This is a genomic window from Motilimonas sp. E26 (genome assembly GCF_021278025.1).
Lineage (GTDB): Bacteria > Pseudomonadota > Gammaproteobacteria > Enterobacterales > CBDFNC01 > Motilimonas.
Window position 1 is genome coordinate 114498 of record NZ_JAIBHJ010000008.1, and the last position, 57671, is coordinate 172168.

General features: G+C 43.9%; 49 protein-coding genes (2 of these 49 cut by a window edge). 15 read left to right on the plus strand and 34 right to left on the minus strand.

The features are described 5' to 3' along the window. Positions 1-701, plus strand: partial view of a hypothetical protein gene (locus K1M91_RS09345; RefSeq protein WP_232801482.1) — the end only. The gene continues 1057 nt to the left of window position 1, outside the view; 701 of the gene's 1758 nt are visible here — the last part of the coding sequence; its start codon lies beyond the left edge, outside the window; it ends in the stop codon at positions 699-701. A gap of 79 nt (positions 702-780) precedes the next feature. Here the strand turns inward: K1M91_RS09345 and K1M91_RS09350 are convergent, their stop codons facing one another. The 7 genes from K1M91_RS09350 to K1M91_RS09380 all read right to left on the minus strand — a co-directional run bounded on the left by K1M91_RS09350 (position 781) and on the right by K1M91_RS09380 (position 10514). Next, entirely contained in the window at positions 781-1989 is a 1209-nt protein-coding gene (locus K1M91_RS09350; RefSeq protein ID WP_232801483.1) for a tetratricopeptide repeat protein, read from the minus strand. Between the two features lie 139 nt (positions 1990-2128). Next, positions 2129-2788 carry an energy transducer TonB gene (locus K1M91_RS09355; RefSeq protein ID WP_232801484.1) on the minus strand — a complete coding sequence of 220 codons (660 nt, stop codon included), beginning with the start codon at positions 2786-2788 and terminating at the stop codon, positions 2129-2131. Then, positions 2789-3190, minus strand: a complete 402-nt coding sequence (locus K1M91_RS09360) for a biopolymer transporter ExbD (RefSeq protein ID WP_232801485.1) — start codon at positions 3188-3190, stop codon at positions 2789-2791. Positions 3191-3193: 3 nt separating this feature from the next. Further along, positions 3194-3724, minus strand: coding sequence for a MotA/TolQ/ExbB proton channel family protein (locus K1M91_RS09365; RefSeq protein ID WP_232801486.1), 531 nt, complete (start codon positions 3722-3724; stop codon positions 3194-3196). A 1-nt stretch (position 3725) separates the two neighbouring features. Next, positions 3726-5114 (minus strand): MotA/TolQ/ExbB proton channel family protein, encoded by a 1389-nt coding sequence (locus K1M91_RS09370; protein WP_232801487.1) that lies wholly within the window; start codon positions 5112-5114, stop codon positions 3726-3728. Next, the gene (locus K1M91_RS09375) at positions 5111-5938 is read right to left on the minus strand and encodes a DUF3450 domain-containing protein (RefSeq protein ID WP_232801488.1); all 828 of its coding nucleotides are present in this window, start codon (positions 5936-5938) and stop codon (positions 5111-5113) included. The genes K1M91_RS09370 and K1M91_RS09375 overlap by 4 nt, the downstream gene beginning before the upstream one ends. A gap of 124 nt (positions 5939-6062) precedes the next feature. Then, positions 6063-10514 carry a DUF2339 domain-containing protein gene (locus K1M91_RS09380; protein ID WP_232801489.1) on the minus strand — a complete coding sequence of 1484 codons (4452 nt, stop codon included), beginning with the start codon at positions 10512-10514 and terminating at the stop codon, positions 6063-6065. 347 nt (positions 10515-10861) lie between these two features. Between K1M91_RS09380 and K1M91_RS09385 the strand changes: the two genes are divergently transcribed. The 3 genes from K1M91_RS09385 (at position 10862) to K1M91_RS09395 (ending at position 14017) form a co-directional block, all read left to right on the plus strand. Further along, positions 10862-12409: an FAD-dependent oxidoreductase gene (locus K1M91_RS09385; RefSeq protein WP_232801490.1), complete on the plus strand. Its 1548-nt coding sequence runs from the start codon at positions 10862-10864 to the stop codon at positions 12407-12409. A gap of 152 nt (positions 12410-12561) precedes the next feature. Next, positions 12562-13044 carry a C40 family peptidase gene (locus tag K1M91_RS09390; protein WP_232801491.1) on the plus strand — a complete coding sequence of 161 codons (483 nt, stop codon included), beginning with the start codon at positions 12562-12564 and terminating at the stop codon, positions 13042-13044. A 142-nt stretch (positions 13045-13186) separates the two neighbouring features. Beyond that, a complete protein-coding gene (locus K1M91_RS09395; RefSeq protein ID WP_232801544.1) occupies positions 13187-14017 on the plus strand; it encodes a DMT family transporter in 831 nt (276 codons plus the stop codon). 142 nt (positions 14018-14159) lie between these two features. Here K1M91_RS09395 and K1M91_RS09400 read toward each other — a convergent pair whose 3' ends face one another. The 3 genes from K1M91_RS09400 to K1M91_RS09410 form a co-directional block, all read right to left on the minus strand. Continuing rightward, on the minus strand, positions 14160-14447 hold the full coding sequence (locus tag K1M91_RS09400; RefSeq protein ID WP_232801492.1) for a class II fructose-bisphosphate aldolase: 288 nt from the start codon (positions 14445-14447) through the stop codon (positions 14160-14162). Between the two features lie 764 nt (positions 14448-15211). Beyond that, positions 15212-16144: a malate dehydrogenase gene (gene mdh / locus K1M91_RS09405; protein ID WP_232801493.1), complete on the minus strand. Its 933-nt coding sequence runs from the start codon at positions 16142-16144 to the stop codon at positions 15212-15214. 207 nt (positions 16145-16351) lie between these two features. Further along, on the minus strand, positions 16352-17083 hold the full coding sequence (locus K1M91_RS09410; protein ID WP_232801494.1) for a transporter substrate-binding domain-containing protein: 732 nt from the start codon (positions 17081-17083) through the stop codon (positions 16352-16354). Positions 17084-17385: 302 nt separating this feature from the next. Between K1M91_RS09410 and argR the strand changes: the two genes are divergently transcribed. Further along, positions 17386-17853 (plus strand): transcriptional regulator ArgR, encoded by a 468-nt coding sequence (gene argR / locus K1M91_RS09415; RefSeq protein ID WP_232801545.1) that lies wholly within the window; start codon positions 17386-17388, stop codon positions 17851-17853. Between the two features lie 6 nt (positions 17854-17859). On the opposite strand, the gene K1M91_RS09420 is transcribed toward argR, so the two are convergent. From K1M91_RS09420 to glnK, 5 genes are all read right to left on the minus strand, one after another. After that, a complete protein-coding gene (locus K1M91_RS09420) occupies positions 17860-18900 on the minus strand; it encodes an ABC transporter ATP-binding protein (RefSeq protein ID WP_232801495.1) in 1041 nt (346 codons plus the stop codon). A gap of 52 nt (positions 18901-18952) precedes the next feature. Further along, positions 18953-20581 (minus strand): iron ABC transporter permease, encoded by a 1629-nt coding sequence (locus tag K1M91_RS09425; RefSeq protein WP_232801496.1) that lies wholly within the window; start codon positions 20579-20581, stop codon positions 18953-18955. Between the two features lie 24 nt (positions 20582-20605). Then, the gene (locus tag K1M91_RS09430; RefSeq protein WP_232801497.1) at positions 20606-21625 is read right to left on the minus strand and encodes a Fe(3+) ABC transporter substrate-binding protein; all 1020 of its coding nucleotides are present in this window, start codon (positions 21623-21625) and stop codon (positions 20606-20608) included. Between the two features lie 196 nt (positions 21626-21821). Then, on the minus strand, positions 21822-23054 hold the full coding sequence (locus tag K1M91_RS09435) for an ammonium transporter (RefSeq protein WP_232801498.1): 1233 nt from the start codon (positions 23052-23054) through the stop codon (positions 21822-21824). A 13-nt stretch (positions 23055-23067) separates the two neighbouring features. Beyond that, positions 23068-23406 (minus strand): P-II family nitrogen regulator, encoded by a 339-nt coding sequence (gene glnK, locus K1M91_RS09440; protein ID WP_232801499.1) that lies wholly within the window; start codon positions 23404-23406, stop codon positions 23068-23070. A gap of 248 nt (positions 23407-23654) precedes the next feature. Between glnK and arfB the strand changes: the two genes are divergently transcribed. Next, the gene (arfB, locus tag K1M91_RS09445) at positions 23655-24077 is read left to right on the plus strand and encodes an alternative ribosome rescue aminoacyl-tRNA hydrolase ArfB (RefSeq protein WP_232801500.1); all 423 of its coding nucleotides are present in this window, start codon (positions 23655-23657) and stop codon (positions 24075-24077) included. A gap of 156 nt (positions 24078-24233) precedes the next feature. On the opposite strand, the gene K1M91_RS09450 is transcribed toward arfB, so the two are convergent. The 3 genes from K1M91_RS09450 to acnB form a co-directional block, all read right to left on the minus strand. After that, positions 24234-24605, minus strand: coding sequence for a YacL family protein (locus K1M91_RS09450; protein ID WP_232801501.1), 372 nt, complete (start codon positions 24603-24605; stop codon positions 24234-24236). Positions 24606-24769: 164 nt separating this feature from the next. Continuing rightward, entirely contained in the window at positions 24770-25591 is an 822-nt protein-coding gene (locus tag K1M91_RS09455; protein ID WP_232801502.1) for a winged helix-turn-helix domain-containing protein, read from the minus strand. A 213-nt stretch (positions 25592-25804) separates the two neighbouring features. Continuing rightward, a complete protein-coding gene (acnB, locus tag K1M91_RS09460; protein ID WP_232801503.1) occupies positions 25805-28402 on the minus strand; it encodes a bifunctional aconitate hydratase 2/2-methylisocitrate dehydratase in 2598 nt (865 codons plus the stop codon). 253 nt (positions 28403-28655) lie between these two features. Between acnB and K1M91_RS09465 the strand changes: the two genes are divergently transcribed. After that, complete coding sequence (locus K1M91_RS09465; RefSeq protein WP_232801504.1) at positions 28656-30113, plus strand: NAD-dependent succinate-semialdehyde dehydrogenase; 1458 nt, start codon at positions 28656-28658, stop codon at positions 30111-30113. 48 nt (positions 30114-30161) lie between these two features. Here K1M91_RS09465 and K1M91_RS09470 read toward each other — a convergent pair whose 3' ends face one another. The 4 genes from K1M91_RS09470 to rpe form a co-directional block, all read right to left on the minus strand. Continuing rightward, positions 30162-32378: a patatin-like phospholipase family protein gene (locus K1M91_RS09470; protein WP_232801505.1), complete on the minus strand. Its 2217-nt coding sequence runs from the start codon at positions 32376-32378 to the stop codon at positions 30162-30164. A gap of 282 nt (positions 32379-32660) precedes the next feature. Continuing rightward, positions 32661-33665, minus strand: coding sequence for a tryptophan--tRNA ligase (gene trpS / locus K1M91_RS09475; protein WP_232801506.1), 1005 nt, complete (start codon positions 33663-33665; stop codon positions 32661-32663). Positions 33666-33712: 47 nt separating this feature from the next. After that, complete coding sequence (locus tag K1M91_RS09480; RefSeq protein WP_232801507.1) at positions 33713-34408, minus strand: phosphoglycolate phosphatase; 696 nt, start codon at positions 34406-34408, stop codon at positions 33713-33715. Further along, complete coding sequence (gene rpe, locus K1M91_RS09485; RefSeq protein WP_232801508.1) at positions 34405-35079, minus strand: ribulose-phosphate 3-epimerase; 675 nt, start codon at positions 35077-35079, stop codon at positions 34405-34407. Before rpe ends, K1M91_RS09480 begins: the two co-directional genes overlap by 4 nt. Before the next feature lie 129 nt (positions 35080-35208). Here rpe and K1M91_RS09490 point away from each other — a divergent pair, with 129 nt between their 5' ends. After that, positions 35209-35409, plus strand: coding sequence for a DUF2970 domain-containing protein (locus tag K1M91_RS09490; protein WP_232801509.1), 201 nt, complete (start codon positions 35209-35211; stop codon positions 35407-35409). Between the two features lie 20 nt (positions 35410-35429). On the opposite strand, the gene K1M91_RS09495 is transcribed toward K1M91_RS09490, so the two are convergent. From K1M91_RS09495 to K1M91_RS09535, 9 genes are all read right to left on the minus strand, one after another. Then, the gene (locus tag K1M91_RS09495; protein ID WP_232801546.1) at positions 35430-36239 is read right to left on the minus strand and encodes a Dam family site-specific DNA-(adenine-N6)-methyltransferase; all 810 of its coding nucleotides are present in this window, start codon (positions 36237-36239) and stop codon (positions 35430-35432) included. Positions 36240-36251: 12 nt separating this feature from the next. After that, positions 36252-37868, minus strand: a complete 1617-nt coding sequence (locus tag K1M91_RS09500) for an AAA family ATPase (protein WP_232801510.1) — start codon at positions 37866-37868, stop codon at positions 36252-36254. A 7-nt stretch (positions 37869-37875) separates the two neighbouring features. Beyond that, positions 37876-38949: a 3-dehydroquinate synthase gene (gene aroB, locus K1M91_RS09505; RefSeq protein WP_232801511.1), complete on the minus strand. Its 1074-nt coding sequence runs from the start codon at positions 38947-38949 to the stop codon at positions 37876-37878. A 6-nt stretch (positions 38950-38955) separates the two neighbouring features. Further along, the gene (gene aroK / locus K1M91_RS09510) at positions 38956-39471 is read right to left on the minus strand and encodes a shikimate kinase AroK (protein WP_232801512.1); all 516 of its coding nucleotides are present in this window, start codon (positions 39469-39471) and stop codon (positions 38956-38958) included. A gap of 175 nt (positions 39472-39646) precedes the next feature. Further along, positions 39647-41971, minus strand: a complete 2325-nt coding sequence (locus K1M91_RS09515) for a type IV pilus secretin PilQ family protein (RefSeq protein ID WP_232801513.1) — start codon at positions 41969-41971, stop codon at positions 39647-39649. A gap of 20 nt (positions 41972-41991) precedes the next feature. Further along, entirely contained in the window at positions 41992-42513 is a 522-nt protein-coding gene (locus K1M91_RS09520; RefSeq protein WP_232801514.1) for a pilus assembly protein PilP, read from the minus strand. Then, positions 42510-43082: a type 4a pilus biogenesis protein PilO gene (gene pilO / locus K1M91_RS09525; protein ID WP_232801515.1), complete on the minus strand. Its 573-nt coding sequence runs from the start codon at positions 43080-43082 to the stop codon at positions 42510-42512. The genes K1M91_RS09520 and pilO overlap by 4 nt, the downstream gene beginning before the upstream one ends. Further along, on the minus strand, positions 43082-43657 hold the full coding sequence (locus K1M91_RS09530) for a PilN domain-containing protein (protein ID WP_232801516.1): 576 nt from the start codon (positions 43655-43657) through the stop codon (positions 43082-43084). The genes pilO and K1M91_RS09530 overlap by 1 nt, the downstream gene beginning before the upstream one ends. Further along, entirely contained in the window at positions 43645-44715 is a 1071-nt protein-coding gene (locus tag K1M91_RS09535) for a pilus assembly protein PilM (RefSeq protein ID WP_238481378.1), read from the minus strand. The genes K1M91_RS09530 and K1M91_RS09535 overlap by 13 nt, the downstream gene beginning before the upstream one ends. 176 nt (positions 44716-44891) lie before the next feature. Here K1M91_RS09535 and K1M91_RS09540 point away from each other — a divergent pair, with 176 nt between their 5' ends. Beyond that, a complete protein-coding gene (locus K1M91_RS09540; RefSeq protein ID WP_232801518.1) occupies positions 44892-47495 on the plus strand; it encodes a PBP1A family penicillin-binding protein in 2604 nt (867 codons plus the stop codon). A gap of 32 nt (positions 47496-47527) precedes the next feature. Here the strand turns inward: K1M91_RS09540 and oxyR are convergent, their stop codons facing one another. Next, positions 47528-48424: a DNA-binding transcriptional regulator OxyR gene (gene oxyR, locus K1M91_RS09545; protein WP_232801519.1), complete on the minus strand. Its 897-nt coding sequence runs from the start codon at positions 48422-48424 to the stop codon at positions 47528-47530. Positions 48425-48611: 187 nt separating this feature from the next. Here oxyR and K1M91_RS09550 point away from each other — a divergent pair, with 187 nt between their 5' ends. Together K1M91_RS09550 and K1M91_RS09555 are read left to right on the plus strand one after the other, a co-directional pair. Next, positions 48612-50081 (plus strand): DUF1566 domain-containing protein, encoded by a 1470-nt coding sequence (locus K1M91_RS09550; protein ID WP_232801520.1) that lies wholly within the window; start codon positions 48612-48614, stop codon positions 50079-50081. A 17-nt stretch (positions 50082-50098) separates the two neighbouring features. After that, positions 50099-50719, plus strand: coding sequence for a DUF1566 domain-containing protein (locus K1M91_RS09555; protein WP_232801521.1), 621 nt, complete (start codon positions 50099-50101; stop codon positions 50717-50719). Positions 50720-50799: 80 nt separating this feature from the next. Here K1M91_RS09555 and K1M91_RS09560 read toward each other — a convergent pair whose 3' ends face one another. Next, entirely contained in the window at positions 50800-52041 is a 1242-nt protein-coding gene (locus K1M91_RS09560) for a malic enzyme-like NAD(P)-binding protein (protein WP_232801522.1), read from the minus strand. A 212-nt stretch (positions 52042-52253) separates the two neighbouring features. Then, positions 52254-52466, minus strand: coding sequence for a 50S ribosomal protein L31 (gene rpmE / locus K1M91_RS09565; RefSeq protein WP_232801523.1), 213 nt, complete (start codon positions 52464-52466; stop codon positions 52254-52256). Between the two features lie 211 nt (positions 52467-52677). On the opposite strand from rpmE, the gene priA reads away from it, so the two are divergent. The 4 genes from priA to hslV form a co-directional block, all read left to right on the plus strand. After that, positions 52678-54873 (plus strand): primosomal protein N', encoded by a 2196-nt coding sequence (priA, locus tag K1M91_RS09570; protein ID WP_232801524.1) that lies wholly within the window; start codon positions 52678-52680, stop codon positions 54871-54873. 120 nt (positions 54874-54993) lie between these two features. Further along, positions 54994-56742, plus strand: coding sequence for an arginine--tRNA ligase (argS, locus tag K1M91_RS09575; protein ID WP_232801525.1), 1749 nt, complete (start codon positions 54994-54996; stop codon positions 56740-56742). After that, positions 56742-57320 carry an SPOR domain-containing protein gene (locus tag K1M91_RS09580; protein WP_232801526.1) on the plus strand — a complete coding sequence of 193 codons (579 nt, stop codon included), beginning with the start codon at positions 56742-56744 and terminating at the stop codon, positions 57318-57320. The genes argS and K1M91_RS09580 overlap by 1 nt, the downstream gene beginning before the upstream one ends. A gap of 140 nt (positions 57321-57460) precedes the next feature. Continuing rightward, positions 57461-57671: the 5' portion of an ATP-dependent protease subunit HslV gene (hslV, locus tag K1M91_RS09585; RefSeq protein ID WP_232801527.1), read on the plus strand. Its footprint extends 314 nt past the window's final position; 211 of the gene's 525 nt are visible here — the first part of the coding sequence; its start codon is at positions 57461-57463; its stop codon lies off the right edge, out of view.

Genomic DNA, 57671 nt, shown 5'->3' on the forward strand with positions numbered 1-57671 from the left:
GTTGGTACCAAGAACAATCAATTACACAATCTGACTACGAATTCTTAGCCAAAGTACATAACATAAAAAGTGCAGATGTAAGAGAGAAAATGGCAATATCAGACCCAAGCGTACTAGCCGCAAGATTAGTTCTTTCTACGGATAAAACATACGATGCACTCAGGGTGTTAAAAGAAATTAAAAAGCTCAGGCCAACACTTGATCAGCATATATCCCAGCTGCTAGCGCATCTTTATGGCATAAATCTATACAAGGTAGATTCGATGGCTCTATTGCCAGCTTCAGATGACGATATAGATAAACAAGCGGAGATCTTGAGCTTATTAGCCAGTCTTCCAGACACCACGAAAAAACAGATTAAAACAGTAGCTCTAAGTGAGCCTTATTCTCAAGCGGCTTGGGATATCGTTATTAACAATAAAACACCAGCAGATGTCATTCCACTTTTACTGAAAAAAGAAGCAAGTAAGACAAAAATAAATACTGCATTTCGGGTTTCAGATCAGGTTAATGAACAAGGTAAGCCTAGATATGCTGATTTGGTATGGCTTGCTCTAAACCTTAACCCAACGCTTGGTGAGCAAATTATTGAGCAATACAAAATTGCGCTGGAGCAGAAAAAAGCCAATGAACCAAGCTGGCTAGAAAAAAGTAAAAGTCTGCTTAGTACTGTCGAGCAAAAAATCAGCACAGAGTTATAAATAGCGGTTTAACATGGCCCAACTAAATATGAATGGTTAATTGCCCTTTGATTCATTGCACGTACAAAACAACTGAGTATCACAACACTCGCCCTTGGCCGCTATCTATATTCGTTTCTAGCTTAGCGGCTAGCTTCGTTTCTAACATCGCCACCCAGCTGGCGCCTTGTTTGGCGGTGGCTTGTTGTTGCTGGGCTTTTTGCGCAAATTGCAGCGCTTTTTGATACTGGTTTAAATCATACCAAGCTTGAGTTTTCGCTAGCGCTACCTTACCGGCCACACCGTTGGTTGGCATGGTTTCAAGCACACTAAGCGCCTGCTTAGGCTGCTGTAACAAACTGTATAACGCCACCTGTTGTAAATAATGTTCAGGCGAGCCCGTCAGCTTAGCAACTTGTCCCCATACTGTAGCAGCACGTTGATATTCACGTGCTAGTTGCCAATAACCAGCCAACTCTTTGAGGGTACTGGTGTTATAGGGCAAAGTTTGGTTTTTTAATTGGCTGGCAAATAAATCAGCGGCTTGATAGGGTAAACCGGCATTGGCGCGCAAGCGAGCCAAGTTTTTTAACTCTGCCGCTGAGCTCAACATGCCCGCTTGATAGGCTATTTCTAAGGTGCTTAAAGCGCGTTTTTTATCATTCATTTGCAAATAAACCGAAGACAGCTGCAGCCACCATTGTTTATTGCTGGGTTCATGCTGGCTTAACTGAGTCAGTATTGTTGCCGCTTTGGCATAATTTTTTTGTTGGTAGTAACCCGTGAGCAATAAGGTGGTGGCAGATTTATTAAACCCTTTGCTGAGTTTAATGCCCCGCTCTGCAGCCTTGACCACACCTTGCCATTGCTCAAGTTGATAGTGAGCCTGTGCCATATTGAGATACAGCGCCGCATCGCGCTGCGAACCGGTCACTTGCTGATAATGTTTAAGAGCCGATTTAGCCTTAGCTTGTGATAAATATAAATCACCCAACATGCGCTGGGTTTGTGATTGCTGATCTTTCGGCAAGGCATTTTCTGCCACCGCTTGTGACAAGCTGGTTATCGCTGCCGCTGGCTGATTGAGCAGCCAATGAAGATTGCCTTGAAAACGTTTAATATAAGCCAGCTCAAAACCCGCCTTGGGCTGAACGGCTTTGATCACCCTTAGCGCTTCACCGTATTGCTCTTGCTGGTAAAATTGATAAGCCGGTTTAACCTGTTTTGCCAGCGCCGCGCTTAAACTTGGCTCACTCGCCAACACGGGAAAGCAAAACAAACCAAGCACTATCATTAGCCATTTCATCATTTAACCCCAGTTGTTGTTATGCCGGTATAAACCAGGTTGAGAATGCCTTTACGGCAAAAAATGCAAAACGTATAGGGACATATTCACAGCGTTTTTGTGGTGACAACATACTCGTTCACTTATCCAGAATTCGCGTTGCTTAAGACTCTAACTTAAATTCAAAACGCTGCTGTTGCTGCGTTTGTATTTGCGCTTTACCGTCAACCATTAGCGGTTTAAACCTCCAACGTCGCATTACTTTTTTCACCGCTTTTTCAAAAGTTCGCTTCGGCACGGCTTCAATAATACGCACGTTAATCGCTTTGCCTTCTGCACTAATATCGTAAGCCACCACGACATAACCTTCCTTACCACGACGCTTTGCCTTAGCAGGATACATGGGCTCAACTCGGTGTAAAGGCACAGCCATGGCATCGCCATTACTTGCAACGGCTGGAGCCGCAACAGGCGCGCTGACCGATTCTGCCATTACACTCGGCATATTAATTGCCATCGCACTCACGCTGCTGGATAAGCTTAATGCAGGGGCGGTTAACTTAGCCACTACTGGATTAGGGGTGGCGGGCTTAAGCTGCTGCACGGGCACTTGCGGCGCTAATGGTTTCACCTCAGGGGGCGTTGGTTTTTGCCGTGTCTTGCGCTCGCTTTGCTCCTCGGTATCAGTCATCACCAAATCGAGATAAGGCGTGTCTTGCGACTTTGGCAAGCTACCAAGGTCTTTGTGGATCAACCCCGCCATAAATACAAACAAGGCAAAAGCCATGATAGGCGCGCCAATCAGCGCTAACACAAAACGCATTTAAGGCTGCTCCGCCGCAACGGAAATCTGTTTGATCCCTGCCGATTTTGCTGCATCCATTACCTTCACCACCACGCCGTGGCGAGCGAGCTCATCTGCTTGGATCACCAGCCCTACTTCACCGCGCTCGGCAATGATCCGCTCCAGCACTGAATGTACTTTTTGCACATCCAACTGTTTTCTATCTAAATAAATCTCACCATTTTCCTTCACCGCAATAAACACACCGGCATTTTTTTGCTCGCTGGCCGAAGCCGCTTTCGGGCGATTCACTTCCACGCCCGACTCGCGCACAAAAGAGGTGGTAACAATAAAGAAGATCAGCATGATAAACACCACATCTAACATCGGCGTCATGTCTATTTGCGCATCTTCTTCCGGTCTAATTCGTCTTCTTCTCATAACCTACTCGTTCACCGTGGCCAGCTGCTGTGAAAACTGACTTAATAACACTTTTGTACGCCGCTCTAGGCGTGAGTACACCAACAGTCCTGATAACGCGCATACCAAGCCGGCTAAAGTCGGAATCGTTGCCATTGAAATTCCCGATGCTAATAGCTTGGGATTACCGGTGCCATGTACCGCCACCACATCAAATACCTGGATCATACCGGATACAGTTCCTAGTAATCCTAACAACGGACAGACTTTGATTAATGCTGATAACAGCGGTAAATGACGCGTCAGTGCCAACTCAGCCTGCCCTAGTAACGACTGGCGAATATGCACCGCCTGCCAAGACTGCCACTCGTTGCGTTGTTGCCAGCGTGCAAATAAGCCTTGCTGCTCTATTTTAAAACTCAGCCATAAATAATAAGTCCGCTCGAGCATCAAGCCCCAAAGCAACACCAACACGCCAGCAATGGCATACATCACCACACCACCAGCACGCATTAATGCGGCAACAAGGTCGATGGAATTTACAACCTCATTCACCTTAGCTAGCCTGTAATTGCGGCGCTTTCGCCATGGTTTTAGCTGCGGGGCTGACATCCGCCACTTGCGCTTGTAACTCGGCCTGCTCAGCGATCAAACCGATACTTTGCTGCTCTAACAAGATAATCAAACGGTTAGCACGGCCATGTAACACACTATGGATAAGTAATAACGGCAAGGCTGCCACTAAGCCCATCACTGTGGTGATCAGCGCCATCGAAATACCGCCTGCCATCAACTTAGGGTCGCTGGTGCCAAACACGGTAATCGACTGGAAAGTACCTATCATCCCCGTTACCGTGCCCAGTAGTCCCATCATTGGCGCCATCGCGGCAAGGATTTTTAAAATGCTGTTGCCGCGCTCTAGCGCGGGCACTTCACGCAAGACCGCTTCATCAAGCTTCAGCTCAAGTACTTCGGTTGAGCGATGTTGGTAGGCTTGATAAACCGCCATAATACGGCCTAATGGATTATTACTATTAGCGTTAGCGGTTTTCATTTGGCGATGAATTTGCAGCGACACGCGACTTAATCGTACCAGTCGTACCAGCGCTATCATTAAACCCAGCACTAACACCGCCAAAATGCAGTAACCAATCACCCCACCTTGAGTAATGCGCTCTGAGATAGTGGGCGTTCGCGCTAACATGGTCAACAAATCGCCTTTTGCCGGATCGAAATAGAAGCCTTGCACCGATGGGGAATTAACTTGCCAATCTGCCAAGGTATTCGCCACGTCACCGCCAACGGGTTTGGTTAAATGCTGCAACACGCCTGTTTGCTCATCACGAACTAAATAGGCGCCCTGACTCACCAAGTTAAAACTGCCTAAACGCACCACCGTTTGCTGTTGCGTGATGCCGGATGGGTCAGCCACCGCTGCTTCGAATTCCACCACCTTGGCAGACTCGGTCATGTCTTGTTGCAACACAAACCAAAGCTGCTCTAGCTCCGTGAGAGAAGGCAGTGCTTTACGTTGTGATAACTCCGCCACAAAAGTTTGCCTCTCAGGAAACTGAGTAGAAATAATGGAGCGAGAAAAATCGCTAGCAAATTCACCGGTCATCTGGCGCACCACACCAAACACTTCACCGAGATTGTCCGTTGCCAAACTTAAGTCTTGCTCTAATTGCGCGAGTTGCAGCTCTTGTTGATCAAACTGCGCGTTAAGTAGGTCCGCCTTGCCTTTAACTTGATCAAACCTTGCTTGCGCTTGAGCTAACTCGTTGCGCCAATGAGCTAAATCACCTTTAAAATCGGACTCGCGCTGGCTGTTAGTTTGCTGGTTTTTCGCTTGTTGCTGTTTAACTTGCTGTAATAAATCATCAAGTTGATTAGCACTAGCCAGCGAACTCAGCAGTAGTGAAAAGGTTAAGAAGATATATTTCATTGTGATACCTCCGCGATCAACGGCAGTTTAATCAAGTTAGGTATCTCGGTTTTTTTGGCGATGGCGATGGCTTGTTTGACATCTTGGGCGTAGGCGTTATCAACACTTAGCCATTGTTGCTGATTTCGATCCCAGGACCACACGGCTTTGCCATCAAGGGATAAGGCAACAAACGCGACACGGCCGAGGTAAAAATACTGCACAGTACGGGTGGTGCCATCTAAGGCTAACTCGCCTTGGTATTCGCCCATTTTACTGCCATATTCCGCTTCAATTTGGTAGGCCGTTAAAATGCGACGGTATTTTTCTGCTTCAGAAATGTCAGCCTTGTTCATCATTTGTTGCAGCTGACTGATGCGCTGCTGGCGCTCATCCAGCAAAAACGGGGCATCCAACGCCACAAACTGTGCAAGGTTATCCAGCATTTTTACCATTAACGGCACTAACCCTTGGCGCGTTTCTTTAACATCAATAATTTGCTGCTGGTATGAAGCCACTTCGCTGGCTTGATCTTGCACCAACTCAGTCAAGTAAACATTGTATTGCTCAAGTTGTTCGGCCTCGGCTTGCAGCTGCTTTACCTTTTGAATAATCGCAAGTTTATTATCATCAAGCTGATCGATAGTGTGCTGAGATTGACGAGCTTGCTGCTGGTCGTTGAGGGCTTGTTGTTGAACTTGAGTCACACTTGCGGCCAGTGCAGCTGTCGAAAACAAGCTAGCACTACTGACCACCAGCAACGCAGAAAGAAAACGATTGGGGAACAAAACAACCTCTACCAGCAAAATGGATGATAACAATTCGCGTATGATAATTAATATCATTTAATTATTCAATGACAATTTGCCGCAGCTGATTCTAGCAAAAATATGGCTAAAAAATAAACAAAAAAGCCGCAGCAGCGGCTTCTCTGAACAAGGTCGATTGCCAAGTCACTTCAAACTACGATTAGCTTTCGACCTCCGACAACGACTCAGCGCTAGACTTATCAGCTAACTGCTTATTCTTCTGCTTGAGGTAAAAATAAGAGACTAACAACAGGACACCGCCAATCGCCATAAAGGCCACCACTTTTTGTACCAAGGCGAACCCAGCCATGTCCCAGAAGATCACCTTGATGAAAACAAAGGCAAACAGCGCACTGGCCAGTTTAATTAAGCGCTGGCTTTGCGGGTGTAAACTCAACATCATCAACCAACAGCCATGTACCACAAGGGCAACCGAGCTAAATGGCGCAAATACTTCTGTGCCAAAGCCGTAACCCGTTAGTAGGTAGCTCGCAATAAAAAGCCCATGCCAAAGTAATAACCAACTCAAATAACGTGGTCTTACCAAACGTTTGAATGGCGTATAAAATAGCAACCAGCCCAACCCTAACAAGCCCAGTACATCAAAGGCCGCATAGCTTAATAAATTATCTCTCACACCAAACAAGGCGAATGCTTGTAAGCCGATCAACAACGCCATTGCCGCGACAATAACAGCAAGGGCCAAACGCCAACTGCCGCGGATGGTAGCGTGTAAAGGCCAACGACTTAAATCAAGCACAAGACAACTCGTAGCCACTAATACCGCAAGTGCCATCCAGTGGCTAAAATAGTAAGTGAGTGCCGCTCCTGCTAGCGCTATATAATAAGGTTTTAATGGATAAACTATTGCTAACGGCTTGAACCGGCGCAGGTAACACTGTCGACTTGGGTAGCAATAGCTGTAAACCATCAGCGCTGCCAGTCCAATAGCTAATCCCAGCACACCATTAAAGTGCCCCATAAAGACTAAAGAAAAATTAAACGCACTCGCAATCAATGCCAGCAACATGCCTAAGCTACGTAATAATAGGTGACGGATTGGTAGGTGCAGCAAAAAGGCAAATAAAGCACAACCCCATAAGCTAAGCCAAAGCACATCTGGCACTTTGGTTGCCACATACACACTAATGGCAACCAATAAGGCAAAGTAATAAGGCACACTCTTTCTTAATAAAGTGAGTGGTTGATGGGCAAACAACCAACCGCGCCAATGGGTCAATCTTGCTCGTAAGGCGCTAAATACCAACGCACTCAAACCAAGTGCCCACCAGCCATTAGCGTTACCGTCAAACAAACTCATCACCATGGCAATGTTTGCGAGCCAAACCAGTCCAATTATCAGGTAACGAAACAACACATGTCGCATCGGCCAGTGCAGCAATAAGGCCAATGCTGCCCCGGCCCAAAAGATCAAGGCTGACCATTGCGGCAATGTCACGCCCCACACCATTAAAATAACTACTAACAATGCAAAATAATAAACGCTGGCCAAACGCGCTCGATGAAACGGTGGGTAGCGCTTTAACCATAAACGCAACGGCCGTTGATAATAGCGCAGCGCAGTAAACAGTAAGCTAGCCATCACTAACCCTACTGCGCCTTGCCATTGGTGTGCCCACAAACTCAGTGACGCACTGAGTAAACCAATCGCGATAAATCCCAAAGCAACACGGCGCAACAACAACTCACGCAACCAAGCATGCAGCGCTAAGGTGATAAACACCGCGATCCAGCTAGATATCGCAATATATTCAGGCCACTGACAAACATAATAAAATGCTGCAGCGAGCACTAAGGTAAAATAATAAGGGGCCACGATATTAAGCGGCTTAAGGGGCGCTAACAAACGTAATCTTGCGCGGCATCGCCCTATATTTTGCACAATCGCAACACAGGCTAATGCGCCAATCAACAAGCCTGCCCAACCTTGCCATAAGTCGAACGCAATCCCTTGAGCCAGTGAGAGCAACACGGCCAGCGCCAAGAGTAAGACAGCTTCAATGCGCAACGCTTTAGCTTTACGCCAGTAATCTAATGTTAATGCCAGCGCAGCACTCGCCCAAGCCGCCAGCGCTACCCATTCAAACGCCACCTTGCCCACCTTAATAGTGAGATAAGCAGGTATAGCCAGATAAACAATTAAGTTTACCCCCCGCGCAATTGGCAGCAATGAAGAGCTCGGCAAGTAGCGACAATACACCCGATAGGTTAACCACATTAAGGTAAACAAACTGATGCGCGCGAGCTGGCCCAGTAAATCTTGCTCGATAAAACGCCAACTCCCTACTTGCTGCACACTCAATAGCACTTGTATCAACAGTGGCAGATACGCCAGCCAAGACAAAGTTTCTGTAACAGGCAATACTTGACGTGTGGTGCGCCAAAGCAATAAAGGAATGACTAATGCCGAGGCCACCATCAAATAAGAAGGCTGCCAAATATAACAACTGAAATAGACAAACAGCGCCACTAGCAATGACAACAGCTCTGCCATTCCCCAAGTAACACTTCGTTCAGCTGTGCTTATATCTAAAGCGTTTGCGCTCGTATTATAAAAACGAAGTAATCGCTCACATCCGCTAACAATCACTAATGTAAAAGCAAAATTAAGCCAAGCTGCACTAACGGCAAATGAACTAATAACAAATAATGGCGCAATTGCCTCATTCGAACCCAGCAATAGGCGGATACAAGAATAAGCCGTGCTGAATAGGCCAATTAATAACAACACATAAGCTTCACTGCGCACCATTCCATAACGATGACGCAGCCCCAACCACAGCAGTAAAGCCCCTTCAAGGGACCAGATAATGCCCTGAAACTCATTAGAAACCAGTATTAAAGCGGCAAAGCCGGCCAGCACGCCTGCAAATACCAGACAAATATGCTTAACCTCGTCGAGCTTACGCCAGTAACCAAATAGGCCAAGAAACAGCACACTATTAAAAGCCAGTAATTGCCCACTCCAGCTATCCACTTGCAACATAGCCAAAATAAAAAAGGCCAACTGTGCCATGGGTAAACCGAGCAAGTGCTGGTCAACTTTCAGCTTGCGTAGCTTGGCAATCCCCGTTAAGGCGTACAGTAAAAACAACAAGTTGAGACACAACAAGGCGAATAAACTTTGCCAGTTGTCAAGTTGCGCATGAAAGTCCACGAGCAGAATAAAGGCTTCGGCACTGGCGATATGTGTCATGCTAGCCAAGGTTAATAAGCCATGCCAACGCAGTTGCTGACAAACCCGCCAAGCAAACAATGCTTGTAATAAAATATAGGGTAAATACAAGGCGGGATAGTGCTGCTCAACGCCAAACACTAACGGCGAAAACGCGCCGCCGAGCAAAGCAATCACAGCCACTACCTTTGTTTCCAACTTTTGCGCTAAGCCATAGCCTGTTAGCGTAACAATAGCCAACCAAATGAGCGCCGAGAAGGAACCGATGAGCCCGAGATAGGGTCCAGCAAAATAGCCACACAGATAATTAAGAATAATAGCCAGACCAACGAGTCCAGATCCATACTCAGACATGTCTGGCTTTTTCTTATAAACCCATAAGCCTGCCGCAAGAATGGAATTGGCAAACAACACCGCAACTGCGATACGCATGCCATCGCTAAATACATTATTCCATGAATATTGCAGCAAATAACCAAACCCTAAGGTTAGCGCAGCAATGCCCGCCAAAGTCATTAAAAACACCGGCCCCAAACCACGCTGCTGATAATGCTGGTAAAAACTTTTTAGCTGTCTGGATACTTTCGCAATCGGCCCTAATAGCGAGCCAAGCCATTCATGACTGGCTTGCTCGATGGCATTTTTATGCATGCTGCGTGGCAATGATTCAACAGGTTCAGTTATAGCCTCAGCAGCACTATCGCTTGCCGCTAACCTCGTGGGCTTTGGAACGAGTCGAGCTACTTGCTCTTGGCTGGCTGCTTGCTCTGATAGAGTGTGAGGCTGAGCTACAGGCTCTTGGTGAACAGGCGCTTGTCTAACAGGTTTGATAGCGGGCTTTATCGCGCTATCGTTAGGCTCGGTTAGCGATTCTTTGCGAACTGAAGCTGGAATGACTGATTTTGACTCGGCATCCGCAGACTTCACCGCGGCGCTACGCTCAGCCTGCTCCTTACGCGCAACCAATCGTGCTAATATCGCATCTTGTTCCGCTTGGTCTTGCTCTGCTTGTCTTGCCTGCTCACTAGTATTAGCTGAGCCAGTATGACTTGGCTGGGGCGCAACCTTAACCTCGGCGCCCTTAGCGGTCATCGTTGCCACTTGCTGCGGCGTAACATGCTCGGTTTCATCATAAGTAGGCAAGTTGCTGCTGCCAATCTCTGATGGCTTGACGCCTGTTGCGTGAGCATTAATGGCTGGCGTTGATGATAATGGCTCAGGAGCCAACTCTTTATCTGCTGAAGACTTATACGCTTTAGACGCTGCAGAGGAACTCAGCTCAGGGGGCGCTTTTGCCATCTCTGCTTTAATTTTAGTGAGTTCGGTTTCAGCCTGATTGATACGATCAGCTAAATTAATTTGATTGTGCCGCAAGGCTTGCAGCTCGTTTTCTAACGCCGTGATTAAATGCTTCAATGCTTACCTTACTCGGCCAACACTTGCAAAGTTGGGTAATTAACCCAAACTGAGGCTAGTTTAATGGCCGATAGCTCTATCAAGAGAGAATGAATGGCGCATAATAACTATTAAATCAACATTACATCAACACTAAGCGCTTATAATACAGTGTAAAATTTAACCTAAGTCAAAGTTAATACAATGATTGATAGGCGTTTTCACTTACATCAATGATTCTTATCGCGTATATGATCCATATAGATCATCATCACGTATTTCAATGTGAGCTGGAGCACAGTAGAATACCCAAGCCTTCAATGCACCGTGACTGATCCAATAGATTATAGGTAAAGAGCATACTCACTATGGCTAATAGCATCGCTGAACGAGACATTAACCAAGCAACCGTAGGTATTATAGGTGCGGGTGTGGCAGGTTCGACTATTGCCCTGCGCTTAGCTGAGCAAGGCATAAAAACCTTACTGATTGAACAAGGTGACGGCCTAGTGAATGGCCCACCAATGTGCCACCTTCATGCTGGTGGCAATTTATATCGTGAAATCAGCGATGAGCAATGTGTTAAGTTACTCAATCAATCTATTAATACTTTAAGAATATACCCCCATTGCGTTAATCAGCGACCCACAGTCATTGCCGTCCCCAACCAAGACCCCGGTGAACCAAGTGACTTAATGCCACGACTGTATTTACTGCGCGACGAGTACCAACGCATTGTCGCGCAAGACCCGCGCAACCAATTACTTGGCGACCCTGAACAATATTTCACTCTGTATCAGTTTGAAGACATGCAGCGCTTAGCGCAACTGGCCACGCCTGAGTTTCCAACATCTAACGATGACTGGATGATCCCTATCGCCAAACAAGTGGATCTCTCCCAATTAAAATATCCACTGGTATTAGTGCAAGAGTATGGTTTAAGTTCATTACGCATTGCCGCGACAGCAACCTTGGCCTTAGCTAAATTAGACCAAGCACAAGTATTAACCCAAACTAAAGTACTGTCTGTAAGTCAGCATAACCAAGGCTGGCAAATTGAAACCCAAGATCAGCACGGACAACAAACATACCAAGTTAATTTTTTGGTTAATGCTTGTGGCTTTCGCACCGGCCAAGTAGACGACATGGCAAAATTTAAACGCCAGCGCATTGTTGAATTTAAAGCAGCCTACATCGCCCGCTGGCAAACGCCCAACGCGGTTTGGCCTGAGGTTATATTTCACGGTCAGCGCGGTACACCAAAGGGGATGGCACAATTAACGCCTTATTGTGATGGCCATTTTCAGCTGCACGGTATGACCAAAAATATCACCTTGTTTAAAGACGGTTTAGTGCAGTCTGATGACACTAGTTCGCAACCTAAGTTGCCGAATGCGTTAGTGAACAAAATTGTTAATCATTGGCCTCAAGATGTACTGGTGTCTCGCACCGAACAAGCGATTGAGCATTTATCTCAGTTTGTACCTAGCTTTAACCAAGCTGAATTTGGCGGTAAACCGCTATTTGGTGCGCAGCAAATTCCGGGAGATGATGCCAACTTACGCGCTGCGGCGGTATCATTTGAGCAACATAATTATGCTCGAGCTGAAATTGTTAAGGCGTCATCAGCCCTGACAGCAGCGGACCAAATCTTGGACAAGCTCGTACAATTAAAACTGGTCACCCCCAAGCTCGAAGCATCGCGAGAAGCACAATTTCCAATCACATTACAATTAGGCATGGCTGAAATAACACAATTAGCGATAGAGCTTGCTTTACACAGAAACTACCCTGCTGCATTAGCATTACCCTATCACGCCACATCCAGTAAGGATAAAGCCGTTGTTACGCAACAAAAAACATTGTCCAAGCCGATTACAGGACGTATTGGAATTGAAGTAGCCAACGCCAGTTAAACCAGATAAAACGCCAACAAGACTGCACTTTTTGCATTAACATCGGCTTTTTATGAACTTTTTGCTAAAATCGCGGACTCAACTCAGAGTTCGCTTTTTTTTGCCCTACTTTTAGCCGCGAATATTGTTCATTTTTAACGTTTGGATTGTTTATGTCATTTAGTGCATTGAAGAAATTACCACTCATTATTGCTTTACTCGTCCCTACCAGCTTTGTCCATGCAAGTAGCGATATTATTGACTTTGCTCGCCAGTTTAAAGGTACCGAGTATGTTTGGGGTGGTGCCAGTCCCTCAGGCTTCGATTGCTCCGGTTATATAAAATATGTATACAACGAGTTCGATATCAGTATTCCTCGCGTGACCCGTGCTTACCACACCTTGTTTGATCGTGAAGTACCGTTAGAAGAAGCGCAAGTAGGCGACTTGATTGTATTTACCGGCACCGATGCAAAAATAAGGCAGCCCGGCCATGCAGGTATAATTAGCGAAATTGATGAAGGTAAATTGATGTTTTTACACAGTTCTTCCTCAAAGAAACATTTTGGTGTATCAGAGACCAATTATTATAAAAGCGGCTACCCAAAACGATTTTTAAAAATAATTCGCATGACGGATAACGAATCAGATAGCTGATGAAAACCTGCTTTTGAATGACCAAAAAGCAGCTTCGGCTGCTTTTTTGCATTATAGCCTGTTACCATATTGGTCTTACTTCATGACCGTGGCCAACATGCTACTTAATACCTTCACCCAATTGCCGCTCAGCGTGCGTTTTATGCTACTTTCAGCCCTTGGCTTCTCACTTATGTCGGCCTGCGTTAAATTAGTGAGCCAATATCACATTCCGGTGTTAGAAATTGTTGCCGCAAGGGCGCTGGTATCAGTGGTATTAAGCTATGGTGATGTCAGACGCAAGAAGATCTCGATATGGGGTAATAATAAAGGCTGGCTTTTTGCTCGCGGTGGCGTTGGCGCATTAGCGCTTATTTGTGTTTATTACTCTATCAGCACCCTGCCACTCGCAGAAGCCACCCTATTACAATACTTACACCCAGTGTTTACCGCAGTACTCGCGCTGATATTTTTAAAAGAGCCCATTCTACACTCCACCAAGCTATGTATTTTATTTAGCTTATTAGGTCTTGGCATTATGATCAGCCCCGGCCTTGGCCTTGATCCCGCCGCTGGTTTACCTTGGTTTAGTATCGGTGTCGCCCTACTTGGCGCTTTTGGTAGTGCCATTGCCTATGTCATTGTGCGTAAACTAAGCCGATTAGAAGATAGCTCAGTGATCATCTTTTACTTCCCACTCATCGCCTTGCCGCTATCACTGGTACTACTCGGCGATGATTTCGTCATTCCATCGCCTGAAGCCTTAGTGTTATTGCTGTTTGTCGGTATTTTTACTCAAATAGGGCAAGTGGGTTTAACCAAAGCAATGCAATCAGAGTCTGCCAGTAAAGCGACCGCTTACTCTTATATACAAGTCTTATTCTCGATGTTGCTAGGTTGGTTTTTGTTTAGCGAACTGCCGTCGATTTGGAGCTGGATTGGCGGTAGTTTAATTATGCTGGGCGCACTGATTAATGTGTGGTGGAAGAAGTAACACCGACTCTAACAGCAATGTTTACACGGGTAACATACTATTTCGTTTAACCAGAACTTGGGTTAATTTAAATAAAAAGGTGCGATTATTCAGCACCTTGGTTTTACTCAGACTGGTATAGAGCTAACACACATAAACCAGTTTATAACTTACCTTCACTGCCACACATGCGGATCTTATCTATAACCATTTTTTTCATTGCCGCTTTGCCCGGAGTAATATACTTACGCGGGTCATTAGCATCAGGATGCTCTGCAAAATGATGTTTCACCGCATCAGAAAAAGCAATCTTGAGTTCTGTCGCCACATTAACTTTACATACGCCAAGATCAATACAGTGACGAACCACTTCATCAGGAGAGCCAATAAAATTGAAAGCTAGCTCACAAGCAAAATGGTTTCGTTTTTTTCGTAAAATCTTTTGCTTCAAAATAAATTAAAGCAATATTTTTCAATTGAAAGCAGATATTTATTAAAGGAAAGTGTGGTAATACTAACTTATAGAAACAGAAAAATGAAAGAGGGGCATGAAAGAATAGAAACCGTAGCATTTCGAACTGCGATCTCCGCGAGATCACATAATCAGAGCTTGGCTAAGTTTATGACCAGAATAAAGCAACAACATCAACTGATTAGGCAAATGGTTAACAATGGGTGAATGAGGGGATAGGCACGATAAGAGCAGCTAACAAAAAATAGAAGAAGCGAACGGTCAGGGAAGAATTAATCGACGATTTTTACATCCCCCCTAGAGCGGTCAAATATTCAATATAATCAGGTGGGATGCCACTGTCGGTGATAAGCATGGCAAGTTGCTCAGGGCGAGCAATCAAATCAAGCAAAAGCTTTGCCTATTCAATTTTGAAGAATCCGTGATCGCAATAACCTGTTGTGCGGCTTCAACCATTTTTCGATTGATATCAGCTTCACCTTGATGCCGTGTCGTGATCTTGGCTATTTTATCAAAACCGCAATGAAATCTACCCAATAGTAGTGAAGATTAACAACCCGAATTATCAATTTTTAGCCTGAGATGTGTTATTAATTTCTTTGACAAACGGTTGGAGATAGCTATACGTTCAATACCAAGCTGCTTAGGTACAGGTACAGATAAAATAAACCCCAAACTGAATCGTTGGGGCTTATTCACTAGCCACATACTGCTAATGCAGAAATGGAATTAGCCAGTATAAATTAAACGAAGTCCACGCCTTTTTGAATGTCACCTTTTAGGGTGTCTAACATCTCAGTCAATGCCGTTTGTTCAAATGCACTGATGTCGCCGTAAGGAAGTACTTTCTCTACGCCGTTTTGACCAAGTAATACAGGTTGTGCGAAGAACTCTGCATGCTCGCTGCCAGCATCCACATAAGTACACTCAACAACACCTTGCTTACCGTTTAGCGCCGCCACTACTGACAGACCAAAACGCGCTGCAGCTTGACCCATAGAAAGAGTTGCAGAGCCGCCACCGGCCTTAGCTTCAACCACTTCCGTACCCGCGTTTTGAATGCGAGTTGTTAGGCTAGCGATTTCCTCATCAGAGAATTCAACACCTTGGACTTGTGAAAGTAGCGGAAGGATAGTAACACCTGAGTGACCACCGATAACGTTAACTTTAATATCCGTTGCTTTTAAGCCTTTAGCTTCAGCGATGAAGGTTTCAGAGCGGATAACATCTAAAGTAGTGATACCAAATAATTTGTTTTTATCGTAAACGCCAGCATTTTTTAGCACTTCACGCGCAATCGCAACGGTCGTGTTAACAGGGTTAGTGATGATACCGATACATGCTTTTGGACAAGCAGCCGCTACTTTTTCAATCAGGTTTTTAACGATACCCGCGTTAACATTAAATAAGTCCGCGCGATCCATACCAGGCTTACGTGCTACACCAGCAGAAATAAGCACTAAATCAGCACCAACAAGTGCCGGTGTTGGATCTTCGCCAGCAAAGCCTTCAATCGCAACATCAGTTGGGATATGGCTAAGGTCTTTTGCAACACCTGGGGTAACAGGTGCAATATCATATAATGATAATTCTGAGCCAGCTGGTAAATCATTTTTTAGCAAAAGAGAAAGGGCTTGACCGATACCGCCCGCAGCGCCTAAAACAGCTACTTTCATGTGGTTGTCTCCGTTATGTGTAGGTGAGGATTCATTCCTTTTATTATGCGAGCAAAGTCTATGAGATCCACCTAAAAAACACAATCTGTTAACAGAGCTGAAACCCTAAGTTGTGAGCAAATAGAAAAAACCCAACCATAACTTACAGCTTTTTTAACATCTCGTTAGCATTTAAGCCCATTTTAACAACCAATCCAGCCTTCTCTGCTAGCGAAAGTACTTCATAATAATCCGATCGTATTCCCCTGTAGCCTTGATTTGCTTTAATGCTTTATTTAAACCCCTAAGCAGGCGCTTATTCGACTTGTTGACCGCAATCCCATAACCAAGACCAAAATATTCCACATCAGTGATCTTTTTCCCAACTATCTCAAACTCGCTATTTGTTGGCGCTTGTAACCAAGCATCGGCGACAGCAAAATCCACTAATACTGCATCAATATCACCCAAGCGAAGGTCAGCAAAAGCTTTTGCATAAGTGGCATAAGGCACTGTCAGCGCCCCTTGCATGGATGGCTCTTCAACAAGATAGCGCTGTTGTTGGCTACCATTTTGTACACCAATGGCTTGATTTTTAACGTTAACCGCTCCGTCATATGTGCCTTTTTTGGCAACAAACACCGCACTACTATCGTAATAAATATCCGTAAATGCCACTAAAGCACTGCGCGCTTCGGTGACATTAAGCGCAGCAATTACGGCATCATAATTACGAAATTGCAAAGCCGGTATCAAACTATCAAATGCTTTATTATGAAATACACACTCAGCTTTTAAGTGGCGGCAAAGCGCGTTAGCTAAATCGATATCTAAGCCAGCGAATTGCCCTACATCATCTAAATATTCGAAAGGTGGGTAACTGGCCTCAGTAGCAAATTGAATCCGACTAGCAGCAACACTCTGAAAACTTAAACAACACAATAACAACACTCGCCACATAACACTTCACCCTTTCTTCAAATCCACTAGCGCCTGACTCTATTCTAGTTTAGAATCCCGTTTTTTAGTCAGCGGTGACTTTAAACAGAATCAAACTCGACATATTACTAAATTTTCGAACAATTACCTGTTAAATGTATTTTTCAGCCTTAATATGAACTGCAACAACCTATCTATTGAGTCTTTTAAGTTTATTTGGTGATACCGCTCTCTTTTAGCCTTTCTAACTAACCATATCACTTGCTAGAAAATGATTTTTTATGCAAGATATTGGTTTATTTTTGACTGATTATGTATTTCTAATGAAAAACAACGACAAGCAAGATCGCCTTATTGAAGCATTTAAATCTCTTTTAAAAGAAGAAACGTTCGGCTCACAAGGTGAAATTGTCAGCGCATTGCAAGCGCAAGGCTTTGATAATATCAATCAATCAAAAGTATCTCGGATGCTAAACCGCTTTGGCGCAGTGCGCACTCGCAATGCTAAATCTGAGATGGTTTATTGTCTACCAGCTGAATTAGGCGTACCGGCTACCAGTAGCCCGTTGAAGAACTTAGTCAGTGACATCGATTACAATGACGCATTGGTTGTGATCCGTACCAGCCCTGGCGCCGCGCAGCTAATTGCAAGATTGCTCGACTCACTCAGTAAAGCAGACGGGATTTTAGGGACCATTGCAGGCGATGATACAATCTTCATCACTCCCACTAATACGAAAGAAATTCAACGCACTGTGCTTACTGTCAAAAGCTTGTTTGATATGCGCTAAGAACCATTAGGCGCTTTGCTTATCGAATAAAATAAGCTCATGAGGCATAACCGCTAAATCCACAGCTTGCTGTGCAGTAAAATGCTGCGCAACCTGACACTCAAACTCTTGCTGTGCGAGTTTTACATATACTTTTGAACTGGCGCCAAGAAACTGCACATCACTCACCACGCCCGCTCCCGTATCATTAGCCGTTAAGCTTATTTGTTGCGGCCTGATAAAAATATCGTAGCTGGTCGCATCTGATTTATGGTGAGCAACAGTACTACACACTCTACCCAAAGGTGTATTGACGTGGTGCTCATCAATCACAGTGGCGGGTAAATAGTTGCCACCACCAAGGAAATCAGCAACAAAACGAGTAGCTGGACGAAGATACAACTGATCCGGCGTTCCTACTTGCACAATTTTACCTTGGTCTAGTACCGCCAGTTTATCAGCAAAAGCAAATGCTTCTTCTTTTGAGTGAGTAACAAATACCGCACTTACCCCAGCTTTTTTTAAAATCTGTCGAATTTCAGCAATCAGTTTCAATCGCACCTGGCTGTCAATATTAGAAAAAGGCTCATCCAGCAGCATTAAATCCGGCTGATATGCTAGCGCTCGTGCAATCGCGACACGCTGTTGCTGACCACCTGAAAGTTGATGTGGGTAACGTTCACTCAATTCGCTAAGATTCACCAAATCCAGTACTTGCTTGGCACGCTGCTGCTGTTCTTTTTTCGGCAACTCATCAATACCAAACACCACGTTATCCATCACCGTCATGTGCGGAAATAAGGCGTAATCTTGGAAAATCATGCCAATTTTGCGTTGCTCAGGAGGTAAGTGGAAACCTGTTTTATTAACCACTTTGCCATTGATCATTACCTCACCCGATTTCAATGGTAGTAATCCGGCGATGGCTTTAAGTAACGTGGTTTTACCACAACCACTTGAGCCCAATAGACAGAGGATCTCATTCTCTTCTAGCGTGACACTCATATCCGACAAAATATCGAGGCCGTTGTAGCTACAATGAACGTTTGAGATAACCAATGCTGACATAGCTAAGGGTGTCCTTTTAAAAACTTTTAAAAAAGAGGGGTGATAAACTCTATTAATGCCGCTCAATAGAGCGACTCAATATGATCAATGGCACTAAACCCACTAAGATAATCACTATCGCAGCCAATGCGCCATGCTCGATCATCTCATCAGAAACAAACTGATAAACATATGTCGCTAATGTTTCAAAGTTAAATGGCCGCAAAATAAGCGCCGCCGGTAATTCTTTCATTGATTCAATAAATACCAACAACACAGCTGTAAAACAGCCTTTACTAATCAATGGAATATGAACTTTTCGCACCATTTTTACCGGAGAGTGCCCTAAAGTACGCGACACCATATCAAGTGAAGGTGGAATTTTATTGATGCTACTTTCTACCGCCCCCACCGCGATAGCAGTAAAACGCACCAAATAACCAGCAATCAACGCCAGCATAGTGCCACTAAATAATAGCCCAGGCCCTTGTCCACCAAAATGCTCAACCAAGTCATTTAAACTATGATCAAGCCAACCAAAAGGGATCAATATACCAATGGCTAACACTGTGCCCGGAACGGCATATCCCATTGAGCTCAAGCGGGCGGGAATATCTGAGCCTCGTTGCATATGTAAACGGCGAAATAAACCGACCAGAATAGCGATGATACAAGCAAGTACAGCAACCACTCCAGCAATGAAAAAAGTATTTAAGCTAAATTCAATAAATTCAGCGGTCCAAGAATCAGTAAAATATTGTGTAGCAAAGTAAACTAACATCGAAAATGGAAATATAAAGCCGAGTGTAACTAAAGACCAACAAAACAATGCCGCCAACCACTGCTGCCATGGTTTCATAAGCAACAAATGCGCGCGCTCTTGCCCCATATTTTTTTGAAAAACTTTTTGTTTGCGTCGGCTAAAACGTTCCAATGCTAATAACATTACCACTACTACTAACATTAGCGTCGATATTTTGGCCGCGGCATGAAGGCTACCGTAACCTTGCCAAGTATCAAACACAGCACGAGTTAACGTATTAACAGCAAAAAAGTTCACGGTTGCAAAATCGGCTAAGGTTTCCATCGCAATTAAAGATAGCCCGACTGCAATGGCAGGTCTTGCCAACGGTAAACTAATACGGCAAAAAGCTTGCAACGGCGTTTTGCCTAGCAGCTGAGCCGACTGCATTAAGGTAACAGATTGCTCTAAAAAAGAAGTCCGTGCGAGTAAATAAAGATAGGGGAAAAGCACACTTGCAATAATAACAATGGCGCCACCTAAGCTACGGATATTAGGAAACCAATAATCACGCGCGGTTTGCCAACCAAAAACATCGCGCAACACACTTTGCACGGGGCCTGCAAAATCAAGTAACTCGGTATAAATACCGGCCACAATATAAGCGGGCATCGCCAAGGGCAACATCAGCGCCCATTGCAAATATTTACGTCCAGGAATATCACACATGGCCATAAACCATGCCGCAGGGATAGCCATCATAAAGCTTAAAACACCAACCCCTAAGATCAACAAAACCGTGTTGTGGATATAATCCCACATCACGGTGTCCATCAAATGCTGAAACAAATCTCCAGCGGGTTGTAAGCCTTGATAAATAATGGCTATAACAGGAAAAACCAGTAGCAGGCCAATGGCCCAACTACTGGTGATCCAAGATAATGATAATCTTGAGTACATCTATTCACTCAAGGGACAAAACCCTTATAAATCGAATTTAACTTCGTCTAATAATTTTAGTGCTACTGGACGCTGCTTAGCAATTTCAGCCAGTGGAATAGTGTCCGATTTAAATTCACCCCAAGAAGATACTAATTCAGAAACCGCCACACCCGGCTTAACTGGGTATTCAAAGTTAACTTCTGCGTATATTTTTTGTGCAGTATCATCAGACAAAAACTCCATCAGTTTAACTGCATTGTCTTTGTTTGGCGCAAACTTAGTCAGTGAAACACCACTGATATTTACATGAGTACCGCGATTAGCTTGGTTAGGAAAGTTAATTTCAACGGCATTTGCCCAAGCCACTTGCTTCTCATCATTTAACATTTTGCCTAGGTAGTAGTTATTACCCAGTGAAACATCACAAAAGCCTTCTTTAATTGCTTTTACTTGATCGCGATCGTTACCTTGTGGTTTACGTGCTAAGTTAGCCTTAACCCCTTCTAACCATTTTTTAGTTTCCGCTTCACCGTTAGCAACTATCATCGAAGAAATCAGTGCCACGTTGTATGGGTGCTTACCGCTACGAGTACAAATTTTGCCTTTAAACTTTGCATCGGCTAAATCTTCGTAATTCAACTCAGGCTGTTTACCTAAGCGATCTTTAGAAGAGTAAACGTTACGAACACGAGTAGTTAAAGCAAACCACTGATCAGCTGGGTCGCGATATTGGGCAGGAATATTACCTTCTAGCGCTTCACTTTGCACGGGTTGAACTAAGTCTTTTTCTACAAGCTCAACTGAACGGCTAATGTCGGTCGTTAACACTAAATCAGCAGGGCTTAACTTGCCCTCACGCTCTAAACGCTCAATTAGGCCATCTTTAGCAAATACTATGTTTACTTTTACCCCTGTTTCTTCGGTAAATTTTGCCATAATTGGCTCAATTAAAAACGATTGGCGGTAAGAATAAACATTCACTTCTTCTTTTGCTGCCCAAGAAGAGGCTGATGCTAAAACACTGCTTAAAACGACTGAAGCAAGAATAAAGCTTTTTTTCACTTGATAACTCCTAACTGAGTGTAATGATAACGATTACTATCAAGGTTATTATAAACAAATTTTAATCCCTGTCACCTGATTTGGATAGTAATCATTTCTATTTAGAATATCTTTTAGGAATAAGCATAGATAATAAAAACAAAAAAGCCCCGAATCATCGGGGCAAAGGTAGACAACACACAACGGAAGCTACAAATTAACGGCTTGGACGTACCGTTACAAATTCTGGGTAAGCATCAACGCCACAATCATGAATATCCATACCCGTCATTTCTTCGTCTTCTGTGACACGGATCCCCATGGTTTGCTTCAAGATAGCCCAAACAATGAATGAGGCGATAAATACAAAACCAAAGATAACTGCTGCACCAAATAACTGAGCAGTAAACGACGTTTCTGCATTTGAGAAAGGCACAACCATCAGACCAAACAGGCCACATACACCATGAACAGAGATAGCGCCAACTGGATCGTCAATTTTAACTTTGTCAAAAGCAACGATACTAAACACCACAAGGCCTCCAGCAAACACACCAATAAGAGCGGCAAATAATGGGCTTGGCGATAGAGGATCAGCTGTGATAGCAACAAGACCGGCTAAAGCACCGTTCAACATCATTGTTAAATCAGCCTTACCCCATTTTATTTTTGTTACTACTAGCGCAAAGATGGCACCTGTTGCTGCTGCAGCATTGGTATTCACAAAAATTTTGCCTACTGCTGTTGCATTCTCAGCATCAGAAATCATTAACTGCGAACCACCATTAAAGCCAAACCAACCCATCCAAAGGATAAATGTACCTAAGGTAGCCAGTGGCATATTTGAACCAGGGATCGGATGAACTTCACCATTTTTGCCGTATTTACCACGACGAGCACCAAGTAGTAGTACGGCTGACAATGCCGCTGCCGCACCAGCCATATGCACAATACCAGAGCCAGCAAAGTCAGAGAAACCCGCAGCAGATAGGAAACCACCACCCCACGTCCAGTAACCTTCAATTGGGTAAATAACACCTGTTAGTACTACGCTAAAGGCAAGGAAAGACCAAAGTTTCATACGCTCTGCTACTGCGCCCGATACAATCGACATGGCCGTAGCAACGAATACCACTTGGAAAAAGAAATCCGATTCTAGCGAATGGTCGGCGCCATCTGCTTGACCACCAATCAAGGCACCAAAAGAAGGAATGATGCCACCCTCAACATTATCGACATACATAATGTTGTAACCCACTAGCAAGTACATGGTACAAGCAATGGCGTATAACGCGACGTTCTTAGTTAAAATTTCGGTGGTGTTTTTTGAACGTACTAAGCCTGCTTCGAGCATCGCGAAACCCGCGGCCATCCACATCACCAATACACCTGACATTAAAAAATAAAAAGTATCTAGCGCAAAGCGCAATTCAATCACTGTGTTTTCCATGATCCTATCTCCCTTACAGTGCTTCGTTGTCTAACTCACCAGTACGAATACGTACCACTTGAGTTAGCTCATAAACAAAAATTTTGCCGTCACCGATTTTTCCGGTATAGGCTGCGCCAGTAATAGCCTCAATAAGGCGATCGACATTTTCTTCACTCGTCGCAATATCAAGCTTCACCTTAGGCAAAAAATCGACATTGTATTCTGCGCCACGATACAGCTCGGTATGCCCCTTCTGACGGCCAAACCCTTTTACTTCTGTCACGGTCAAACCATCTACGCCGACTTCTGCCACCGCTTCTCTGACATCATCCAATTTGAATGGCTTGATAATCGCACTGATCATTTTCATAACAACTCTCCCTAAGCATGTATTTTTAATTTTCTTATACTAGGTATTACAAACTCCGTGCCAGAAATTAAAGCCAAACAATTTCAACAACTTAAATATAATTGATAAATTCAACTGACCTTTACGCACCAAATTAAAGCAACATAGTTTTAACAATGCGCTCTATCGGGGCAAAATGAGGATTCAAGGACATCAAAGTTGGAAAAGGTTACAATATTGCAGGTTTGGACAGGTTAGAGAGACTAAGTTTGGATACGATAAAAATATCAGAGCGCGTATTTATTCCATTTAAAGAAATAGAATTTACCTTTGTTCGCGCCCAAGGAGCAGGTGGACAAAATGTAAATAAAGTTAGCACCGCGGTGCAACTAAGATTTAACTTCTTAGCGTCCAATGCCCTTCCTAATAGTTATAAAGAGCGTCTGCAACAAGTTAGCGATCATCGTATCACTAAGGGTGGTGATATCATTATCAAGGCGCAAAACAGTCGCAGCCAAGACTTCAACAGACAAGACGCGATAGAACGGCTAGTGGAATTAATTAAAAGCGCCAACGTAGTGCAAAAGCGCCGCATTGCCACTAAACCTACGAAAGGCTCCAAGACCCGCCGTTTACAAGGAAAAACCGTGAAAGGAAACGTGAAGAAACTGCGCGCTAAGGTCACTTTTTAATAGCCATGTTTAACCGGCTCAATTTTACAAAACAGAGTAGTAGGGAAAAGAACCTAGTTACTGAGTTAATTGAGTTGCTTATTGCGGGCAGTTCACCCAGTTTTCTACGAAAAGGTTGAGTGTTTAGTTTATCGAATTAAGGCTAATCAAAAACGCTTAGTAGCCAGTTTGAATAAATCTTTGATAGGAAATTAATACCTGCTCGAAATCTTCTAAACCACACAAAGCTAAACTTTCTTCATCATAAAAGCTCATATCATCGGGTAATTCGTCGTTATCGGATAGCAGGATGTTGGCGACAACCCTGGCTTCTTCTTGATTAAGAAACAAGGAAAACTCCGCGCCTAATAATTCAAACTGCTCCACCCCTTGGGTTTGGAGCAGCTGAATTTGGTTTAGTAAACGAGATATGCAGGCAAGATCTATATTTATCTCTTGCTCTAGCCAAACTCCCAAGGCTTCATGGCCCATAGAAAAATGACTTTTTATTGTGTTATGTAACATGTCGCGTTTAAATTCAAACTCCAAAATCGAACCTCATATTGTCAGTCGTGCTCGATGATGGATTCTACCTTAGAGCTTGAACTTAGTACTCAACTTTTAACTACTGGTAAACCAGAAAGTCTCGTCCTAAGTCAGCTCTGGTGTTATTTATTATATTTAAAACTGTCTAAGTTTTGTCAGCGTTTATTTTAGTTTGTCGCTGTTTTTAATGCTGCTTCTTTGCTTAATACATGAGTTGGAACCAACTCATAAGCGGCTTGTGGCTTAAGTACCACAGCTGATTTGCTAGCAACCATTAACATTTGCTTTAAGCGACTGTCTTCTAATGGTTTTAGTAATAGACCTTGAATATCAAGTAAGCTGTTAATGCCAAGTAGCTCACGTTGAACATCAAAGTGCGTCACTAGAACACGAATATCTGCAACGGCTGAGGTTTCCCCCATACGGATACGTTTTACTAGTTCGATACCCGCAGTGTCATTCAACAATGCGTCAATCACTAGTAGGTCAAAGTCCTGTAAAGCAAAAGCCTGCTCTGCAGCTTCAACGGTTGCTACACTTTCAACGTAAGCAACATTTAAATTTTCTAGCTGTGCAACCATAGCATCACGGTCGCTGTTATTACCTTCAACTACCAATACTTTCAGGTTAGTTGTTACCGCTTCTGGCTTATTTACTAGCGGCGTAGGCTGACCTACTTCAGCACCTTCTAAACGAGCAATGTAGCCACGCTTAGGGATGGTTGAAATGTTCAAACCATGAATGCTTAGGTTACCAATGCTTTTACGCAATTGTGAAATGTGTTGGTTGATCGTGTGGTCGGTAACCAGACGGCCCCATACATGCTGCGCAAGATCTTCACGTGTGACAACTGTGTTTAAATTCTTACACAGAAAGTGCAGTAGCGATGTACGTAATGGTCCTAAGTAAACTTTACGATTACTATGGATCAGGCTGTTCTGACTCGTATCTATGTGGTATTCACCCACAACAAGGCTTTTTTCTAGCATAATGACACCCATATAATTAAAAAAATAAAATTGTGACTGACAACATAGTTTTATCAAGACTTTGTAAAAAAATCCAGCCGTGTATGCAAATTAATTGACTTTAATTTAATCAAATCCCTGCAATCTAACTAATTTGTATCGCTATCTTATATTTATCCAATAAAAAACCCTCCTAAGAGGGTTTTTTTTGGTGTTTTTTACTTTTTAAGCGATTTAAACGGCTTGTGTAAAAATTACCTTCTCAGCTTTCTTAGTATAACTTGGAAGCTGATCAAAGTTTAGATATCTATACGTATCTGCCGAAGTAGCATCTAATTGTTTGGCATATGTCATATATTCATCAACTGTTGGTAACTTTCCGATAATCGCTGCAACCGCTGCCAGCTCAGCTGAACTGAGGTAAACATTGGCACCGGTTCCCAAACGGTTAGGGAAGTTACGTGTTGAAGTCGATACAACCGTTGAGTTGTCAGCAACGCGTGCTTGGTTACCCATACATAAAGAACAACCAGGCATTTCAGTACGTGCTCCCACTTTACCAAAGATGCTGTAGTAACCTTCTTCAGTCAATTGTGCTTCATCCATCTTAGTTGGCGGAGCCACCCAGAGGCGAGTTGGTAGTTGACCAGAGAAGTTATTAAGCAATTTACCTGCGGCGCGGAAATGACCAATGTTAGTCATACATGAACCGATAAACACTTCATCGATATCCGTGCCTGAAAGCTCGCTTAACAGTTTCACGTCATCTGGATCGTTAGGACAAGCTAAGATTGGCTCTTTCACTTCGTTCATGTCGATTTCGATAACAGCAGCGTATTCAGCGTCAGCGTCAGCTTCCATTAGTTCTGGATTAGCAATCCACTCTTGCATCGCAGTAATACGGCGCTCGATAGTGCGTACATCACCGTAACCTTCGGCTAGCATCCACTTCAGCATCACGATGTTTGAATTTAAGTATTCAATGATCGGCGCTTCATTTAGCTTGATAGAACAACCCGCGGCACTACGCTCAGCAGATGCATCAGACAGTTCAAATGCTTGTTCAACTTTTAGATCTGGTAAACCTTCAATTTCTAGTACACGACCAGAGAAGATGTTTACTTTACCTTTCTTCGCAACCGTTAATAGACCGTCTTTGATTGCGTAATAAGGGATAGCATTAACTAGGTCACGCAAGGTGATACCTGGTTGCATTTCACCTTTAAAGCGAACCAATACTGATTCAGGCATATCCAATGGCATTACGCCTGTTGCAGCAGCAAAGGCCACTAAGCCAGAGCCAGCAGGGAAAGAAATACCTAATGGGAAACGAGTATGAGAGTCGCCACCAGTACCAACGGTATCTGGTAATAGCATACGGTTTAACCATGAGTGGATAACACCATCACCTGGACGTAGCGATACACCGCCACGGTTCATGATGAAATCAGGTAGCGTATGATGCGTGTTTACATCAATTGGTTTAGGGTATGCCGCAGTATGACAGAAAGACTGCATAGTTAGGTCAGCAGAGAAACCTAGGCAAGCCAAATCTTTTAGCTCATCACGTGTCATTGGACCCGTAGTATCTTGCGAACCAACGGTGGTCATCTTAGGCTCACAGTATTGGCCAGGACGCACACCTTCAACATTACAGGCTTTACCTACCATTTTCTGCGCTAATGTGTAACCCTTGGCTGAAGCGGCAACATCTTCAGGTAATTTGAAGATATTTGTTGGACCTAAACCTAAAGATTGGCGTGCACGATCCGTTAGACCACGACCTATGATTAATGGAATACGGCCACCAGCACGTACTTCATCAAGAATAATGTTGGTCTTCAACTCAAACGTAGCAATTTCTTCGCCCGTTTCAGCATTTTTTACCACGCCAAGATGTGGGTAAATGTCAATTACATCACCCATATTCAAGTTGCTAACATCCATTTCAATCGGCAGTGCGCCTGAGTCTTCCATAGTATTAAAGAAGATTGGAGCAATTTTACCACCGATACAAACACCACCCGCACGCTTGTTAGGCACGTGTGGAATGTCATCACCCATAAACCAAAGCACAGAGTTAGTGGCTGATTTACGAGAAGAGCCAGTACCAACAACATCACCCACATAAATTAAAGGATGACCCTTAGCTTTAAGTGCATCAATTTGCTTAATTGGGCCTATTTCACCGGCTTGATCAGGTTCAATACCTTCGCGCGCGTTTTTCAACATTGCCAGTGCATGTAATGGGATGTCTGGACGAGACCATGCATCTGGTGCAGGAGACAAGTCATCAGTATTGGTTTCGCCAGTTACTTTAAACACTGTACCAGTAATTTTTTCTGCCACTTGCGGCTTTTTCAAATACCACTCGGCATCAGCCCAAGACTGCAGCACTTGCTGTGCATACGCATTACCTGCTTTGGCTTTTTCTTCTACATCGTAGAAAGCATCAAACATCAGTAATGTGTGAGATAACGCTTCAGCCGCAATAGGGGCTAATTCGTCGTTATCTAGCTGACTGATCAAAGGCTCAATGTTGTAGCCACCTTGCATAGTGCCAAGTAACTCAGTAGCACGGGCAGCAGATAAAATAGGAGAGTTGGCTTCGCCATTAGCAACCGCAGCTAAAAAGCCTGCTTTTACATATGCCGCTTCATCTACGCCAGGGGGTATACGATCGGCTAGTAATTCAAGAATAAACTCTTCTTCGCCAGCAGGTGGCGTTTTGATTAGTTCAATTAGGGCAGCGGTTTGTTCAGCATCTAACGGCTTAGGAACCACTCCTTGGGCAGCACGCTCTGCGACGTGTTTACGATAAGCTTCAAGCACGACTCGTTCCTCTTTTTAATGTATATCACCTATTTTCGGTGATTTTTATCCTTTGACGGGTACATTGCTGTTAATGCGATAGATCGACTTAAATAACGATTTAAAAGCAAAAATGCAGGCAATATGACCATTTCGAAGCAGCAAGAGTATATAAGATTCAAGTAAAAATTAAAATTTAATACGTCAGTAAATTATTTCATTTATGTTATCAGGTTATTAAAATGCGAACTTAAACCCACTCAGGTATGTCTCCATGAATTTTTTGCAATTAAACGATAATCAATTGATAAAGCAAGCAAACTACCTTAATGGGAGGTGGCAAGTTAGTAACAAGTTCATAACAGTTAGCAACCCAGCTAACGGGGTAGAACTAGGCACGATACCAGTGATTGATAAGCTCGCCCTAGAACAAACCATTACAGCGGCACAAGAAGCATTTGATACCTATTCAAAAACAAATAGTTACAAACGAAGTGAGTGGTTACTCAAATGGTATGATTTGATACTTTCCGCGCAGGATGACTTAGCCAAAATACTGACTCAAGAGCAAGGCAAGCCATTAGCTGAAGCTAAAGGTGAAATACTTTATGCAGCCTCGTTTATTAAGTGGTTTGCCGAGCAAATCAATGCCGACTACGGCTTAACCTTAAACTCACCCGTGGATAACAAGCAGTTTCACACTCACAAGCAAGCCATTGGCGTGGCGGCATTGATTACGCCATGGAATTTTCCCGCCGCGATGATCACCCGCAAAGCCGCTGCCGCTCTTGCCGCAGGCTGTAGCATTATTATCAAGCCTTCCGAACTCACGCCGTTTACCGCCATCGCCTTAGTCGAGTTAGCCCACCGTGCCGGTTTTCAAAAAGGTGTTATCAATCTTGTTACCGGCAACGCACCTATGATTGGCGATGCACTGTGTCACGATCAACGAGTCAAAAAGCTTTCTTTTACAGGTTCAACGCCTGTTGGGCAAAAGCTATTTGCGCAAAGTGCTACTAGCTTAAAGCGTTTATCACTTGAGCTTGGCGGCAATGCGCCCTTTATTATTTTTGCTGATGCTGATCTTGACGCTGCTGTTGACGCCTTAATGATCAGTAAATTTAGAAACAACGGTCAAACTTGCGTCGCCGCTAACCGTATTTATGTCGATCAAAATTTACAACAGGCATTTTTAACTAAGCTAAAGGCAAAGTTGCCATCGCTCACTGTCGGTAATGGCATGGATAAAAATGTGCAGCTCGGTCCGCTGATAAACCAAGCCGCTGTCGATAAAGTACATGACTTAGTGGCAAGCGCTATCAGTGCCGGCGCTAAACTTGAATACCAAGCTGACTTAAATGAATCAAACAGCCCCTTCTTTCCTGTCACCTTGCTGGTCGACATCACCCCCAATATGCCTATTGCCCAGAAAGAAATTTTTGGTCCGGTGTTAGCTGTGCAATGGTTTGATGAAGAGACCGAGGTGATTACACGTGCTAACAGCACCGATGCAGGGCTGGCAGCTTACTTTTTCAGTGACAATATCCACCGTTGTCAGCGGGTTGCTGGCGCATTAGATTACGGCATGATAGGGATAAACGATGGCATGGTTTCAAATGCCGTTAGCCCGTTTGGCGGCATCAAACAATCAGGCTTAGGCCGAGAGGGAGGCCACACTGGCTTAGCTGAATATCAATATATTAAAGCCCATTGTTATGGCCAGTTAAGTTGATATAGTCAAAAGCCCCCTCTTCATGGGGGCTAAACTGTTAAAATGAGGTTATATTTTCGAACCTAAGAAGAAATAAATACTACTATTACCACCTTCAGCAAGCCCTGTCGCTAAGGTGATCGGTCCAAGACCCGTATCAACCGACACGCCTAAACTCCCTGCCGTAATCATGTTGTCAAAGCGTATGTCGCGACTGCTTTGCCAAACATTACCCTGCTCGATCGAAGCCGAGAAATACATGGGCAACCGCACTGCACCAAAATTATTATCTAGAATGCGATAGCGATACACCACTGAGCCAAAGACTTTATAACGTCCAGAAATTTCGTTGCGTAACAGGCCTGATAGATTTTGAAAACCGCCTAGATCCTGCATCACCGCGGGAGTCTCAAGCTTAGTATTTACGCCACCATATATAGCGTTTAGCTCTAGTACATGGCGTTCCCAACTTTGTACATTCATCCAATCTATTTGTCCTAGCCAACCGTCGTCTTTTTCGCCATCGCTACGCTCGGTGATCCATTGCAGTTTTGTCTCCAACACACTCCCTTGGCTTGGGAAAAAAGCGTTATCTAAACTATCATATCCGAGCAAAATATAAGGGCCATAGAAGGTAAAATCACTGTCCAGACTAGAGCCGATAAACTCCATATCTCCCTCCTCAACCGACCAGCCAGCTTCTAAAATAGAGCGCGGAGAGATATTTAGACCAAGGGATGTATCAAAGCCAAGGGAGCTATATTCCGTTTGCCAGTATTTGATGGTGCCACCGCTAGTATTAGCATCAGGAAAAAAATAGTTTCGCTGATCCTGCTGGTACACAACCTCAGCATCCCAGTAGTAATTTTGGGTTACATTTAGCGGAACATGCACTTCGCTCGATAGCCAAGTTTGCGTTCCCATAATGACGCGGTTGCGCCACTCTGCGCCATGTGAAGTCAAATCCGTTAAGGTATAAGAAAGACCAAAGGCAATTTTTGAGTTTTCTGCTTGTGTTTCCTCTATCCCCAATAACATATCGAAATAACCCGGTCCCCAAGGCTTCTCTTTTGCCGTCACTTTAAGCACCCGCTGACCTTGGTCGGTTACAAACTCATAATCGACCCGCTCAAAAATACCTTCGGCATAAAGACCTTGAATATTTTTTTCTAATCGCAGCTGATCATAAGGCTGATTTGGTTTTACTTTTAACCGTGCCCGAATCGTGGCTTCCGATAATTGGGCATCGGTTTCAATATCAACGCGATCAACAATAAACATATCACCTGACGGTAAACCCGCTCTGATATTCAACTTTCTAGCAGTGTATAAAGCATAATCATCCGCCGATACAGAAAGCCTTTGCAACTGCCCCAATTTAGCCTGCGCAGCTGCAACGCCTAATGGTAAAATCTCCGCCATACGTTCAAATTCACCCGTTCCAATTTCACTAATAACTGGTTTGAGTAAAATATCTTGGTCAGACATTAAGGCAATCTGCTTTCGCGTACTTGACTGCGTCATGTAATTGCTGAGCTGATCTAAAATAGTGAGGTAAGAATCCAACTTAACTTTACCAACTAAAGGAGAACCAATATCTACCGCAATAACAATGTCAGCCCCCATATCTTTTAGTACATCGATAGGTAAATTATTCACTATGCCGCCATCTGCAAGGTAGTGGCCATCTATTTCCATCGGTCTTAGTACGCCAGGCACCGACATACTGGCTTGCATCGCATTCACTAGATTACCTTGCTTGAGTACATAGGGTTCCATTTTTTCCAAGTCAACCGCCAAAGCGCGATAAGGAATGGGCATATCATCGAAACTATCAATATTAGTTAAGTTTAACGTCGACTCTCGCAGCAGGCGTGCCATGGTTTCACCTTGGATCACGCCATGAGGTAACGCGATACCGCTGCCATCAAAGCCAATGTCTGATTGCAGTAAAAACTGCTCATTTTGCTTTTTTTTGCGATAACTTAAGTTTTCGCGAGCAACCTTGTCAGAAAAGCCTTGATTCCAATCGGTTGCAAACATGCGCTGTTCTATTTCGGCGGCACTTAACCCTGATGCATACATACCCGCCACATAAGCGCCCATTGATGTGCCCGCGATATAGTCCACCGGAATATTAAGCTCTTCCAACACTTTAAGCACACCGACATGAGCAGCCCCCTTGGCACCACCACCACCCAATGCCAAACCTACTTTTGGCCGCTCAGATGCGAGCACCACAGCACTAGAGCCAGACAGCAGTAAAATAAATAATAACCGAAGCATGATTTTCCTTAAGTGAAATGGTGTTCAAAGAGCGATGGCAATTATACCTATCAGCTATATTAATGCCCTAACCAATGTGATTATTTTTCCTACAAAAACGCCTTAAATATATCCCGATACACTTAGCTTATCTAAACTAGCCAAGGCCAAAAAATAAAGCCTATTAGCAACCAACTAAGAATGGCTTAAGCACTCTGCAGAGTTAACGTTTCAAATGCCTTAAATATTAAAAAGCCCGATACAGCAAGCTATATCGGGCCTATATTTAATCAACGCTTGGCACTACGGGCGAGGGATAAACCCTACTGCGTCGTATACGGCTTTTAGGGTCACTTCAGTGCGCGCCGAAGCTTTTTCCGCTCCTTGCTTCATAATGCGATCAAGCTCAGTTTGATCTTCTCGTATTTGATGAAAACGCGCTTGAATCGGCTCGATCATCGCCACCATCGCCTCGGCGGTATCTTTCTTGAGATGACCGTACATTTTATCTTCGTAGTCCGGCACTAAATCCGCAATAGTGCGCCCTGTTGCAACAGAAAGCAGCGTGAGTAAGTTAGACACACCCGGCTTTTCAGTAGTATCAAAGTAGATTCGAGCTTGCTCATCAGAATCCGTTACCGCGCGCTTGAGCTTTTTCTCAATTTGCTTTGGCTCGTCAAGTAGCATGATGTAACCACCCGGATTCTCATCCGACTTCGACATCTTTTTAGTCGGCTCTTGTAAGCTCATCACCCGCGCACCCACTTGTGGAATAAACGGATCAGGCACTTTAAACACCTCACCATAGAGGTTGTTAAAGCGGGTTGCAATATCGCGAGTCAGCTCAAGATGCTGCTTTTGATCTTCCCCTACCGGCACTTTATCCGCTTGATAAATCAAAATATCTGCAGCTTGCAGCACAGGGTAGCTAAATAGCCCCACATTCACATTGTTAGAATGTTTATCTGACTTATCTTTAAACTGGGTCATCCGGCTTAACTCACCCATTTGGGTATAACAATTAAGCACCCAAGCCAATTGCGCATGCTCACGCACTTGTGACTGGACAAATAACGCAGATTTTTCAGGATCAATACCACAAGCGGTATAAAGAGCTACGCCATCTAATACACGATCACGTAGCGCCTGAGGATCTTGACGCACCGTAATAGCATGCAAGTCGGCTAGCATAAAGAAACAGTCATGATCCTGCTGTAAAGTTCGCCACTGATTGATAGCACCTATATAGTTTCCTATTGTCATGCCACCGGTTGGCTGAATGCCACTTAATACAACTGGGTTTGCCATAAAACGTTCCTTTATTTTTTACTGTTCTTGCTGATACATCGCTTAAATTAAGCGTTAACGTTGCAAGCTAATGAATTCAATAACTCTGAAATATTGTCTAATACTAAATCCGGCTCAGATAAACGAATATCTTCACCGTAGTTATACCCGTAGGTTAGGCCTGCCACTGCCATGTTAGCGGCCTTTGCTGCGAGAATATCATTTTTTGAATCACCTACCATCAAGGTTTCTTCAATCTTGCTACCTAGTACTTCACAAGCATGAAGAAGCGGCGCGGGATCAGGCTTACGCACCGCCAAACAATCGCCCGCAACAACCAAGTCAAACAACCCAGTGAGGCCATAGGCAGACAAAATTGGCGCCATATATTGGCCCGGTTTATTAGTTACAATAGCCAGTTTGTAGCCCACTTGTTTTAAGCTGATTAAGGTCATGCGCACATCTGGGTATAATACCGATTTTTCACTTAAACAAGCTGCATAATGCTGCTTAAATAGTTGATGTGCTTGTTGTAATTCATCAGCACAAATATCCGCAGAAATGTCTGTAGAGCCAGACAGCGCCCGCTTGAGTAATACGTTTGCACCATTTCCAACCCAGCCTTTTACTTGCTCTTCTGGAAACGTTGCTTTAACCATGGCAGTTAGGGTTTGGTTAACGGCTTGTGCCAGATCTGGTGCACTATCAAGCAGCGTGCCATCTAAATCAAATAATACCGTATTTATTTGTTGATAAGCGCTCATGATCCAACCTTGGCGAGTTCGCCACGCATGTCATTTATAACAGCTTTGTAATCGGGTTGATTGAAAATAGCTGAGCCAGCTACGAACATGTCCGCGCCTGCTGCGGCAATTTCGCCGATATTATTCACATTTACACCACCATCAACCTCAAGGCGAATGTCAAAGCCGCTGGCATCGATTTTTGCGCGAACTTGGCGCAGTTTATCAAGAGTACTAGGAATGAAAGACTGACCACCAAAACCAGGGTTAACCGACATCAGTAAGATCACGTCTAATTTATCCATCACATAATCAAGATAATGCAGTGGCGTCGCAGGGTTAAACACTAAGCCAGCCTGACAGCCATGATCTTTAATAAGTTGAATACTGCGATCGATATGCTCTGACGTTTCTGGATGAAAAGTTATAATAGACGCGCCAGCTTTAGCAAAATCAGGGATAATACGGTCAACTGGCTTAACCATTAAATGCACATCGATTGGCGCCGTAATACCGTGGTCACGTAACGCTTGGCACACCATCGGGCCTATCGTCAAATTAGGTACATAGTGATTGTCCATCACATCAAAGTGCACAACGTCGGCACCAGCGGCTAATACATTGTCTACCTCTTCGCCGAGACGGGCAAAGTTTGCAGATAAAATTGAAGGGGCGATCAAAAAGTCTTTCATTTTATTATTCTCATGGTAGGGCTCGCGGGCATTTTACCTAAGGCAGCCGATTCAAGCTAGTGCGGATTATTTGTGCAAGGTAATCTGACTGGATTTAGCCACTAATCATCACAATGAGGAATAAAAAAGATGGCATCTGACGAACAAAAAACCAGTATCAAACAGAGTTTTAAAAGTGCTTTGGCCGCGTTATTTGGCATTCAAAGTAGCAAGCAACGCGAGCAAGACTTTAAGTCTCACTCTCCTTGGCGTTTTGTTTTGGCGGGTGTTATTGCGATTGCCTTATTACTCGGCACGCTATTACTCGTGGTGCAGTGGGTACTAAGTTAATGTAGGTGAAGTCATTTCTATTAAAACAACGCCAATAGTTCAGCCACTTTATTACGCAGACTAGCTTTGCTACTGATGGTTCGCTTAACGTGGACAACATTCAATTGCGCACCATGATACAGCTCGCGCGTTAATTCAATATCATGATTGCTCACTAGTACGGGAATATTACGCGCCGCGGTTTCACGACTTAATCGCCCGAGTACAGCTTGATCATCCAAGGTAAAGCCATTAGCCGCATATGAAGTGAAGCTAGCACTAGTACTCAAAGGCGCATAAGGCGGATCGCAATAAATAACATCGCCTGATGATGCTCGAGCAAAGGTATCACTGTATGACTCACAGACAAACTCAGCTTGCTGCGCTTTCTCAGCAAAAAACCACAATTCAGCAGCAGGAAAATACGGCTTTTTATAACGGCCAAACGGCACATTAAAACCGCCCTTTTTGTTATAGCGGCACAAACCGTTGTAACCATGCCGATTAAAGTAAAGGAACATTAACGCCCGTTCGAATTTATCAGAACATAGGTTAAATTGGTTGCGCAAATCGTAATAACGATCGGAATCATTAAAGTCAGCAGAAAAAAATTTTTCAGACTCTTTAATATAATCGTCTGGTTGCTGCTGCAAAATTTGATACAAGTGAATCAGATCTGGGTTGATATCATTGAGTAGGTACTGCTTGTAGTCCGTATTTAAAAATACTGACCCAGCCCCTACAAAAGGTTCTATTAATCGCTCTTCTTGTGGGAGGTGGCGCTTAATGTCTTCAATTAAGCCAAACTTGCCCCCTGCCCATTTTAAAAAGGCCCGGTTTTTTTTCATTATTATGGTCGACCTTTAATCAATCGCTTCTTGCTGGATCTGTTTGTAGCCTTTGGCCCAAGGCTTGAGAGTGCGTAAATTAGTGGGTAATGAAGCAATGTCATTCATCGCCGCACGGCGTGTCTTATAATCACCATGAACCACTAAATAGGCGGTTTTACCCTTACGGCTAATTTTAAAATAGGTCGCGGTTTGTTCAATATTATGTTCTTTAACAAAAGCTTTTAACACCGGCAGTGAACTAACCGCAGCCAGTTGTAAACTATAATGTTGGCTGGGAATTTTTTTAAGTTCGGCCGTTGTAGTTAAACGAAAGCCTGATTTAATCGCAGCGGTAGGCGCCACCGTTGTTGATGGTAGCGGCGCAACGGTCACTATTGGCGTTTCCTGCTTAGATTGTGCAGCTAATTCTGTTTCGGGTGTAGTCACCACGTCTTCAGCAGGTTGAGTCAGCACTTGCTCTAACTGTTCAACAGATTGCACGGTCACCTCATCAGCACTTATCTGCTCATCAGTCAAAGCGCTTTGTTGTTGCAACTCAGCCTCATCGCTGATGCTATTGGCACCTAACTTTTCAATCACTTGTTCTGGTACTGTCACGCGCTTGCGAGGATCCTCCAGACTTTCCAACTCTAACTCGGAATGTTCCACTTCACTCGGCAGCGGAGCATCATCTTGCCAAGAGGTAACGAGTTCATCAGGCGTTAAAGGAGGTGTACTTGGCTCAGGTGATGGCTCAGTTCGCTCACCAGCCGTGATTGAATTGACCGGCTCATCAAGCAACGCCATTGCTAAAGATTCATTATCCGAAGGCGTACCTGCAACTTCGTCGCCAGCGCTTGGCACAATAAAATAATAAAAAGCCCCAGACATCAGTAGCGCCGCCAATATCATTAACGCAATAAGAGGTAACTGAGAGTTACTTTTCATTTTTCCTACCTCTACTGGCGTTTCGTTAACAATGACGTCAACCAAGCGTTGTAAATTTGCTGGAAGCCCACCACATGCTTCAATCTGTCGATGGATTGCCGCATTATTTTCAACTTTAGCTTGATAATCAGCTCGCTGCAGTATACTGCGTACAAATTGGTGGCTTTCTTGCTCAGATAAGGACGGGATATCTATTTCAATCGGTGGCGTGTCTGTTTTACCAACTAATAGTGCAGCTTGCTGTTCACACCAAGTTGGGTCAGCAAACAACAGCACGTTAATTTTATGATTAAAGCCTTGAAAGCGGTTTTCTAACAACAGTAACCATAATTCACTAATCAAATCTTGCGGCAGAAAGTGTGCATCATCAATGACCAGCAGTATATCGGAGCTCGCATCGCCCAACATGCGAAATAGGCTTTCACCTAAATTATCTTCAGGATTAAAGAGCGGCTTAGATACCAGTTGTGATAGCAAACCATCACGTGCTTTGTTAGCTCTGATGCCGGGAGAGCAAGAGAGTAAACTCTGATTCGATTCGATATCAAGGCTCAATAAACGTTGGATCAGAATTGTTTTTCCAGATCCATTTTCACCCGATATAAAGGTGATGTTTGAATTAAAACGAATAAGATGTTGCAGTCGCTCTAACAACTGCAACTGAGAGGGGATGTCAGCCAGTTGGATATGTTGATCCAGCATGGGCTATCTATTTACCTGTAATAATGTTTCTCAGTACATCTTCAGTAACATCTGCGAAGATATCTGATTTACCTATATCAGTAGGTAAAATTAAACGTAATTGACCATTTAATACTTTTTTATCAATCTGCATATGATGCATAAAAGTATCAAAGGTCATATCAACAGGCGCTGATACAGGTAAATCAAAGGCTGCAATTAAATTGCGTATACGCAGCACTTGGTCTTGATTGAGCAAGCCTAGTGCTAATGATGTCTCTGCGGCTAAAACCATCCCCGCAGCCACGGCTTCACCATGTAACCAATTACCATAACCTTGTTCAGCTTCAATCGCATGGCCAAAGGTGTGACCAAGATTGAGCAAGGCTCTCGCCCCTCTTTCTTGCTCATCTTGACTCACAATTTCGGCTTTTATTTCACAGCATCGTTTAATCACATGCACTAAAGCATTTGCGTCCAATGCTTTCAGTTGTGCTTGATTTTGTTCCAGCCAAGCGAATAACTCATCGTCATAAATAATACCGTATTTGATCACTTCAGCCATACCAGCCGCAAATTCACGGGCAGGTAAGGTTTTCAAACAATCAATATCAATGGTAACTACTGACGGCTGATAAAAAGCCCCTATCATATTTTTGCCCAAAGGGTGATTCACTGCGGTTTTACCACCAACAGAAGAATCAACTTGGGACAATAAAGTGGTTGGAACTTGGATAAAGCCAACGCCACGCTGGTAACAAGCGGCAGCAAAACCGGCCATATCACCCACTACGCCACCACCAAGCGCTATCACACTAGTATCACGCGCATGACGCTTAGACAGTAACCCATTGAGTATCAATTCAAATGAAGCTAAAGTTTTAAATTGCTCACCATCGGGCAAAATAACTTCATCGATCGAATACTCAGCTAACGTTTGCTTAAGCTGCTGTAAGTAAAGGGGCGCTACCACGTCATTAGTCACAATCATTACTTTTTTGGCTTTTATAGCAGGAGTAAATAATTGCGCTTGTGCTAACAAACCTGCACCGATATAAATCGGGTAACTACGTTCGCCTAAATCAACGTTAAGGATTTCCATATCTACTCAAAAGTCCAATAGTTTGATAATTTGATTTGCCACAATTTTGGCGCTTTGCTCGTCAGTTTTCACGGTGTAATCCGCAATTTCTTCATAGAGAGCATTACGCTCGTCAGCTAGGTTTTCTAGCACGTCGCGTGGGTCATCTACTTGTAATAAAGGTCTACGTTTATCTCTTTGAGTACGAGCTAACTGTTTATCAACCGTAGTTTCTAGGTAAACAACTATGCCACGCGCTGATAAACGGTTACGATTATCTTTATTTTTTACTGAACCACCACCAGTCGCAAGAACAATGCCTTGTCTCTGAGATAGGTCGTCAATCGCTTCCTCTTCGCGCTTACGAAATCCTTCTTCGCCTTCCACATCAAAAACCCAAGCAACATCTGCGCCTGTACGTTTTTCAATTTCTGTGTCTGAATCGAAGAATTCAAGATGTAACATCTGTGCTAGATGTCTGCCAATTGTACTTTTGCCGGCACCCATTGGGCCGACCAGAAAAATATTTCGTTTCTCTGCCATGGTCCTACGTTTTTTCTATATATAGCTGTTTAAACGTCAGCACGATTCGACTGACCCGTATAACCTGTAAATCTGTGATTAAGACGGTGATTATCTCAATTGTCGGGGGGGGTTTGCAACCATTGAAAAAAAATGAGGCCACATTTTATCATGTGGCCCCACTTAAGTGCTTATATTACTCAGAGAATGCGTCTTGAGTAATAATTTTTGGTGTCACGAAAATCAGTAATTCTCGTTTAGAGTTTTCTTGGATCGTATTTCTAAACAGAGCACCGGCCCAAGGAATGTCACCTAACAATGGTACTTTTGTAACTGTATCTTTAATTTGTTGCTGATAGATACCACCAAGGACGATTGTTTCACCATTATCAACTAACACCTGTGTGCCAATCTCTTGCGTGTCAATAGAAACCGCTTGTCCTACTGCTGTTGCAACCACCTCACCCTTACTATCTTGGGTAATAACCAAATCCAAAATAATTTTGTTATCAGGCGTAATATGTGGCGTTACATTTAGGCTTAATACCGCTTTTTTGAAAGCTACTGATGTTGCACCACTTGATGCTGATTCAACGTATGGGATCTCAGTACCTTGTTCGATATAAGCCGTTTTTTGGTTCGCTGTAGTAATACGCGGGCTTGCAATAATTTCAGCCTTATTTTCACTTTCTAATGCGGAAAGTTCTAAGTCCAAAATCTTACCGTCAGCCAACTTAGCCACCTGAAATGCTATTGAGCCAGCACTGGTACTCGCCACAGGTAGGTTCACATTTAACCGATCGGCTAAGCTCGGAGCGGAAGGTGTACCATTCACTCCAGATGTCGCACCTGTACCTTCTAAGCTACCTGACGTGCTACCGTTTGTATTTGCTTTTGTCACCCCCCAACGAACGCCTAACTCTTGTTGCACGCCGTCGGTCACTGTCACCATTCGAGATTCAATCAGCACTTGCTTAACTGGAATATCCAGTATCTCAATCATGCGCTTAACGCTATCAATAACATCCGCTGTATCTTTGATAAGTAAGGTATTAGTACGCTCATCAATTGACACACTACCACGACTTGATAACAAACTGGCATCGCTACTCGATAGCATGCGTGAGATATCGCCCGCTTTAGCGTAATTAATTTGCAAAAACTCAGAGTAAAGCGGTGCTAATTCACTCACTTCTTTCTGGCTTTCAAGTTGCGCTTTTTCCTTCGCGGCAAGTTCAGTAGCAGAGGCAACCATTAATACATTGCCTTCCATACGCTTACCTAAGCCTTTCACTTTTAGGATAATATCTAACGCCTGCTCCCAAGGTACCTCGTCTAAGCGTAAGGTAATGTTGCCTTGAACTGAATCAGTTGTTACTAAGTTGAAGCCATTAGTATCAGCAAGGATCTGTAATACAGTACGCACTGAAATGTCTTGGAAATTAAATGAAATTAACTTGCCTTGATAAACTGTTTTCTTCTTATCACGCTCTTTTTTCTTAACATCAATGACAAACAAGCTATCAAGCTGATCGTAACGGTATTCAAAATCACCCGCGATATCCATTTCAAAACGCGTTTTACCATTTGCGGTAAAGGTTTCAACAGTTTTAACAGGAGTAGCAAAGTCAAGAACATCCATCACGTAAAGTAAGTCATCACCAATATGAGTACTTTGGAACTCAGCAAGTAACTTAGTACCACGCTTACGGATATCTACTGCAATGGTTGAGTTATCTAACTTAACTAATAACTGGCCGTTACCCGCCTCGCCACGTTTAAAGTCGATCGATTCAACACTGTTGACGAACCCTTTTGGTGTTCCTTTTACTGCGGTAGATGTCACCAGCGTCGGTTTAGCAACGGGAACAATCGGTTTTGCCGCTGGCTTGGTTTGCTTAACCGGCTCAACTTTAATTGGAGCAGGAGTTGGCTTAACGGCCACTGTTTTATTCGACGCGCTCGCTGGCACGTCAACAGCTGATTTAGGTGCCGGAGTAACACTGGCTAATTTTGCACTAGCAGCTAGAGCTGAAGCCGTTGCTGCTTTGGTTTCATTTTGGCTAACGGCAGCAACCACAGCATCTTGCTGAACAGTAGTTGATTTTTTCTTCGCCGACGACACATCACCAAAGCGTACGGTGAGTTTATTGTTGTCATGTTGTAAACGGTAAGGCATCAACTGACGTAAGCCGATAACGACCTTAAGGCCATCAGCTGTACGCTCTGCTTTAACCAACTCGACACCATCTTTATCAACGGGCACAGGGTTGAGCTTCAACACAGAAGAAGCATCTTTTACATCAATGACTAACTGGTTAGGCCGATAATGCAATTTATCTGTATAGCGTAATACAGGCTCACTAAACTCAAGTTCAAGTTCAACCTTGCCTGCCATCAACGAGTTTACGTTAAGCTTGTTTAATTGTGGCTCAGCGTAGCTTAGGCCAGAAAACAGCGTAGCCCCTAAAATGGCGGCACTTAGCTTGGCCATATTAAATTTTAATTTATTGGTGCTCATTAAGACTTCCCTGCTCTCTCTTATTCTTCTTCGCCAACCAGTGTGAGTTGCGTGGCACGTTCACCCCAACAACCTTCACCATCTGGTACCAACTCTAACAAGTTAATTTGATCTTTTTTCACGGATAGAATACGACCGTGATTTTGACCCATGTAATAACCCGCTTTCACTCTATGTAACTCTCCGCCACTCACTTGTACCAGTGCCCAAAGCTCCTTATCTAATTCTATCGTGCCGCGCATAAATAAGTTATCCGCAGAAAAATATTCTAGTGGCTGCTTCTGTCTTGACAGGTTAGGTTGAGGACAGCTACTTGGCGCACCGGGATTGCCCGATGCTGTTTCTGGTTTAGGAATAGAGAATGGCTTACGTTTGGCTGCGCCAATATAAGGCTCTATCTCTATTTCCTTAATTTCTGGTATTTTGTCATTAACAGGATAACTTTTTGACTTAATATTTGCCACATAGGAATTGAGATCTTCATCATTAGCTTGACAACCAAGCAATGAAACACCGAGAGCCACTAACAGGATGCGCTTCATTTTTTCGCCTCCTTGTAAGTATAGGTCTTAGCCGTTAATTCAACATTAAGAGTCTCATTATTAATTTTTTTTATATTGATATTATCCAATATAATAATCCGCGGTAACTTAGCTATATCAGCTGAAAACTGACCGATTTGATCATAAGTCCCGACCATTTCGATACCATAAGGTACCTCAACCGAGAACTCTTTTTCTATTTCAGCGGAAGGCTTAAAACGTTTAAATTGCAGGCCATTATCACTACCAATAAAGTTTACATTATCAAGTAAGGTGGACACCTCGCTTTTACTTGGTAGCTTTTTAACAAGCTCTGCTAGTAAACCTTCAATCTCAACCATTTGCTCTCGATAAGCCTCTAGGTTAGAAGCTAGGGCAGCTTTGGCTTCAAACTGGCGTTTAATTTCGATCTCTTTATTCTGAGCTTGTTCCAAGGTTTTAAGTTGGTCGCTAAACATAAAGTAATAAAAGCCGCCAACAATAAGCCCCGCAATAATCACTAAAAAAATACCTTTGAATAAGGCTGGCCAACTGCCAATATTTTCAAAGTCGAGTTCATTGACATTCATTATTGAGCGCCTCCTGCTACTGATTCCTTGGCTACTTGGCTCAACACTTCAAAGTCCATGTCAAATTTAAACAGCTTAATTGGTTTACTTTCTGCAGCATAGATACCACCTAAAGATTCGTTACCTAAACGACTCGACTCTTCAATATTCCTAAACATACGAGAAATACGCGATTGAGATTCACCTTTACCATCAATGGTGATTTTAACGTCATTAAAAGTCAGGCTTTCAAGAAAAACCCCATTAGGCGTAATGTCAGGTAATGAATTAAATAGGTCCGTAGGCCAATTACGTCGCTCTTGTAACTGTTGAATCAAATTGATGCGCTTCTCTACCGCGGCTTTTTTTTCTTTAATATTTTTTATTTCTTCAATTTGTCGGTCAAGTACAGATATTTCATTATTTAAAAATGCATTACGTTGGTTTTGGGTATCAATTTCACCGTCTAAATAGATTTTACCGCCAAACATTAATGCGCCGGTGACCAAGCAGACTAAAAATAGTAAACCATAGAAATCTTTTTCTTTGCGTTTTCGCTGCTCTTCGCGCCAAGGCAATAAATTTATATTTGACATGGTGTAAAACTCCTTAAGGCAAGACCTAAGGCCATCATGTATTTAGGCCCATTCATGGCCATTAGTTTTTCATCCGCTGAATTAGCAAAGCTAAACTCTGTAAAAGGATTTGCCAAAATCAAAGGTATCTCTAATTCTGATTCTATTTGACTCACTAATTCAGGTAATAAACTACCACCCCCCGTAAGCACTAGCTTGTCAACTTTAGAAAATCCACTTGAACTACAAAACAGCTGAACGTTACGACGTATATGCTGAATTGCAGAAGTTATAAACGGAGCCAACACATCTGAATCGTAGTCGGCAGGTAGAGTATTAGCGAGTTTATCTTTCTCTGCCTGCTCTAAGCTCATGCTGTAAAAATTCGCAATGGCTTGAGTATAATTTTGACCGCCATAGTTTTGTACCCGCGCGTAAACCGTTTCGCCTTTGTTCATCATAGCAAACGTCATCATCGACGCACCTATGTCAATTGCAGCTACAACTTTTTCTTGCTCATCTTCCGTTAATACTAACTGGCAAGCACGACCTAAGGCATGGGACTCGATGTCCATCACTTTTGGCTCTAAGCCCGCATCTTCTAAACAAGAGGCCTTAGTAATAATAGTATCGGTACGAGCAGCGCTAATTAGAACGTCATTTCGTGAAGGGTCAGCTAGATTCTTATTTAATACTTCAAAATCAATGCTTATCTCATCAATTGGAAATGGAATAAGGTGTTCAGCCTCAAGTTCAATTTGCCCTTCCAGCTCCATTTCATTTAAATCGGCATCCATCTGAACGACACGAGTATAAACATCGGCCCCAGAGACCGCCGAGGCAGCAAATTTATATTTGGCAGGAAAGTTACGTTTGACCTGTTTGATCACCTGCGCCACTTTATCAACTTCAATAAGTTGACGTTCAGACATTGCACCTTTAGGCACATTCATTTCTGCAACACCTTCAACTTTATAGCTTTTGCCTGATTTTGACAGTGCAATAGCTTTCACAGAATGCGACCCTAAATCGATTCCGATCATAGCGTAGGTTTGCTTTTTCCTTAATCCTGATAACATAACGTCCCAGTTCTATCTTGATAACTAAGTGAAAAGTAGCGTATTTTCGCCGTTATAATAAGCGCAAATATAATATTGTTCCAATGCTTTAAATCACAAATCACTGTTTAACTGCAAGATATACAGGATATACTAGCCACTCTTTTGTGTTTTTTGTTAACTAGGTAGGAATTTTCATGTGGAAATGGTTTAAGCGACTTCTCCTTCTCACGCTATTTTTTGGGTTTGCTGGCGTCGCTGCAATTGTGGGTATGTATTATTACATCAAGCCAGAGCTCCCTGACGTAAAAACCATTACCGAGGTTCAGCTGCAAACTCCCATGAAAGTATACAGTGCAGATGGTTTACTCATTTCACAGTTTGGTGAAAAACGCCGTATCCCACTCGCTATTGAAGATATTCCTCAACAAATGATAGACGCCTTTCTCGCTACCGAAGATAGCCGCTTTTATCAGCACCCTGGCATAGATCCTATTGGTATCGTCCGAGCGGCTACCGTATATATAGCCAGTGGCCATGCCAAACAAGGCGCAAGTACCATTACTCAGCAAGTTGCACGCAACTATTTTTTAACCCGAGAAAAAACATTAATACGTAAAATTAAAGAAGTTTTCATCGCTCTTCACATTGAGCAACTACTTACAAAAGAAGAAATTTTAGCGCTGTATTTAAATAAAATATCTCTGGGCTACCGCTCTTATGGCGTTGGCGCTGCAGCACAGGTCTATTACGGTAAATCAGTGGCAGAGCTAACCTTGGCACAAACAGCTGTGATTGCCGGTTTGCCTAAAGCTCCATCTAAATTAAACCCTATCTATTCGCCAGAAAACGCACGTTCGAGGCGTGCCGTGGTATTAATGCGAATGCTAGAAGAAGGGTACATCACTCGATCTGAATATGACGAGGCTAATGCTGAACCTATTACCGCCTCTTATCATGGTGCAGAAATTGAGCTTGATGCTGCATTTGTTGCCGAAATGGCGCGCCAAGAACTGGTGGCTATGTTTGGTGAAGATCAAGCTTACAATCAAGGCTTAAATGTTTATACGACGATAACGAAAAAGCCCCAATTAGCCGCCAATGATGCCCTGATCAACAACTTGATTAATTATGATTTGCGTCACGGCTTTCGAGGCCCTATCGAAAAACTATGGGACCAGAGTAAAGGCGAAGCCGCTTGGCCAATGCAAAAGATCTTTGAACACTTAGCTGAACAGCCTTTTTATAATGTACTAAGTCCAGCGGTCGTCACCCAAGTAAATGAAAAAGAAATCGAAGTTCTTGTTCAAGGCGGCAAAGCTGGCACTATTAATTGGGATGGATTGAAATGGGCTCGTCGTTTTGTCAATGACAAACGGCAAGGCCCACCACCTAAACGCGCCAGCGACATCGTTAGTGCTGGCGACATGGTTTGGGTGAGAACTGAAGAGGATGAGCTAATATTATCCCAACTACCTGACACATCAGGCGCTTTAGTTGCGTTAAACCCTCAAGACGGGGCTATTCAAGCGTTAGTCGGGGGATTCGACTTCAAACAAAGCAAATTTAACCGTGCCACTATGGCCAAGCGCCAAGTAGGTTCAAATATCAAGCCTTTCCTTTATTCTGCCGCCTTAGAGAATGATTATACCCTTTCGACCTTAGTCAACGATTCACCAATCAATCACTGGGACGCTAGCTTGGGTAAAGCCTGGCGGCCGAAAAACTCACCAGCTGTTTACGATGGTCCAATACGAATTCGTGTTGCGTTAGCTAAATCTAAAAACGTCGTATCAGTACGTTTGATCCGCAGCGTTGGCATTGGACCTGTGATAGAACACCTCAGCAAGTTTGGCTTTCACAAAGAAGATTTACCGCCATACGAAACCTTAGCATTAGGTGCTGCAGAATTAACGCCACTTGAGGTAGCAACAGCTTACGCCATCATCGCCAACGGCGGTTTTAAAGTGTCACCTTATGTTATCGCTCGAATAGAAGATGCATACGGCAATTTAATTTATCAAGCTGCTCCTGATTTGGCATGTAGCTCCTGTGGCCCAGAAGTAGCGATAGAAGGCGGGGCAGAGCAACAAACACTAAATGAAGACCAAGGGCTGGCTACTTTTGACGAACAAATTCTGACGCTCAATGAAACTGAAGGAACGGCTAACAAATCTGAAAAAGTTGACCTTACAGCCAATTCATCTGAACCTTACCAGGCCCCCAAATCAAAAATGGCCAAGCGCGTGATAAGCGGAGCAAATGCATTTTTGATCCGCGAAGCCCTCAGCAGCGCAATCTGGGGTGGAACGCAAAACGGTGAACACTGGAATGGCACAGGTTGGCGCGCGGGGAGAGCCTTAAATAGACGCGATATCGCCGGTAAAACCGGCACCACCAACGAATCTCGTGACGCTTGGTTTTCCGGCATGACCCCTTACTCAGTCGCAACGGCATGGGTTGGCTTTGATAACCATAGCCGCGTACTTGGCTATGCCTCTTACAATGCCAATTTAGGCAACCAACAAGTCACTGGTGGCGAGTTTGGCGGGCGTACAGCGATGCCAGCTTGGATAAGTTACATGGCAACGTTTTTAGAAGACCACCCCGAGCAAAAGAAACGCGTACCGCAAGATATTGTAACAAAGACTATTGATTTAGAAACAGGATTACTCAGTCGCTCAGGAGGCACGAATACTCGTAGGGAATATTTTGAAAAAGGGACCGAGCCAACCCGTTACGTACCTGAAAATCAAAATGATATTTTCACTAATCCTGATGAAGAAAGCGAATTGTTCTAATATCACTTAGTTCAAGATTAGAAAGCGCAGTCCTACTGCGCTTTTTTATTTATTTTTTGTTTAATAAGCTTACCTAGTTCATTAAAACAAGGTCTTCTGACACTGTTTTTACGATATAGAAGTACGATTTCACGAGCGGGTTTCGGGTCAAAGAATGGTATATAAAACAGTCCATCTTTGCTTCGACCTTTAGGCACAGCCAAACGTGGCAATAACGTGATACCAATACCGGAGCTCACCATATGTCTTAACGTTTCCAAACTCGTCGCTTTAAACGTTGAATCTTCATCTGCCCCTGCGGCAAAACAAAAACCCATTGCTTGATCGCGTAAACAATGGCCATCTTCAAGCATCAGCACCCGCTCACCTTTTAAGTCAGCAATATCAACCTGCTCAGCGTCTTGCCATTTATGCCCCGCAGGCACAACCAACTCTAATGACTCTTGATACAAGCTAATATGGCCATAGCCTTCCATATCCGGCAGCAAGGCAAGGATAAGACAATCAAGCTCTCCTTCCTCAAGTTGACGCAACAATACATGGGTTTGATTTTCATACAAGTAGACATCTAAATCTGGAAATGCCTGACGCATTGGCGGCACAATCGCGGGTAACAAATAGGGCGCCACCGTCGGGATTAATCCCACATGAAGCGGCCCATTCATGGGCTCACTATAAGAGCGTGCCGCTTCTTTAATTTGTTTTACTTCCAGTAGTACTTTACGCGCTTTAGCTGCAATATCTAACCCCGCTTGAGTGAATAAAACCTTACGCGACGAACGCTCCATTAGTAGCACGCCCAACTCATCTTCGAGCTTGCGAATTTGCCCGCTCAGCGTTGGCTGACTAACAAAACACTTCTCTGCCGCTTTACGAAAATGCTTCAACTCCTCCAATGCAACCAGATACTCTAAATCTCTAATATTCATTTCACCCACTCCAAGCGCCAGACATTGACGAGTTTATCGTTAAAAAACCCACCGACCTCGCATAAATTGCCAATTCATCAGTGTACACATACCCGAGTCTCTTTATAAATATTTATTTAGTGGGTAACATGCTGCCATATTATTTATAAAAACGTGACCTTCACGTTTTAACACATTAAGGGAGAAGATGATGTGTTGGCGTAAATTAGCTATTTTAACATCTGCAATACTTTTAAGTGCCTGTGGCGGCGGTGGCAGCACCGATCTAAGTGGTGGTAACGACGGAGGAACCACTCCTAGCACTGAACCTAGCACAGAACCTAGCACTGAGCCTAGCGTATCGCCATCAGATGCTCCAAGTAACAAGGTTACTCTTACTATCCCAGGGGAAGTGTTAGAGTTAGATAGAAAAAACAATACCATTCCTTTTCCATATACGTTGGACTTAATTCCTTCTTTTGATGCGAAATATAGTATGGAAATTACTGGCACCGCAGTCATGGGGGAAGATTACGATATTGATCCTAAAAAAGAACTCATATTTTCTGCCGGGTCTAAAACTGCCACACTTAATTTAACCACTTACCAATCTTCCCAGCCAAGAGGCGGTCGCACCCTAAAAATCCGTTTCTCTAACGACGAAGGTCAAGAAGCAACCCAAACCTTCATCATATCTGGCGATGTGCGTCTTAATGACACAGGTATGGCCAGCTATTCTGATGAAACAGATTACAACCTGCCTACTGAGCCAGCCTCACACCCAGGACAAGATGCAAGTCGCGGTTTTGACGTCGTAAACGTCGATGATGCCAAGGCAGATGCGCCTTACTATAAAGATGGCTCTGAGCGTAGCGCTGGTAACCCTTATTACTTAGGGCAAGCAGGCTTTAGATATACCAAGCTAGACTTTGCAGGTAATGAGCTAAATGCAAATGCAGCAAATTGGCGCTGTGTTAAAGATGAAATTACTGGCATGGTATGGGAACGAAAGGCCCCATTTAATGCCATTTTCACGGCCCCAGACCCTGCAGCAGAACCCCCAGCAGCAGGAGAACCAGATAAGCGTAAAATTTACTACTTTTCTACCACGCCAAATAACTTCAACGCAGTTAACTTTACTTTCCCTTGGCTAGATAACAATGCTATGACAAATGGTGGTAAAGCTGGTTGGTTTAGTGGCTTTGACGGAGGAGCACTACCAAATGAGGCTCCTTACCAACCTGCAAACTCAATTTGTGCGTATGAACAACGTCCAAGAGATAATGAGATTTATTGCTCTACGGAAGACTATGCTCGTGAAGCAAGCCAGCTTGGTGTTTGTGGCTTTACCGATTGGCAATTACCAACAGTAGAGCAATTTAGAAGCGTATTCAATTACCAAAATATTGCTAATGGTGAAAAAGATATTTTGGATAAGTTCTTCTTCGATTGTGCTAATGATGATTGTTTAGTTGAAAATGCCGCAACGAATTTATATTGGACAGCAACATCCTCAGCAGAGCAACCAGGAAGCGCAATGTGCTTCAACTTAACCAATGGTAAATTACAACTTTGTTCTAAGCTTGAATCAAACAAGGTCATGATTGTCAGACGTGACGACAAATCACTGGTCAACAACAACCCAACACCTAGCGCTGAACCAACGCCAGCACCTTAATAGGAGGAGTAAAACAGATGAAATATTTAATTAATACCTTCCTGCTTGCAAGTGTAACAGCGATGAGCGCTTCATCTTTTGCAGCGGATACTTACTGTAATAGCAGTATCAAAAAAGACTATGTACCAGCGCATTTCGTTTCATTAAAAAATGGCACAATCAAAGATACTCGCACTGGGTTAGTTTGGTCTTTATGTAGCGTTGGTCAAACATGGACTTTAGATCAAAACGGTAGAGAAACCTGCAAGAACGCCCCCACGTCTTTCCCAACATGGAAGAACGCGCTGGATGCTGTGGTAGCTGAAAATGCTAATCCAACTTGGACGGTTAATGATTGGCGCATGCCAAATATCAAAGAGCTAGACTCGATTGTAGACAGAAGTTGCTACAATCCGTCGATTAATCAAGATATATTCCCTAATACCTATCCCGTTAATTACTATTCAAGCACGCCATATAAAGGCTCTGATGATAGTGTTGCCGATAGTAATTATGACCATATCACATCACGCATAATTAGCTTTAGAACGGGACTCGAGAATCCAATTCGCCCAGAAGGACAGACTCGTGAATCGTACTCAATTAGGCTAGTTCGCTGCGGTGAATGGCCAGTTAGCGATGCCTGTAAAGCTAAGTAAAACGTCAAAGCCCTTCAACTGAAGGGCTTTTTTAATACGGGGTAAAGAAATCCCCCTCGTTACATACAGATTTACAATACTTAAAGCATATAATTTTCAGGCAATTCAATCTGCGCCACACCCGACGCCACAGCAGCTTCTGCTACCGCTCTTGCGACCTTAGGTAACAACCTCGCATCCATCGGCTTAGGGATAATATATTCGCGGCCAAAGCTCAATTCAGAAACACCACTGGCGTCTAATACCGTTTGTGGAACCGGCTCTTTGGCTAGCTCTCTAATGGCATGGACAGCGGCTACTTTCATCTCATCGGTAATGGCTTTAGCACGCACATCCAGTGCTCCTCGGAAGATAAAAGGAAAGCACAGCACGTTATTCACTTGGTTAGGAAAATCACTGCGGCCAGTGGCCATAATCAAATCATCACGTACGCTGTGGGCAAGCTCAGGTTTAATTTCAGGATCAGGGTTTGAACAAGCAAAGATCACCGGGTTAGGCGCCATTAACGCCACCGCCTCAGCAGGTAGCACATCTGGACCCGATACACCCACAAACACATCAGCATCCGCAATCACGTCTTCTAAGGTGCGTTTATCTGTGTTGTTAGCAAACAGTTTTTTATATTCGTTGAGATCTTCACGTCGAGTGTGGATCACGCCTTTGCGGTCAAGCATGTAGATTTTTTCACGCATTGCGCCACATTTTATCAGCAGCTCCATACAAGCTATCGCAGCCGCACCGGCGCCCATACACACTATGGTCGATTCCGAAATATCTTTGCCTTGAATTTCAAGCGCGTTAATCATCCCCGCCGCAGTCACAATTGCCGTGCCGTGTTGGTCATCATGAAACACTGGAATACTACAGCGTTGGATCAGCGCTTTTTCAATTTCAAAACACTCTGGCGCTTTAATATCTTCAAGGTTAATGCCACCAAAGGTATCGGCAATATTAGCCACGGTATTAACAAACTCTTCTGCGGTGCGATGCTTCACTTCAATATCAATCGAGTCAATTCCCGCAAAGCGTTTAAATAATAGCGCCTTACCTTCCATTACAGGCTTAGAAGCCAAAGGGCCTAAATTACCGAGCCCCAAAATAGCACTGCCGTTAGTGATTACCGCCACTAAATTGCCCTTGCCGGTATAGCGATAAACCTCATCTGGGTTCATGGCAATTTCTTTCACCGGCTCAGCCACACCTGGGCTATAAGCCAATGCGAGGTCTTTTGCTGTTTCAGCGGGCTTAGTTAATTCAATACTGATTTTGCCTGGTGTTGGCAAAGCGTGGTAATCAAGAGCTTGCTGGCGCGCATCTGTCATGATGATAGGTCCAATATCCTGTTTTTAAAAAATAAAGAGTTTGATGAAGAAAGTGTGATGATAGTCAAGTATTGACCCAATTCCCAGCAAAAACAATGCCGAGTGAAGCAAACGCTAAAATAGTGAACAATTGTTAAAAAATAATCGAGCCAAATAAATTTTGGCCATAAAAAAAGGCGCCATCGGCGCCTTTAATCAAACTTTTTGCAGGCTTATTTTTTGCCAAGTACTGCAAAACGTTTTTTGAACTTGTCAACACGGCCACCAGTATCAACAACACGTTGAGTACCAGTGTAGAATGGGTGACATGCACCACACACGTCTAGTGTTAGATCTTTACCAACTGTAGATTTAGTTTTGATCACGTTGCCGCAAGAACAAGTTGCAGAAATTTCTTTGTATTCTGGGTGGATACCAGCTTTCATAGGGATAACCTCTTTAGGCCGTGTCGCCATCTGATCTATTTTTCAGATACCACACGTTATGGATAAAGTGCATTTAGTGCACGCGAATTTTAGGGGGCGAATAATAATCCATCAGTTACACACGAGCAAGCATTGCTTTGCGATATTTACACTCTTATTTTATCCCGCTTACCGTTACACTAAGCCTTTATGTTGTTCAGGCTGGTTAATCATGATTTGTACTATTGCCTTACCCGTTCCACTGCGTCGCAGCTTTGACTATTTACTGCCAGAAGGCCAACAACCCCAAACAGGCTGTCGAGTTAAAGTGCCGTTTCGCAGTGGCGACAAAATAGGCTTAATCATTGACGTTAAGACCACCAGCGAGTTTGATTTAAACAAGCTCAAAGCGGTGAGTGGGATTTTGGATGATGCGCCAATCATCACGCCGCAATTATTGCAATTATTTCAATGGGCCAGTGCTTACTATCATCACCCCATTGGCGACGTTATTGCTCAAGCTATCCCTACCTTATTAAAGCAAGGCGAGCCCGATAGCCTTAAACCGTTATCGGCATGGCAACTCACGGCTGCAGGAGAGAAGGCAAAACAACAAGACTTTAGCCGCAGCCCAAAGCAATTAGCCGCATGGGCCTTGCTTAAGGGTAAACCTCTTACCAGCGCAGAGCTCACCGCAGCAAACGTCACGTCCGCCACACTCAATGCATTAGCGAAGAAGAACTTTGCCGAGAAAATCACTCAACAACCGCAGTATCAAAATAACTGGCCTGAGCAATTTGCCCTGCAGCAACAAAAACCTGAACTCAATACCGAACAAGCCATCGCCGTGGCCGCCATCAATAATAAATCGGCATTTGGCTGCTATTTGTTAGAAGGAGTCACCGGCAGTGGTAAAACCGAGGTTTACCTTAACCTAATAGAGCATGTGCTTAAACAAGGCAAACAAGCATTAGTGCTGGTGCCTGAGATAGGGCTGACACCACAAACGGTTTCACGTTTTAAAGCGCGCTTTAATGTGCCCATTTTTATGGTGCATTCCGAGCTGACCGATCGCGAGCGCCTTGATACTTGGCTTCACGGCCGCGCAGGTAGTGCCGCCATTGTGATTGGTACTCGTAGCGCCATTTTTACCCCCATGCTGAAACCCGGCATTATCATTATTGATGAAGAGCATGATACCTCGTTTAAACAACAAGATTTTTTTCGTTACCACGCTCGCGACTTAGCGGTGATGCGCGCCATGCGCGAACAAATTCCCATCGTGCTCGGCTCTGCTACCCCTTCCCTTGAGAGCTTAAACAACGCCTTAAGCAATAAATATCATCACCTGAGCTTAAAAGAGCGGGCGGGTAATGCCCAGCATGCCCGGCATTATTTACAGGACATTAAAAACGTACGATTAAATTCCGGCCTATCGCCGCAATTGATTGAGTTAATGCATAAGCATCTCAAACAAGGCAATCAAGTGATGCTGTTTTTAAATCGTCGTGGCTACGCCCCTGCCCTGCTATGCCATGAATGCGGTTGGCTAGCCAAATGTCAGCGCTGTGATGCTTTTTACACTTGGCATCAAAGTGATAATGCAATGATTTGTCACCACTGCAATAGCCATCGCCCAGTGCCGCACCAATGTGAAGATTGCGGCTCAACGCAATTACTTGGCGCAGGCGTTGGCACCGAGCAACTTGAAGAAACCTTAGCGGAAGTATTTAGCCAATATAAAGCGGTGCGAATTGATCGTGATAGCACCAGACGCAAAGGCAGTTTAGAAAACTACCTCGATGGCATTCAAAGTGGCGAATATCAGATTCTCATCGGCACGCAGATGTTAGCCAAGGGCCATCACTTTCCTGATGTTACCCTAGTAGGCATTTTAGACGTGGATAGCTCGCTGTTTAGCTCTGATTTTCGCGCCGCAGAAAAACTCGCGCAATTATTCACTCAAGTGGCTGGACGAGCGGGTCGTGCCAGTAAACCCGGCCAAGTAGTCTTGCAAAGCCACCATCCCGATCATTATTTACTGCAAGATCTAGTCAATAATGGCTATCAAGACTTTGCTCGCAGCGCCCTTTCCGAGCGTCAAGATGCACTCTTACCGCCTTTTTCATTTCAAGCTTTGTTTCGCGCCGAAGCGACTTACGCCAATATGCCGGAAACATTCTTACAACAAGTGAAGCAAATATTTAGTGGCTATACCGAGCAGTATAAGCAAATAGAATTAATCGGCCCAATGCCAGCAATCATGGAGCGTCGCGCTGGCAAATATCGCTTTCAACTGTTAATTCAAGCGCCCAATCGCGCCTTAATCGCCGGCCTGCTCAGCTCATGTATGGAACAAGTTGAGAAATTAAAATCGGGCATTAAAGTGCGCTGGTCATTAGATATCGACCCCACTGATTTTATTTAGTTCGTTAGGCGAGGTTATCGGCGTGCTAAGCCCATTTCCGTTCTGGTTTTCATGGCCGAGACACGTTAAAATCTGACTCTCAATTTTTAATAGTCTCAGATATATCGGCGGTCATACTGAATGAAAGTGCAACTTCAACAACTACTCGAGCAAACAGTCGCATCCTTAAAGCAACAAGGCATAATCCCTGCAGATGCACAGCCACGCGTTCAAGTAGACCGAACCAAAGATAAATCTCACGGTGATTTGGCCACTAACCTGGCCATGATGTTGTCAAAAGCGGCAGGGAAAAACCCACGTGAACTGGCGCAACTGATTATTGATAATTTACCAGAGTCTAGCTTAGTGACTAAAGTCGACATCGCTGGCCCGGGTTTTATCAACTTTTTTCTTAATCCGCTATGGCTGGTTGAACAAGTTGAAGCTGCGTTAATCGACCCACGTTTAGGCATCGAGCCAATAGCTGATCCCCAAACCATCGTGGTCGATTATTCATCGCCCAACCTCGCGAAAGAGATGCACGTAGGTCACTTGCGTTCATCGATCATTGGCGATGCCGTCACGCGCACTTTAGAATTCCAAGGCCATAAGCTAGTACGCCAAAACCACGTTGGCGACTGGGGCACACAATTTGGCATGTTGCTAGCCTACATGGAAGAGCTACAAGCCAAAGGCCAAGAGATTAATTCAAACCTATCTAATTTAGAGGTGTTTTACCGCGCCGCCAAGCAACGTTTTGATGAATCAGAAGCATTCGCTACCCGTGCACGTAACTTAGTGGTGGAACTGCAAAGCGGTGATGAGCACTGTAACCAGTTATGGCGCGAGTTTAACGAGGTCAGCCTGTCACACTGTCAAGAAACGTACGACCGTTTAGGTGTAAGCCTAACCCGCGCAGATGTACGTGGTGAAAGTGCTTACAATGACGACCTTAACCAAGTAGTCGTCGATTTAGACCAAGCTGGCTTATTAAAAGAAGACCAAGGCGCCAAATGTGTGTTCCTTGACGAATTCAAAAATAAAGACGGTGATCCGCTACCAGTCATCATTCAAAAGAAAGATGGCGGCTTTTTATATGCCACCACCGATTTAGCCGCGATGCGCTACCGTCAGCGCGAACTCAATGCTGACCGTGTATTGTACTTTGTTGATGCGCGCCAAGGCTTACACTTCCAACAAGTCTTTACCGTCGCGCGTAACGCCGGTTTTGTAAAACCAGAAACCAGCTTAGAGCATATGCCATTTGGCACTGTTATGGGCGAAGACGGCAAGCCGTTTAAAACTCGCTCGGGCACAGTAGCGAAACTGGCTGATTTGCTGACCGAAGCGCAAAACCGTGCTTACGATTTGGTGAAGTCGAAAAACCCAGACATGGCTGAACAAGATCTGCGTAATATTGCTGACGTAGTGGGGATCGCCTCGGTGAAATACGCCGATCTATCCAAAAATCGCACCAGTGATTACATGTTCAGCTTTGACCAAATGCTTAGCTTTGAAGGTAACACTGCCCCTTACTTGCTATACGCTTACACCCGTGTTGCTAGTGTGTTTGAAAAAGCAGAGGTGAACGCAAGTGAACTAACTGGCAGTGTCCTATTAGAGCACGAAAAAGAGCTCGATCTAGCCAGTAAGCTGGTGCAGTTTAATGAGGTGATCACTAGCGTTGCACGTTTAGGTTACCCGCATTTACTGTGTAACTACCTATACGAACTCGCAGGTTTATTCTCAAGTTTCTACGAAGCGTGTCCAATCCTGAAAGCAGAAACTGAAGCACAAAAGCAAAGCCGTTTGAAATTGGCTTGGCTAACTGCAAGAACGTTAAAACAAGGTTTAAGTTTATTAGGCATTAACACGCTGGAGCGTATGTAATGGCAAGGGACTACGTGCGCAATCAACCGCAAAAACGGAAAACTAACGCTAAGCGTAGTCCCGCAAAATCGGCGCCAACGAGCCGCTTGCCTATCGTGGCAATCGTTATCGCTGTAATCGCTTTATCAGGTTTTGGCTACTTTCTTTATACTATTAGTGGTTCGGCTGATAATGCAGAGATAATAGAAGTGATTGCAACGCCAGCTCCAAAAGCAAAAACACCAGCTGAAAAACCGCTACCAGAAAAACCCAAAGAAAAATGGGATTACATCGAACAACTAGAAAATAAAGAAGTAGAGGTTGATGTGCCCGCCGATCCGCCACCAGCTATTCCTTATCAAATGCAATGTGGCTCATTTAGATCCCTCAACCAAGCCGAATCATTGAAAGCACAAATCGCTTTTCAAGGTTTAGAAAGTCGAGTGCGGAAATCAGAAGGCAGCAGCGGTACCTGGTATAAAGTTGTTTTAGGACCCTATGAACGCAAACGCTTAGCGCAAACCGACTCTCATAAGCTTACCCGGGCCAAAATTCGCAACTGTCAAATTTGGCAATGGCAAGGGCCCCTGCCAAAATAACCCCAACAAACCTCACCTTGTGTGAGGTTTAGTTTTTTTAGCCCGAAAAACAGCCATAGTGCTTGAAAAGCGTGATCCTCTCCCCCATCTTAGTTTTATCTTGCAAGTTAACTTGCGCTTGAATACTGATGAGGTATCCCGTGACTACGATAGTTTCAGTTCGCCGTGGTAATAAAGTTGTAATAGGTGGCGATGGCCAAGTATCCCTTGGTAATACCGTAATGAAAGGCAACGCACGTAAAGTTCACCGTTTATATAATGGCCAAGTACTGGCTGGCTTCGCCGGTGGCACTGCAGATGCATTCACGCTTTTAGAACGTTTTGAAGCCAAACTACAAGCCCACCAAGGTC

What these genes read in the sequence shown, in the direction of transcription:
- K1M91_RS09480 (WP_232801507.1), bottom strand. Translation starts at nt 34,408, where the DNA reads ATGAGCGCTTATCAACAAATAAATACGGTATTATTTGATTTAGATGGC.
- K1M91_RS09350 (WP_232801483.1), bottom strand. Translation starts at nt 1,989, where the DNA reads ATGATGAAATGGCTAATGATAGTGCTTGGTTTGTTTTGCTTTCCCGTG.
- K1M91_RS09550 (WP_232801520.1), top strand. Translation starts at nt 48,612, where the DNA reads ATGATGTGTTGGCGTAAATTAGCTATTTTAACATCTGCAATACTTTTA.
- K1M91_RS09375 (WP_232801488.1), bottom strand. Translation starts at nt 5,938, where the DNA reads ATGATATTAATTATCATACGCGAATTGTTATCATCCATTTTGCTGGTA.
- K1M91_RS09530 (WP_232801516.1), bottom strand. Translation starts at nt 43,657, where the DNA reads ATGTCAAATATAAATTTATTGCCTTGGCGCGAAGAGCAGCGAAAACGC.
- K1M91_RS09360 (WP_232801485.1), bottom strand. Translation starts at nt 3,190, where the DNA reads ATGAGAAGAAGACGAATTAGACCGGAAGAAGATGCGCAAATAGACATG.
- K1M91_RS09410 (WP_232801494.1), bottom strand. Translation starts at nt 17,083, where the DNA reads ATGTGGCGAGTGTTGTTATTGTGTTGTTTAAGTTTTCAGAGTGTTGCT.
- K1M91_RS09370 (WP_232801487.1), bottom strand. Translation starts at nt 5,114, where the DNA reads ATGAAATATATCTTCTTAACCTTTTCACTACTGCTGAGTTCGCTGGCT.
- aroB (WP_232801511.1), bottom strand. Translation starts at nt 38,949, where the DNA reads ATGGAAATCCTTAACGTTGATTTAGGCGAACGTAGTTACCCGATTTAT.
- K1M91_RS09465 (WP_232801504.1), top strand. Translation starts at nt 28,656, where the DNA reads ATGAATTTTTTGCAATTAAACGATAATCAATTGATAAAGCAAGCAAAC.
- rpmE (WP_232801523.1), bottom strand. Translation starts at nt 52,466, where the DNA reads ATGAAAGCTGGTATCCACCCAGAATACAAAGAAATTTCTGCAACTTGT.
- K1M91_RS09355 (WP_232801484.1), bottom strand. Translation starts at nt 2,788, where the DNA reads ATGCGTTTTGTGTTAGCGCTGATTGGCGCGCCTATCATGGCTTTTGCC.
- K1M91_RS09395 (WP_232801544.1), top strand. Translation starts at nt 13,187, where the DNA reads ATGCTACTTTCAGCCCTTGGCTTCTCACTTATGTCGGCCTGCGTTAAA.
- pilO (WP_232801515.1), bottom strand. Translation starts at nt 43,082, where the DNA reads ATGAATGTCAATGAACTCGACTTTGAAAATATTGGCAGTTGGCCAGCC.
- K1M91_RS09535 (WP_238481378.1), bottom strand. Translation starts at nt 44,715, where the DNA reads ATGTTATCAGGATTAAGGAAAAAGCAAACCTACGCTATGATCGGAATC.
- priA (WP_232801524.1), top strand. Translation starts at nt 52,678, where the DNA reads ATGATTTGTACTATTGCCTTACCCGTTCCACTGCGTCGCAGCTTTGAC.
- K1M91_RS09490 (WP_232801509.1), top strand. Translation starts at nt 35,209, where the DNA reads ATGGCATCTGACGAACAAAAAACCAGTATCAAACAGAGTTTTAAAAGT.
- mdh (WP_232801493.1), bottom strand. Translation starts at nt 16,144, where the DNA reads ATGAAAGTAGCTGTTTTAGGCGCTGCGGGCGGTATCGGTCAAGCCCTT.
- glnK (WP_232801499.1), bottom strand. Translation starts at nt 23,406, where the DNA reads ATGAAAATGATCAGTGCGATTATCAAGCCATTCAAATTGGATGATGTC.
- K1M91_RS09555 (WP_232801521.1), top strand. Translation starts at nt 50,099, where the DNA reads ATGAAATATTTAATTAATACCTTCCTGCTTGCAAGTGTAACAGCGATG.
- trpS (WP_232801506.1), bottom strand. Translation starts at nt 33,665, where the DNA reads ATGGCAAACCCAGTTGTATTAAGTGGCATTCAGCCAACCGGTGGCATG.
- K1M91_RS09470 (WP_232801505.1), bottom strand. Translation starts at nt 32,378, where the DNA reads ATGCTTCGGTTATTATTTATTTTACTGCTGTCTGGCTCTAGTGCTGTG.
- K1M91_RS09560 (WP_232801522.1), bottom strand. Translation starts at nt 52,041, where the DNA reads ATGACAGATGCGCGCCAGCAAGCTCTTGATTACCACGCTTTGCCAACA.
- K1M91_RS09390 (WP_232801491.1), top strand. Translation starts at nt 12,562, where the DNA reads ATGTCATTTAGTGCATTGAAGAAATTACCACTCATTATTGCTTTACTC.
- K1M91_RS09455 (WP_232801502.1), bottom strand. Translation starts at nt 25,591, where the DNA reads ATGCTAGAAAAAAGCCTTGTTGTGGGTGAATACCACATAGATACGAGT.
- K1M91_RS09420 (WP_232801495.1), bottom strand. Translation starts at nt 18,900, where the DNA reads ATGTCAGCATTGGTTATCTCAAACGTTCATTGTAGCTACAACGGCCTC.
- aroK (WP_232801512.1), bottom strand. Translation starts at nt 39,471, where the DNA reads ATGGCAGAGAAACGAAATATTTTTCTGGTCGGCCCAATGGGTGCCGGC.
- rpe (WP_232801508.1), bottom strand. Translation starts at nt 35,079, where the DNA reads ATGAAAGACTTTTTGATCGCCCCTTCAATTTTATCTGCAAACTTTGCC.
- K1M91_RS09425 (WP_232801496.1), bottom strand. Translation starts at nt 20,581, where the DNA reads ATGTACTCAAGATTATCATTATCTTGGATCACCAGTAGTTGGGCCATT.
- argS (WP_232801525.1), top strand. Translation starts at nt 54,994, where the DNA reads ATGAAAGTGCAACTTCAACAACTACTCGAGCAAACAGTCGCATCCTTA.
- K1M91_RS09500 (WP_232801510.1), bottom strand. Translation starts at nt 37,868, where the DNA reads ATGCTGGATCAACATATCCAACTGGCTGACATCCCCTCTCAGTTGCAG.
- K1M91_RS09435 (WP_232801498.1), bottom strand. Translation starts at nt 23,054, where the DNA reads ATGGAAAACACAGTGATTGAATTGCGCTTTGCGCTAGATACTTTTTAT.
- K1M91_RS09580 (WP_232801526.1), top strand. Translation starts at nt 56,742, where the DNA reads ATGGCAAGGGACTACGTGCGCAATCAACCGCAAAAACGGAAAACTAAC.
- K1M91_RS09385 (WP_232801490.1), top strand. Translation starts at nt 10,862, where the DNA reads ATGGCTAATAGCATCGCTGAACGAGACATTAACCAAGCAACCGTAGGT.
- K1M91_RS09520 (WP_232801514.1), bottom strand. Translation starts at nt 42,513, where the DNA reads ATGAAGCGCATCCTGTTAGTGGCTCTCGGTGTTTCATTGCTTGGTTGT.
- argR (WP_232801545.1), top strand. Translation starts at nt 17,386, where the DNA reads ATGAAAAACAACGACAAGCAAGATCGCCTTATTGAAGCATTTAAATCT.
- K1M91_RS09540 (WP_232801518.1), top strand. Translation starts at nt 44,892, where the DNA reads ATGTGGAAATGGTTTAAGCGACTTCTCCTTCTCACGCTATTTTTTGGG.
- K1M91_RS09515 (WP_232801513.1), bottom strand. Translation starts at nt 41,971, where the DNA reads ATGAGCACCAATAAATTAAAATTTAATATGGCCAAGCTAAGTGCCGCC.
- oxyR (WP_232801519.1), bottom strand. Translation starts at nt 48,424, where the DNA reads ATGAATATTAGAGATTTAGAGTATCTGGTTGCATTGGAGGAGTTGAAG.